This is a genomic window from Pseudomonas sp. NPDC086566 (genome assembly GCF_050280885.1).
Taxonomy (GTDB): domain Bacteria; phylum Pseudomonadota; class Gammaproteobacteria; order Pseudomonadales; family Pseudomonadaceae; genus Aquipseudomonas; species Aquipseudomonas vlassakiae.
The window spans coordinates 57672-114169 of record NZ_JBNNWD010000012.1; the positions used below are offsets into that span (position 1 = coordinate 57672).

Here is a 56498-nt window from a genome sequence, read left to right on the forward strand (position 1 = left end):
CCGAGGCCCTGAAGCGCTTCCCGGCGGTCAACGCCTCGATCGACGGCAACGACATCGTGTACCACGGCTTCGCCGACGTCGGTGTTGCCGTGTCGAGCGATCGTGGCCTGGTGGTTCCGGTGCTGCGTAACGCCGAGTCGATGAGCCTGGCTGAAATCGAAAACGGCATCGCCACCTTCGGCAAGAAGGCCCGTGACGGCAAGCTGTCGATCGAAGAGATGACCGGTGGTACCTTCACCATCACCAACGGCGGTACCTTCGGCTCGATGATGTCGACCCCGATCGTCAACCCGCCACAGGCTGCCATTCTGGGCATGCACAACATCATCCAGCGCCCGATGGCCATCAACGGCCAAGTGGTCATCCGTCCGATGATGTACCTGGCACTGTCCTACGATCACCGTCTGATCGATGGCAAAGAAGCGGTAACCTTCCTGGTCACCATCAAGAACCTGCTGGAAGATCCGTCTCGCCTGCTGCTGGACATCTAACCCTCTGGCTGCGTACCGTGCCGGCCCTGGCTTCGCAAGAAGCCGCGCCGCGCGGTCCGCGGCCTGTAGCTTGTAGCTGATAAGGAATCTTTTATGACCCAGAAATTCGACGTAGTGGTAATCGGTGCAGGTCCTGGCGGCTATGTGGCTGCCATCAAGGCCGCACAACTTGGTCTGAAGACTGCCTGTATCGAGAAGTACACCGACGCCGAGGGCAAGCTGGCCCTGGGCGGCACCTGCCTGAACGTAGGCTGCATCCCGTCCAAGGCGCTGCTGGACAGCTCCTGGAAGTACAAGGAAGCCAAAGAGAGCTTCAACGTCCACGGCATCTCCACTGGTGAAGTGAAGATGGACGTCGCCGCGATGGTTGGCCGCAAGGCCGGCATCGTGAAGAACCTGACCGGTGGCGTCGCCACCCTGTTCAAGGCCAATGGCGTGACCTCGATCCAGGGCCACGGCAAGCTGCTGGCAGGCAAGAAGGTCGAAGTCACCAAGGCTGACGGCACCACCGAAGTCATCGAGGCCGAGAACGTGATTCTGGCTTCCGGTTCGCGTCCGATCGACATTCCGCCGGCTCCGGTCGACCAGAACGTCATCGTCGACTCCACCGGCGCCCTGGAATTCCAGGCCGTGCCGAAGCGCCTGGGCGTGATCGGTGCTGGCGTGATCGGCCTGGAGCTGGGCTCGGTATGGGCTCGCCTGGGTGCTGAAGTCACCGTGCTGGAAGCCCTGGACACCTTCCTGATGGCTGCCGACACCGCCGTGTCGAAAGAAGCCCAGAAGACCCTGACCAAGCAAGGCCTGGACATCAAGCTGGGCGCTCGCGTCACTGGCTCGAAAGTCAACGGCAACGAAGTCGAAGTGACCTACACCAACGCCGAAGGCGAGCAGAAGATCACCTTCGACAAGCTGATCGTCGCGGTCGGCCGTCGTCCGGTGACCACCGATCTGCTGGCTGCAGACAGCGGCGTGACCATCGACGAGCGTGGCTACATCTATGTCGATGATTACTGCGCTACCAGCGTTCCGGGCGTCTATGCGATCGGTGACGTGGTGCGTGGCCTGATGCTGGCCCACAAGGCTTCGGAAGAGGGCATCATGGTGGTCGAGCGCATCAAGGGCCACAAGGCTCAGATGAACTATGACCTGATTCCTTCGGTTATCTACACCCACCCGGAAATCGCCTGGGTCGGCAAGACCGAACAAGCCTTGAAGGCCGAGGGTGTTGAGGTTAACGTAGGCACCTTCCCGTTCGCGGCCAGCGGCCGTGCGATGGCAGCCAACGATACCGGTGGTTTCGTCAAGGTCATCGCTGACGCCAAGACCGACCGCGTACTGGGTGTTCACGTGATTGGCCCATCGGCTGCCGAACTGGTACAGCAGGGCGCGATCGCAATGGAATTCGGCACCAGTGCCGAGGATCTGGGCATGATGGTCTTCAGCCATCCAACCCTGTCCGAAGCGCTGCATGAAGCAGCGCTGGCAGTGAATGGCGGCGCCATTCACGTGGCCAACCGTAAGAAGCGTTAATTATAAGAAACCACGGCGGGCTGCCCGTCGTGAGTCTTGCGTGCATGACTCACCGCGGAACGTCCGCCGGACCGGACAACACGGAAAACCCGGGGTCAATGGTCACAGGTGGTGCGGCGCCAGCAATGGCGCAGCGCCGAAGCGCAGTACCTAACGAAGACGGTAAAAAGCATGAATCTTCACGAGTATCAGGGTAAGCAGCTGTTCGCTGAGTACGGCCTGCCAGTTTCCAAGGGTTTCGCAGTCGACACCCCTGAAGCTGCAGCAGAAGCCTGCGACAAGATCGGCGGGAACGAGTGGGTAGTCAAAGCCCAGGTTCACGCAGGTGGTCGCGGCAAGGCGGGCGGCGTCAAGCTGGTTCGCAGCAAGGAAGACGCCAAGGCGTTCGCTGCACAGTGGTTGGGCAAGAATCTGGTTACCTACCAGACTGATGCCAACGGTCAACCCGTCTCCAAGATTCTGGTCGAATCCTGCACTGACATCGCCAAAGAGCTGTACCTGGGCGCTGTAGTGGATCGTTCGAGCCGCCGTATCGTGTTCATGGCTTCCACCGAAGGTGGCGTGGACATCGAGAAAGTCGCGCACGACACGCCTGAGAAGATCCTCAAGGCTACCATCGACCCACTGGTTGGCGCTCAGCCATTCCAGGGTCGTGAGCTGGCGTTCCAGCTGGGTCTGGAAGGCAAGCAAGTTCAACAGTTCGCCAAGATCTTCGTAGGTCTGGCCAAGCTGTTCAAGGATCACGATCTGGCCCTGCTGGAAGTGAACCCGCTGGTGATCAAGGCCGATGGCGATCTGCACTGCCTCGATGCCAAGATCAACATCGACGCCAACGCCATGTACCGTCAGCCTAAGCTGAAGACTTTCCACGACCCGTCGCAGGACGACGCCCGTGAAGCCCACGCTGCCAAGTTCGAACTGAACTACGTTGCCCTCGAAGGCAACATCGGCTGCATGGTCAACGGTGCCGGCCTGGCCATGGGTACCATGGACATCGTCAACCTGCACGGCGGCAAGCCAGCCAACTTCCTCGACGTGGGCGGCGGCGCTACCAAAGAGCGCGTTACCGAAGCGTTCAAGATCATTCTGTCCGACACTAACGTCGCGGCCGTTCTGGTCAACATCTTCGGCGGCATCGTTCGCTGCGACATGATTGCCGAAGGCATCATCGGTGCAGTGAAAGAAGTCGGCGTTAAAGTTCCGGTTGTCGTTCGCCTTGAAGGCAACAACGCCGAACTGGGCGCTAAAGTACTGGCAGAAAGCGGTTTGAACATCATTGCGGCCACCAGCCTGACCGACGCTGCTCAACAAGTTGTCAAAGCTGCGGAGGGCAAGTAATGAGCGTCCTGATCAATAAAGATACCAAAGTCATCTGCCAGGGCTTCACCGGCTCGCAGGGTACTTTCCACTCCGAACAGGCCATCGCCTACGGCACCAAGATGGTCGGCGGCGTTACGCCAGGCAAGGGTGGCACCACTCACCTGGGCTTGCCAGTGTTCAACACCGTCAAGGAAGCCGTGGAAGCTACCGGCGCTGACGCTTCGGTCATCTACGTTCCGGCTCCTTTCTGCAAGGACTCGATCCTGGAAGCAGCTTTCGGCGGCATCAAGCTGATCGTCTGCATCACCGAAGGCATTCCTACCCTGGACATGCTGGATGCCAAGGTCAAGTGCGACGAGCTGGGCGTGACCCTGATCGGCCCTAACTGCCCAGGCGTGATCACGCCGGGCGAGTGCAAGATCGGCATCATGCCAGGCCACATCCACCTGCCAGGCAAGGTCGGCATCGTTTCGCGTTCCGGCACCCTGACCTACGAAGCGGTCAAGCAGACCACCGACGCCGGCTTCGGCCAGTCGACCTGCGTGGGTATCGGTGGCGACCCGATCCCGGGCTCCAACTTCATCGACATCCTGAAGCTCTTCCAGGAAGACCCGAAGACCGAAGCGATCGTCATGATCGGTGAAATCGGCGGTTCGGCTGAGGAAGAAGCAGCGGCCTACATCAAGGCCAACGTCACCAAGCCAGTCGTTTCCTACATCGCCGGTGTTACTGCACCTGCGGGCAAGCGCATGGGCCACGCTGGCGCCATCATTTCCGGCGGCAAAGGCACTGCGGACGAGAAGTTCGCCGCGCTGCAGGACGCTGGTGTAAAGACCGTGCGTTCCCTGGCTGACATCGGCAAGGCCCTGGCCGAGCTGACTGGCTGGGAAGCCAAAAAGTAATACTTGCTACACCCCCCACGCGCACAGAGGCCACCTTCGGGTGGCCTTTGTCGTTATTGGGTTTAGTGGTTTCCTGTGCCGGGCCGATCCTGCCAACATGGATTTTCGATGGGTTTGATAGGAATTTTCGCGCAGACGATTGTTTCAATAAGAGGATAATTCCTACTGTTATCGGTCACACAGACGACAAACATGTACGCACATCGGACAAGCAGCACTGTGCCAGTGCGTTTGCCGGGTAAAACGGTTAATCTACGCGTTCACTCTGTGCCCGTACCCCAAAAGGGAACGACACGCTAAACGGGTCTGGCCTACCAAGCCGGGCAGCATTTCCCCTCATCCAACGGGAAATCCCCTCTCGAATCCCGATTTCAGCAGTGTGGTACTACCTTAAATGAAAGTTCTCAAAGGCCAGGACATCCTGGCGCTTGGCTTTATGACGTTTGCGCTTTTCGTAGGCGCCGGCAACATCATCTTCCCGCCTATCGTCGGTCTGCAGTCTGGCCCGCACGTGTGGATGGCGGCCCTGGGCTTCCTGGTTACCGCCGTGGGCCTGCCGGTCATCACCGTGGTCGCCCTGGCCAAGGTCGGTGGCGGCATGGATGCCCTGAGCAGCCCGATCGGCAAGTTCTTCGGTGGCCTGCTGGCGGCCGTATGCTACCTGTCGGTCGGCCCGCTGTTCGCGACGCCGCGTACCGCGACCGTGTCGTTCGAAGTGGGTGTGGCGCCGCTGACCGGTGAAAGCCCGACAGCGCTGTTCATCTACAGCCTGGTGTACTTCGCCGTGGTACTGGCCGTTTCCATGTACCCGGGCAAGCTGCTCGACACCGTCGGCCGCTTTCTTGCGCCGCTGAAGATCATCGCGCTGGCGGTGCTGGGCATCGCTGCCTTCGCGCTGCCAGCCGGGACCATCGGCGAAGCTCAGCCGGCCTATGCTGCCTCCGCGTTCTCCAAGGGCTTCTCCGATGGCTACCTGACCATGGACACCCTCGGTGCCCTGGTATTCGGTATCGTCATCGTCAACGCCATCCGCTCGCGCGGTGTCGAGTCGCCGAAGCTGATCACTCGCTACGCCATCATCGCCGGCCTGATCGCCGGTGTTGGCCTGGCCCTGGTGTACATCAGCCTGTTCCGCCTGGGTGCCGGCAGCCATGAGATCGCCGCCGGAGCCACTAACGGTGCCGCTGTTCTGCACGCCTACGTGCAGCACACCTTCGGCTCGCTGGGCAGTGGCTTCCTTGCAGTGCTGATCGCGTTGGCGTGCCTGGTGACTGCGGTCGGCCTGACCTGTGCCTGTGCCGAATACTTCAGCCAGGTCCTGCCGCTGTCGTACCGTGCTCTGGTGGTGATCCTGGCAGGCTTCTCGTTGCTGATCTCCAACCTGGGCCTGACCAAGTTGATCATGTTCTCGATCCCGGTACTGACCGCCATCTATCCGCCATGCATCGTGGTGGTGGGGCTGAGCTTCGTGAAAGAGCTGTGGCATTCGCCGACCCGTATCCTGGCCCCGGTTATGCTGGTGTCGCTGGTGTTCGGTATCGTCGACGCGATCAAGGGCAGCGAGATTGCCCATGTGCTGCCAGACGTTCTGGCACACTTGCCACTGAGCGACCAAGGCCTGGCCTGGCTGGTACCTTCGGTGGTAACGCTGGTTGGCGCGGTGGCCTGCGACCGCATGCTCGGCAAGCCGCGCGAAGCGTTGGCCTGATGGCATAGGTTGAAGCCTGAGGGCAGCACCGGTCACGAGCCGCAGGGTGCTGGCCAAGGGTGGAGACTCGAGAGCCCCGTATCCCTATGGATGCGGGGCTTTTTCGTTTCAGGTTGTGCCTTTTGCCGCTTGTGGGCGTCGAAACCCGGTCACTATTCTTTGTGCACCTGGCCCTCGGGAACCCTGCATGAACTTCATCCAAAGCAATCTACACAACCTCCTGGCCGTCTGCTGGTTCGCCTTGTGCTGGGGCGGCTACACTCGCTATGCCATCTGGAAAGGCCGAGACACTGCGTGCCTGGCCAGCGTGCTGCATCTGTACCGCGAAGACTGGATGCGCCGCATGCTGCTGCGCGACAACCGCATCGCGGACGCCAGCGTGATCGGCAACCTGGAGCGCAACGCCTCGTTTTTCGCCTCCAGCACCCTGATCATCCTTGCCGGTATTCTCACCGTGCTAGGTGCTTCGGATCGCGCCCTGTCGCTGCTTGCAGACCTGCCGCTGGTGCAGCAGGCGTCCCAGGGCATGTCGGAAATCAAGCTGCTGTGCCTGGCGATGGTCTTCGTCTATGCCTTCTTCACCTTCAGCTGGTGCATGCGCCAGTACAACTTTGCCGCGGTATTGGTGGGGTCCGCGCCAATGATTGGTGAGCGCCAGGTCAACGAACAGGAGCGCAAGGCGTTTGCCTTGCGTGCGGCGCGGGTGCTTTCGCTGGCAGCCAACCAGTTCAACTTTGGCCTGCGCTCTTATTACTTCGGCATGGCCATGCTCACCTGGTTTATCAGCCCGTGGCTGTTCATGATCGTGAGTGTCGGAGTAGTGCTGATTCTGTATCGCCGTGAGTTCCATTCCGACGTATTGGACGTGATGGTGTTCACACCCACTGAAAGTGTCCCCACTGAAGTGCTCAGGGAAAGTTCCACTACCAGAACTGAAACGATTAACCCTTGAAAACAGGTACAAAAAAACCCGACATTGTCGGGTTTTTTTGTACCTGTCGTTTACTGCTTGGCAGGTTCGGCAGGCGTGGTGGCCGGTGCCGGAGTAGTCGGGGCGGCCTCTTCGGCGGCCTTCTGCTCGGCTTCGGCCTGATCTTTGGCGGCTTCGGCGTTTTCCTTGGCAGCGTCGTTCATCTTATCCTGAGCATCACCCATCTTTTCCTGGGCTTGTTCACGGTGTTCTTGTGCGTCCTGGGCTTTGTCTTCACTCGCTTTATCGCAAGCAGCCAGGCCCATGGCAGCAGCCAGCATCAGAGCAAAAGCAAAAGGTTTACGCATGGGGGTGTTTCCTCTTGGTGAATAACTGAGTTGTTCCTTCGAGTTCGGCGGTGAGGAATAAGTTCCACGTTTTTTACAGATATATAACGCCGTGTTCTATATGGACTTTTTACTGTTTTTGTGCCCCAGCGGCAATGATCCCGGGAACTGCATATGAACGAATCAGGCTTGCAGGCCATGGCCGAGCGCTTTCTTTCTGCATTGAAGCATTGCCAGTTGTTACAGATGCGTGTGGCCCATGCCGACCGCGACGGCATGACCTTGCTGTTGCCTTGGTCGGCGTCGATTGTCGGCAACCCGCAGACCGGGGCGGTGCATGGTGGCGCCCTGACCACGCTGATGGACACTACCTGCGGCATGGCCACCCTGTGCGTGCTACCGCGCTTCGAGGTATGCCCGACCCTTGACTTGCGCATCGACTACATGCACCCGGCCGAAGCGGGTAAGCCCATTTATGGACATGCCCAATGCTACCGGGTCACCCGTGATGTGATCTTCACCCGCGGCAGCGCCTACCAGGACGACCCGGACCAGCCGATTTGCCAAGTGGTCGGCACCTTCATGCGCCTGGGCCAGGAGATCAAAGGCGGCATCGGTTTCGGCAACAGCCTGAAGGAGGGCAGGGCATGATTCCTCAAGGCATTCGTCAGCAGTTGAATGCGGCCCACGCTGCCGGTGATTACCGCCCGTTACTGGCCTTGATCCCTTACGCAGGCCTGATTGGCATCGAGTGCGAGCGCGAGGGCGAAGACCTGCTGTTTCGCCTGCCGGCCAGCCAGGACAATATCGGCAACCCTTTGCTGCCGGCGATCCATGGCGGCGTCATCGCCGGGTTCATGGAGTTGTCCGCAGCCCTCTACCTGCTGATCTACAGCGAAAGTGCGAGCATTCCGAAGATCATCGATTTTTCCATCGACTACCTGCGCGCCGGTCACTTGCGCGACACCTACGCCCAGTGCCAGCTCTGGCGTCAGGGGCGGCGGGTCACCAACGTCGCCATCACGGCCTGGCAGGCTGACCGCCAGTCACCGATCGCCACTGCCCGCGCGCACTTCAAGATCGAACCGGAAAAGCCCTTGAAATCGTCTGGGCAGCCCCCATCTGCATGACATCCGCCATTAACGCTGGCCATGCCGGCCGCGGGGCGCCACTGCCATCAGATCGGAGTTTTGAAGACCATGAGTGTGGAGACTCAAAAAGAAACGCTGGGCTTCCAGACCGAGGTAAAGCAGCTGCTGCACCTCATGATCCATTCGCTGTACTCGAACAAGGAGATCTTCCTGCGTGAGCTGATCTCCAACGCCTCCGACGCCGCCGACAAGCTGCGCTTCGAGGCCCTGGCCAAGCCGGAGCTGCTCGAGAACGATGCCGACCTGAAGATCCGCCTGAGCTTCGACAAGGACGCCGGTACCGTGACCCTCGAGGACAACGGCATTGGTATGAGCCGCGAGGATGTCATCGCCCACCTGGGCACCATCGCCAAGTCGGGCACCGCCGACTTCATGAAGAACCTGACCGGTGACCAGAAGAAGGACTCGCACCTGATCGGTCAGTTCGGTGTCGGCTTCTACTCGGCCTTCATCGTTGCCGACAAGGTCGACGTCTACAGCCGCCGCGCAGGCTTGCCAGCCGCCGAAGGCGTGCACTGGTCGTCGAAGGGCGAAGGTGAATTCGAAGTCGCCACCATCGACAAGCCGCAGCGCGGCACCCGTATCGTCCTGCACCTGAAGAAGGGCGAGCTGGAGTTCGCCGATGGTTGGCGCCTGCGCAATGTGGTCAAGAAATACTCCGACCATATCGCCCTGCCGATCGAACTGCCCAAGGAGCAGGCTCAAGCCGCCGAAGGCGAAGAACAGCCAGCGCAGGAATGGGAAACCGTCAACCGCGCCAGCGCCCTGTGGACCCGTTCGCGCTCCGAGGTGAAGGACGAGGAATACCAGGAGTTCTACAAGCACATCGGCCATGACTTCGAGAACCCGTTGGCCTGGAGCCACAACAAGGTCGAAGGCAAGCTTGAGTACAACTCGCTGCTGTACGTGCCGGCCCGCGCGCCGTTCGACCTGTACCAGCGCGAAGCGCCACGTGGCCTGAAGCTGTACGTTCAGCGCGTGTTCATCATGGACCAGGCCGAGTCGTTCCTGCCGCTGTACCTGCGCTTCATCAAGGGTGTGGTGGATTCCAACGACCTGTCGCTGAACGTGTCCCGCGAGATCCTGCAGAAAGACCCGATCATCGACTCGATGAAGACCGCGCTGACCAAGCGCGTGCTGGACATGCTGGAGAAGCTGGCGAAGAACGAGCCCGAGCAGTACAAGAGCTTCTGGAAGAACTTTGGCCAGGTGCTGAAGGAAGGCCCGGCTGAAGATTTCGCCAACAAGGAAAAAATCGCCGGCCTGCTGCGTTTCGCCTCCACCCAGGACGACAGCGGCGAGCAGAGCGTTGCCCTGGCCGATTACCTGGCGCGCGCCAAGGAAGGTCAGGACAAGATCTACTACCTCACCGGCGAATCCTATGCGCAGGTCAAGAACAGCCCGCACCTGGAGGTCTTCCGTAAGAAGGGCATCGAAGTCCTGCTGCTGACCGACCGTATCGACGAGTGGTTGATGAGCTACCTCAACGAGTTCGATGGCAAGGCCTTCGTCGACGTCGCCCGTGGCGATCTCGACCTCGGCAAGCTGGACTCGGAAGAGGACAAGAAGGCCCAGGAAGAAGTGGCCAAAGACAAGGAGGGCCTGGTCGAGCGCCTGAAGGGTGCCTTGGGTGACAGCGTTGCTGAAGTGCGCGTTTCGCACCGCCTGACCGACTCGCCGGCTATCCTTGCCATTGGCGAACAGGACCTGGGCCTGCAAATGCGCCAGATTCTCGAAGCCAGCGGCCAGAAGGTGCCGGAATCGAAACCGATCTTCGAATTCAACCCGACTCATCCGCTGATCGAGAAGCTGGACAACGAGCAGAGCGAAGACCGCTTTGCCGAACTGTCGCACATCCTCTTCGATCAGGCCGCGCTGGCAGCCGGTGACAGCCTGAAGGACCCGGCGGCTTACGTTCGTCGCCTGAACAAGCTACTGGTCGAGCTGTCTGCTTGAGTTGATGCACAGGAAAGCCCGCTTCGGCGGGCTTTTTTTATAGTGAGTGCCTAAGGAGTGCCTGATGAGCAAGGTAATCGTCGAATCGCTGGTCTATCACCTGTCCGGCAAGACTTATGAAAGCCGCCTGGTCTACGAACCAGGAGCACTGGGCCGCCCGGGCCTGGTAATGGCGCCGAACTGGATGGGTATTGGCGAAGGCGCCGAGCGTATCGCCAAGGAAGTGGCCGAGAAGGGTTATGTGGTGCTGATTGCCGACCTGTACGGGCAGTCGGTGCGTCCGTCCAGTGCCGATGAGGCCGGGGCGGCGATGATGCCGCTGAAGAACGACCGTGGCGAGCTGCGCAAGCGCATGAAGGAGGCCCTGGATCAGTTGCTGGGGCAGTCCAAGGCACTGCTGGAGCCGGGCAAGGTGGCCACGTTCGGCTTCTGCTTCGGTGGCTGCTGTGCCTTGGAACTGGCCCGTACCGGTGCCGACCTGAAGGCTGCCGTGTCGTTCCACGGCACGCTGGACACCCCGAACCCTGAGGACGCCAAGCGCATCAAGGGCTCGGTGTTGGTACTGCATGGCGCTTCCGACCCGCTGGTGCCCAAGGAGCAACTGCCGGCGTTCGAAGACGAAATGAACGCCGCCAAGGTGGATTGGCAGTTGCTGAGCTACGGTGGAGCGGTGCATTCGTTCACCGACCCGAGCGCCAATGTGCCGGGCAAGATGCAGTACGACCGTCGCACCTCGGAGCGGGCGTTCCGCGCGATGCATAACCTGCTCACCGAAGTATTCCAGCGCTGATGTTGTGCGGGGCTGCTTTGCAGCCCATTCGCGGGTAAACCCGCTCCCACAGTTGCGGCGCTGCCGTGAAAGCAACGCGATCCTTGTGGGAGCGGGCTTGCCCGCGAATGGGCCGCAACGCGGCCCCTGTTCAGCGAGGCAACTCGATTCTCAAGGTTTCCCCCGGCACCGTCGGCCAATCCCCGGCAGCCCACTTGGCCCTGGCCCGCTCGATCAGCTCCACATCACTGGCCACGAAATTCCAGTTCATCCGCCGCGGCCCATCCAGCGGCTCGCCGCCAATCAGAACCAGCTGGCATTCTTCCTCGGCATACAGCGTTACCTCTTCGCCCTCCGGCAGCACGATCAGGCTGCAGGCCTCAACCTCTTCGCCATCCATGAACAACTCGCCATCGAGCAGATACAACGCCCGCTGCAGATGTTCGTCAGGTACCACCAACGTGGTAGCCGGTTGCATCAGCACATGCGCATAGAGGGTAGGGGAGAGTACTGGCACCGGTGACTCTAGGCAGAACCCGCTGCCGGCAATCATGCAGATGCGTACGCCCAGGCTGTCGCTGACCGGCAGGCTTGCCGCCGGATGGTGGCTGTAGCTCGGCTCGCACTGCTCAAGCGCCTGTGGCGAGGCGAGCCACACTTGCAGCCCGTGCAAGCGTGAGCCATGGGCCAAGGCGTCCGCAGGCGTGCGCTCGACATGCGCCACCCCTTTGCCTGCGGTCATCCAGCTCACGTCTCCAGGCAGCACGCGCTGCTCCGAGCCCAGGCTGTCCTTGTGCAGGATCGCGCCTTCGAACAGGTAGGTGAGGGTGGAGAGGCCAATATGCGGGTGCTGGCGGATATCCATGCCATGGCCCGGCGCATAGTCGGTCTCGAGCATATGGTCGAAGAATACAAAGGGGCCGACACTGCGGCACTGTGCCGAAGGCAGCGGGCGCAGGATCGGCTGGCCCTCGACCGATTCGGCGCGTGGGCGGATGATCAGGGGGCTGCTCATGGCGGGCTCCAGGCGAGGTGGAAAGGCCACCAGCATAGCGGTTTGCCGAGCAATGCTGAACCGTTGCGCTGGCTGCCCGGTCTACCCTGCTGATGCCCGGAAAAGGAGGTTGCCCATGATTGCCAGAGCGCTGGCCTGCATGCTGTTGTCAGGCTGGCTATGCCAGGCGGCCCAGGCCCGTGACTATCGCTACAGCGATGCCCATCTGCACTACGTGGACTTCTTCCAGGAAACCGAGGGCATGCCGGCGCTGCTCAAGGCCATGGATGAGGCCGGTGTCGAGCATTCGATGATTTCCGGCATTCCGGTGGCCAAGAAATGGCACGAAGATGAGCCAAAGCGCCCACGCTATTACGCGGGCGACGACGCCGATGCCTATTGGTACAGCGCGACCGATACCTACGTAGCTGCCGCGTTGGAAAAACTACCTGTCGAACAGCGAAAGCGTTTCCATCCGTTTCTGACCGGTTTCAACCCGGTGGACAAGAATGCCGTCAGCCATATCGAGCGCATGCTCGAGCTGAATCCGGGGTTGTGGCAGGGGATCGGTGAGGTGTTCACCCGGCATGACGACCTGACCGCGCTGACCAGTGGCGATACGCCGCGAGCCAATAACGAAGCTATGGCCCGTATCTACCACCTGGCGGCCGAACGCGATATGCCGGTGTTGCTGCATTCGAACATCACTTCCAAGCGCGAGCGCAATCCGCTGTACCTTGCTGAGATCGAAGAACCCTTACGCAATCATCCGCATACCCGATTCATCTGGGCCCACGCGGGGAGCAGCGCGGAGATCCATCGGCACCAGACCCAGATGGACTTTCTGCTGCCCGTGTTGACGCGCTTGCTGGCGGACTATGCGAATTTGTATGTGGATTTGTCGTGGAGTGTGCTGGAGCCCTATCTGCTGGACGAGCAGGGCGTACCGCGCCAGGAATGGTTGGCGCTGGTCGAGCGCTATCCGGACCGGTTCATGCTGGGTTCGGATGTGGTGGGGCGGTTTGGCAGCCTTGGCGAACAGATGCATGGCTTCAGGCCGTTTCTGGATGCGCTGTCCGAAGAAGTGGCCAACAAGGTGGCTCGGGATAACTTCCTGGCAGTGTTGCCCAAGCCATAGTTTTTCGCCTGTACTGGCCTCTTCGCGGGTAAACGCAGGCAGCACAAATGAAAACGCCCCGAACCAGTCGGGGCGTTTTCGTTTACCTCAGCAGCGTCTTACTTGCCTTCCCAGCGCTTGAGCACCAGGGTGGCGTTGGTGCCGCCGAAGCCGAAGCTGTTGCTCATCACGGTGGTGAGCTTGGCGTCTTCGGTTTTGCGCACGATCGGCAAATCCGCAACTTCAGGGTCCAGCTCGTCGATGTTGGCAGAGCCGGCGATGAAGTTGTTTTCCATCATCAGCAGGCAGTAGATCGCCTCGTGTACGCCCGCGGCACCCAGCGAGTGGCCCGACAGGCTCTTGGTCGAGCTGATCTTCGGCGCCTTGTCGCCGAACACTTCACGAACGCCCTTCATTTCCGCGACGTCACCGACCGGGGTCGAGGTGCCGTGGGTGTTCAGGTAGTCGATCGGGGTGTCAACGGTGGACAGCGCCTGCTGCATGCAGCGGATGGCGCCTTCGCCGCTTGGTGCGACCATGTCGTAGCCGTCGGAAGTGGCACCGTAGCCGACGATTTCGGCGTAGATCTTGGCGCCACGGGCCAGGGCGTGCTCCAGCTCCTCGACCACCACCATGCCGCCGCCGCCAGCAATGACGAAGCCGTCACGGTCGGCGTCGTAGGCGCGCGAAGCCAGTTCCGGGGTTTCGTTGCGCTTGGTCGACAGGGCGCCCATGGCATCGAACAGGAACGACTGGCTCCAGTGCTCTTCTTCACCGCCGCCGGCGAAGACGATGTCCTGCTTGCCCCACTGGATCTGCTCCAGGGCGGTGCCGATGCAGTGTGCGGAAGTGGCGCAGGCCGAGGAGATCGAGTAGTTGATACCCTTGATCTTGAACGGGGTGGCCAGGCACGCCGAAACGGTGCTGCCCATGGTGCGGGTGACGCGGTACGGGCCGACGCGCTTGACGCCTTTTTCGCGCAGGGTATCCAGCGCTTCCATCTGGTTCAGGGTCGAGGCGCCGCCTGAGCCTGCTACCAGGCCGGTACGCGGGTTGGAAATCTGCTCTTCGGTCAGGCCGGCGTCCTTGATCGCGTCCTGCATCGCCAGGTAGGCGTAGGCAGCGGCGTGGCCGACGAAGCGGTAAACCTTGCGGTCGATCAGTTCTTCGAGGTTGAGGTCGATGGACCCGGAAACCTGGCTACGCAGCCCCATTTCCTTGTATTCCGGGTTGTAACGGATACCCGGACGGCTGTTGCGCAGGTTTTCGGTGACGGTAGCTTTGTCATTGCCCAGGCACGATACGATGCCCAGACCAGTGATAACGACGCGGCGCATGCGAATAACCCTTAGAAATTGTCAGTGGAGGTGAACACGCCGACCCGCAGGGCCTCGGCGGTGTAGATCTCGCGGCCATCGACGCTGACCGAACCATCGGCGATGGCCATGTTCAGCTTGCCCTTCAGGACGCGCTTGATGTGGATGTTGTAGGTGACTTTCTTGGCGGCAGGCAGCACCTGGCCGAAGAACTTCACTTCGCCCGAACCCAGCGCGCGGCCACGGCCCGGCAGGCCCTGCCAGCCGAGGAAGAAGCCGACCAGCTGCCACATGGCGTCGAGGCCCAGGCAGCCCGGCATCACCGGGTCGCCTTCGAAGTGACAGGCGAAGAACCACAGGTCCGGGGTGATATCCAGCTCGGCGACCAATTCACCTTTGCCGTACTTGCCGCCTTCTTCGCTGATGTGGGTGATGCGATCGACCATCAGCATGTTCGGCGCGGGCAGTTGCGCATTACCTGGGCCGAACAGCTCACCGCGACTGCAGCGCAGCAGGTCTTCCCGAGTAAAGGCGTGTTGTTTGGTCATGCGAGCTCCTCAATAACCCCCTGTGGCAGGGGATGAATCTTCCCGGCCGACCCTTCTGCTTCTGGGACGGCAGCCTACAGGTAGACTATTGCGTTGTGGTGAAAGTCACAGCGCACCTGGTGAAAGAAGTACAGGTGTGCACTGAAACGCTATTTTCAGGTCCGAAGGAGGTCCTGTCCAGTACTTAAGACTGCCGCACTTTAGCATTTATCGCCAGTCGCATCGCCAGTTGCAGCTGTCCGTCCAGGCAACCAGCGCTGCAGTACCCGCTGCAACTCGGTGCGGCGGAAGGGTTTGCTCAGGTAATCATTCATGCCGGCGGCCATGCAGCGCTCGCGGTCACCCTGCAGGGCATTGGCGGTCAAGGCGATGATCGGTAACTGCGCGCAAGCCGGCAACTGGCGGATACGCCGGGTCGCTTCGTAGCCATCCAGCTGCGGCAGGCGGCAATCCATCAGCACGGCGGCGAACGGCTGCTGGCTGACCTGCTCAACCGCCTGAAGCCCGTCGTGGGCCACGCTGACCTCCATCCCCAGGCTGCGCAGCATGGCTTCGATGACGCTCTGATTGACCGGATTGTCTTCCACCAGCAGGATGCGCTTGCCGACCTGAAGTGGCTCGCTGGCCCCCGAACTGCCGGGCAGCGTTGCCGGCACGGTGCTGGCCAGCGGCAGCGGCATTTCCAGGGTAAAGGTCGAGCCCAGCCCCTCGCGGCTTTCACCGCGCAGCTTGCCGCCCATGCGTTCGGCCAGGGTGCGGGCAATCGACAGGCCCAGACCGGTGCCGCCATAGCGCCGTGAAATCGAACTGTCGGCCTGCTGGAAGGCAACGAACATCATTTCCAGGCGTTCGCTGTCGATGCCGATGCCGGTGTCCCGTACGCTGCAGGTGAACCACAGTGATCGCCGGTCCAGCAACTGCCAGCGTGCTTCGACCTGGACCTGGCCGCGCTCGGTGAACTTCAAGGCGTTGCCGATCAGGTTGAGAAGGATCTGGCGGATGCGCGTCGGGTCGCCGATCACCTGTGGCTGTGCACCGTCGGCCGGCAGTTGCAGGCGCAGTTCCAGGCCGCGCTGCTGTGCGCTGTGCTGGAACGACTGCACGCTGCTGGTGATCAGCTCACCCAGGTTGAAGTCGATGTGCTCCAGTTCCAGCGTAGTGCGTTCGATCCGCGAGAAATCGAGGATGTCATTGATGACCTTCAGCAGGTGCCCGGTGGACTCGCTGGCCACGGCGGTGTAATCGGCCTGCTCGCTGGTCAGCTGGGTGGTCTCCAACAGTTGCAGCATACCCAGCACGCCGTTCATCGGGGTGCGCAGTTCATGGCTCATCATCGCCAGGAACTCCGACTTGGCGCCGTTGGCCTGCTCGGCTTCCTCGCGGGCCTGGATCAGCTGGGCGATGGCCCGTTTCTGCTCGGCGCTGGCCTGCTCCAGGGCAGTGGCGAGGTTGTTGATATGGCGCGCCAGGTGACCGAGTTCGCTGTCGTCGACGACCGGCAACGGAGCGTTGTACTCACCCTGCTGGATGGCCTTTACCGCATGGCCCATATCGCTGATCGGCTTGGCCAGGCTCATGGCCAGGCGGCGTGCCAGGAGAAAGGTGAACAGCAGGGCGAACAGCGCGAGAATGCCGGCCTTGATCACGATTTCCTGTTGGCGCTGGCTGAAAGCGTCGTCCGACATGCCAACGATCACCCGCCCCAGGTAGTCGTCACCGATGGCCGGTGTCGGCGCCTTGCCCTGTTGCAGGAAGTCGCTGTCCAGGCGGATCTGCTGCAGGCGGATCGGCGCCTGGAACACTTCCACCTGCTGCGCCCGGTTGTTGCTCTCGTCCTGCTGCTCGACGTACACCAGGATGTGGTTACGGCTGTCCTGCACCTCGAGGAAGCGCACGTGTGGGATGCTCAGGGTGGCGCGCATCAGGCCTTCGAGGACTTCATTGTTACCGGAGATGACGCCGTATTCGGATGCCGGGGCCAGCTGGTTGGCAATCAGCTGCCCGGTGTGGTTCAACTCCTGGCGCAGATCCTGGATCCGCACGAAGGTGAAAAAGCTGATCAACAGCAGGGTCAGCAACAGTGCCGGGCCGAGGCTGATGATCTGGGTGCGGGTGTGGATGTCCCAGCTCAGGCGTTTGCTCACGGGGTGGGTTCTCCTTCGGCCAGGGCCTTGGCAGTGGCGTTCGGATCGATCGGTTCAAGGCCCAGGGCACGCGCCACCTGCTGGTTGCCGCTGACCCCATAGCGTGCCGGATACAGGCTGCGTGGCCAACGTGCTGGCGGCTGGTCGAGCAACTGGTCGAGCACGGCCAGCCAGTCGTCCTGGTCGCTGTAGGTACTGGCCAGGGCGCCAGCGCGGACGAAGCCGGCGTTCGGGCCGATCAGTGCCATCTGTCGGCCGTAGCTGCTGAGCAACAGGTTTTTCGCGGTCTTGGAGTTGTACAGGTCGGGGTCATCGAGGCCCAACAGCACGTCACTGTTGGCCAGCAGATGTTGCAAGGGCCGGCTGTCGCGTTGGTCCGGCCAGTCCTGGGCGACGATCTCAAGGCCCAGCGGGCGCGCCGCCTGGCGTAGCTCGTCAAGCAGGAAGTGGCTGTGTTCACCGTACAGTACGCCGATGCGCTGGGCCTGTGGCAACAGGTAGCGGGCCAGGCGCAGTTGCCGCGCCAGCGGCGGGTCGCTCCAGAGCAAGGTCAGGTAAGCAGGGCGCGACTTTCCCAGGCGTTGTTCGGCCTGTACCCGGCTGATACGCATGGCCAGCGCAGGCGGCCCGCTGTTTTCACTCAGGCGCCAGTCCAGCGCGCTGTTGTCGAGCAGCACCAGGCGCACGTCAGCCTTGAGCTGAGCGGGGCGGGGTAAGGCGGCGGTGCTCTGGAATCGCACCTGGTCGTGGTCGCGGCGGCCTTGCAAGGCTTCGACGAAGCTGCGCACGCCGGGCTGTTCCTCGCCGCCGACCAGCAGGATCTCGCTGGCAGACAGCGTACCCAGTGGCCACAGGCAGAACAGCAGCAGGCGCAGCAGCCGGGCCATCAGAACTCCAGCTCCGCGCTGACACTCAGGCGGTGGCGGCTGTCATAACGGTTCTGTTCCACCGTGGTGGGCTGGTCGTCAAGGCGTTGCTGCCACAGTGCGGCCAGCTCCAGGGTGCTGCCCTGGATGTGGAAGCGCTTGGCCACGCGCAGGTCGATGCGTTCGTAGCGATACTGGTTGAGGGCGTCGTCGCCATAATAGAACAGCGCGCTGGACCAACCCTCGCCCCAGTCGCGCATCCACCCGGCCGAGCCACTGTTGCGTGCGCTGAGGCGGCGGTCGGCGGGGTTGCTGGCCCAGGCATCGACATAGGCATAGGTCAGGCGCAGGCGGTCACGCGGTGCCAGGCGCCAGTCGAATTGCGCCTCGCTGCCGCTGAAGCGGGCCTTGTTGGCATTGCTGGCGATGTACTGGTTGTTCTTCAGGGGTTCGCTGATCATTCCGGTGATCTCGTCGTAGAACAGCTTCACATCCATGCTCAGGTCGAAGTCGCTGAAGTAGCCGTTATAGCCGAGCTCGCGCGAGCGCATGCGTTCCTGTTCGAGGTCTCCCGGGCCGCGGGTCTTGACGAAATATTCGGCGTCGCGCTGGCCGAAGGCGGCGGGGCTGAGGTTCTTGACCGTGTAGCTCCAGTTGACGTTGTTCTCGAACATGTCCGGCGAACGCACGGCTTCGGAGTACACCGCACGCAGGCCGTGGCGCGGGGTGATCAGGTAGTTGACCGCCATGCGCGGCGTCAGCGAGCTGCCGGACAGTTGCGAGTTCTCGAACATCGCGCCGCCCTGGAGAATCCAGTGCTCGTCGGCGCGCCATTCCAGCTGGCCGAACAGGCGCCAGGTCTGGTCGTCGATGCTGCCGTTGAAGTAGGTCTGCGAATCGGCACGATCATAGCGGTAGTTCATGCCGCTCAGCAGGCGCAGGCTGTCGGTCAGGCTGAGCGTGTCCTGGACTTCCAGGTCGTACCGGGTCTCACGGGTGCTCTGGTCGACATCGCCGCAGACCACATTCTTGCCGCCCTGGTTGTTCCACTGGTCCTTGATCGCATCGACCAGCGCCTGTTCTTCGGGGTTGCTACTGCTTGGGGGGTTGTTCGCACCGCGGGCGACCTTTTCCGCGAAGTCAGGGTTCATCTGCCACAAGCGGGTCAGCTCGGGGCTGAACGACAGCGCCGCGTCGCAGGCGCGCCAGACCTGCTGGCGGTCGAATTGTTGGGCCGAGCCCTGCACATACAGGCTGTGCTCAGGGTTGAAGTCGATGTTCCAGCGTACCGAGCCGGCATAGTCCTTGGCGTTGACGTCGGCGTTGTCACCGGTCTGGGTGACGTAGGGGAAAACCGGCTGATAGGTGTACGGCCGCTGGTTGCTGCCTTCCTTGGCTGCCAGTTGCCATTCCAGGGTCTGGTCTGGCGCAAGAACGTGGCTGACACTGAGGTTGAAGCGGTTCAGGCGGCGGCTGTCGCGGTAGTCCTGGCCGAACTGGTTCTCGTCGAAGCCATCGTCCTGCTGGCCGGACACCGACAGGCGCATGTCGCCGCCGTCCCAGCCAAAGCCATGGCTGAGGTAGTAGTCGTTGATGCCATCCTGGCCGCGGGTCAGTTTCATCCGCGTGCCGTGGCTGTCGGCCGGGTTGCGGGTGAGGATGTTGACCACTGCCATCAATGCGTTGGCGCCGTAGCTGACGGTGTTGGGGCCGCGGAACACCTCGATGCGCTCGATGTCTTCGATGGCGACCGGGATGTCGCTCCAGTCCACCGTGGCCAGGCCTGCGCGGTACACCGAGCGGCCGTCGATCAGTACCTGCATGCGTCGCGCATCGTTGACGTTGCTGCCGTGGTAATTGACGGTCGGCTGGTTGCCGGCGCCGTAGCCGATCATCATGCCCGGTACCAGGCGCAGCAGTTCGGGGATGTCACGGGCACCGCTGGCGCGGATCAGCTCGTTGTCGAGCACGGTCATGCTGCCCGGTACCGCCGCCGGGGATTGTTTCAGGCGCGTGGCGGTCAGAACCTGCGGCAGGTCCGGGTTGTCGATGAACAGGTCATCGGCCACAGCCGAACCGCCGAGCAGGGCGGTCAGCAGCAGCAGGCGAGGGTAAGCGGGCGGGCCAGGGAACACAGGACTGCCTTGTCTCAGGATTGAAACAGGCATGGTAACTGACCGGGCGGGTTTTGCCAGTGGGCTGCGGGGGATTTACCGGCCTCTTCGCGGGTGAAGCCGCTCCCACAGGTTTTTCACCGCCCTTGAGTTTACTGCAGGCCCTGTGGGAGCGGGTTCACCCGCGAAGAGGCCGGCACTGACACTGGTTCTGTCGCAGGCGCGCCGTATAATGAGCGGGTCGCCACTTAACTTAATGGCTTTAACGGATTGATTATGACTGAACAGCAACCTGTTGCAGTTCTGGGAGGCGGCAGCTTCGGCACCGCCGTGGCGAACCTGTTGGCCGAAAATGGCGTGCCGGTGCGCCAATGGATGCGCGACCCCGAGCAGGCCGAGGCGATGCGGGTCAACCGCGAGAACCCGCGCTACCTCAAAGGTATCCGCCTGCAGGACGGTGTCGAACCGGTCAACGACCTGCTGGCCACCCTGCAAGCCAGCGACCTGATCTTCGTCGCGCTGCCTTCGAGTGCCCTGCGCAGTGTACTGGCGCCCCATGCCGAGCTGCTGCGCGGCAAATACCTGGTCAGCCTGACCAAGGGCATCGAGGCGCAGAGCTTCAAGCTGATGAGCCAGATCCTCGAAGAAATCGCCCCCGAGGCCCGCATCGGCGTGCTCTCAGGCCCCAACCTGGCCCGCGAGATCGCCGAACACGCGCTGACCGCCACCGTGGTCGCCAGTGAAGACGAACAATTGTGCCAGCGGGTGCAGGCCGTGCTGCATGGGCGCACCTTCCGGGTATACGCCAGCAGTGATCGCTTCGGCGTCGAGCTGGGCGGCGCGCTGAAGAATGTCTACGCGATCATCGCTGGCATGGCCGTGGCCTTGGGGATGGGCGAAAACACCAAGAGCATGCTCATCACCCGCGCCCTGGCCGAGATGACCCGCTTCGCCGTGAGCCAGGGCGCCAACCCCATGACCTTCCTTGGCCTGGCCGGGGTCGGCGACCTGATCGTCACCTGCTCCTCGCCCAAGAGCCGCAACTACCAGGTCGGTCACGCCCTTGGCCAGGGCCTGAGCCTGGAGCAGGCCGTCAGCCGCCTGGGCGAGGTGGCCGAAGGGGTCAACACGCTCAAGGTGCTCAAGGCCAAGGCCCAGGAAGTGCAGGTCTACATGCCGCTGGTGGCTGGCCTGCACGCCATCCTCTTCGAAGGGCGCACGCTGAATCAGGTGATCGAGCACCTGATGCGCGCCGAACCAAAGACCGACGTCGATTTCATTTCCATCAGTGGTTTCAATTAAGCGAAGGAGCAGCACATGAACGATACACCCGAGCGCGCCCAGCGCGAGTCGATCATCCTGCGGGTGCTGTGGATGCTGGTGTTCCTGGTGGTGTGGCAACTGGCCGAGTTGCTGCTCGGCGGCCTGGTACTGGTGCAGCTGATCTACCGCCTGGTCTATGGCGCACCGAGCGCCAGCCTGATGAATTTCGGCGACAGCCTCAGCCAGTACCTGGCGCAGATCGGCCGTTTCGGGGCCTTCCACACTGACCAGAAGCCTTGGCCGTTCGCCGATTGGCCTGCTGCGCGTGCCCCGGAAGGCGAGGCGCCCCACGTCGTGGCCCCGGCGCCGCACCCGGTGCGTGACGAGGAGCCCAAGCTGTGAAGCTGTGGGTGCTGCGCCACGGTGAGGCCGAGCCACGCGCCAATACCGATGCCGAGCGGCGCCTGACCGGCCATGGCCGCGAGCAGGTGCTGCACAGTGCAGCCCGGCTGCTTGGCCAGCCGTTGCAGGCGATCATTGCCAGCCCGTATGTCAGGGCACAACAGACGGCGGCCCTGGTGCATGACACCCTGGGCTTCGCTGAACCCGTGCGCACCGTGCCGTGGCTGACGCCTGACAGCGAGGTGCGGCAGGTGATAGGCGAGCTCGAGCGCCTGGGCCTGGACCATGTGTTGCTGGTCAGCCACCAGCCATTGGTAGGTTCGCTGGTCGGCATGCTCGAGCATGGCCACCTGCAGCAGCCGGCGCCCATGAGCACTGCCAGCCTGGCGGAGCTGGAGGGCGACTGGCCGATGGCAGGGCTGATGACGTTGCGTGCTCTTGATTCGCCTGAGTGAGCGAAACAACGGGCTTTTGCCAGTTGCCAGCCACGGCATGACCTGATTGCCCTTGGTGATGACATTTACAGACATTGCCGAGTGCAGGTGCGATGCCGACAATGGGCCATCATCCCCCTCCGGACCAGGCGCCATGTCGCAGCAGATCTTCTTCGCCCATGCCAATGGTTTTCCCTCCGCCACCTACGGCAAGCTGTTCGCCGCCCTGGCGCCGGATTATCAGGTCAGTCACCTGGCCCAGCATGCCCATGACCCGCGATTTCCGGTCAATGACAACTGGCAGAACCTGGTCGACGAACTGCTGCACCACCTGGCGCAGCAGGCGGCGCCGGTGTGGGGTGTGGGCCATTCGCTGGGCGGCGTGCTGCACCTGCATGCCGCCTTGCGCCGGCCCGAGTTGTACCGCGGCGTGGTGATGCTCGACTCGCCGGTATTGACCCGTGCCGACCAATGGCTGCTGCGCACCGCCAAGCGCTTCGGCTTCATCGACCGCATCACCCCCGCTGGCCGTACGCTTGGGCGGCGTGAAGCCTTCGCCGACCGTGACAGCGCCCGTGACTACTTCGCCAGCAAATCGCTGTTCCGCCACTTCGACCCGGATTGCCTGGAGGCCTACCTCGAGCATGGCCTGCAGCCGGCCGAGCAGGGCTTGCGCCTGCGCTTCGACCCAGCCACCGAGATCAGCATCTACCGCAGCATCCCGCACGCCAGCCCGGCGCCCGCGCGCCAGTTGCAGGTACCCTTGGCGATGGTGCGTGGCGAGCGCAGCAATGTCATCCGCCGACACCATGCACTGGCGGTACGCGGCATGGCTCGGGGCGAATACCACAGTGTGCCGGGCGGGCACATGTTCCCGCTGGAGCGGCCGACCGACACGGCCAGCCTGATCAAGGGCCTGTTCGACCGCTGGAGCCAGGCATGAGCGCGCAGGTCGAGGAAGTCCGCCTGAGCCTGGGCCATATCGAGCTGGCTGCCCACCTGTTCGGCCCGGCCGATGGCCTGCCGGTGATCGCCCTGCACGGCTGGCTGGACAACGCCAACAGCTTCTCCCGCCTGGCCCCGCAGCTGAAGGGGTTGCGCATCGTTGCCCTCGACCTGGCCGGGCACGGTTATTCCGGGCACCGCCCGTTGGGCGCGGGTTACGCCTTGGCCGATTACGCCCACGATGTGCTGCGGGTTGCCGAACAGCTCGGCTGGCAACGGTTTGCCCTGCTCGGGCATTCGTTGGGCGCGATCATTTCGGTGCAGCTGGCCGGTGCCTTGCCTGAGCGCGTCAGCCACTTGGCCTTGATCGACGGGGTCATTCCCCCGACCGGCGCCGAGCAGGATGCTGCCGAGCGCCTGGGCATGGCCCTGCAGGCCCAGCTGCGCCTGGATGGCAAGCGCAAGTCGGTTTACCCGACCCTGGAGGAGGGCGTGCAGGCGCGCATGAAGGGCATGGTTGCGGTCAGCCGCGAAGCTGCCGAACGGCTGGCCCAGCGCGGCCTGATGCCGGTGCCCGGCGGTTACAGCTGGCGCAGCGACAGCCGCCTGACCCTGCCATCGCCCGCGCGCCTGAGCCAGGCCCAGGCCATGGCCTACGTGCGGCGGGTAAGCTGCCCGGCAAGCCTGGTGGTGGCGGCCGACGGCATGCTGGTGCGCCACAGCGAACTGCTGGAGCAGCTACCCTTTGAGCAGACGGTGCTGCCCGGCGGGCATCACCTGCACCTGAACGACGAACAGGGCGCGGCCCTTGTCGCAGACTGTTTCAATCGCTTCTTTGGCTTTGCTTGACTTGCACCGGACAAGTGTCGAGGCTTGGCGGGTTGAACAGGGAGACAACCATGCAACTGCCAGACATCCTGGAGCTTCAACCCGGCGCGCTGCGCCCCCTGGTTCGCCGATGAGCGCGCCCGTTTCCATCCGCACCGCCGTTGCCGCCTGCCTTGCGCTGGCCAGCCCCTTGCTGTGGGCCGGCAGCCTGCCCGTACCCGTTGACGCCAAGGTGGTCGATCAGCGCCCGGCCGTGGAGCAGGAGCGCGTCTACCCCATGGGCCCGCTGCGCAAGATCAGTGGCCGCCTGCGCGTCGAAGACAAGATCGAAAGCCGTGGCCAGGTCAGCTCGGTCACCTATGAGCTGCCGGTCGAGCGCAGTGCCCGCGAAGCCTTCACCAGCGCCCGTGAAGCGCTGCAGCGCGATGGCGGTTATCCGTTGTTCTGGTGCCAGGGCCGCGATTGCGGCGAAGGCAGCCTGTGGGCCAACGACGTGTTCGCCAATGCCCGGTTGAACGGCGGCGACGAACAGCAGGCGTTCATCCTCCTGCGCCGCTCGGCCGAAGAGGCCGACACCCTGGTCGCGCTGTACAGCGTCACCCGCGGCAACCGCCGTGCCTACCTGCATGTGGAAGAATTCGTCGCCAGCAGCCCGCTGGGCGATATATTGCCCACAGCCGCCACGGTGCTGCGTGAAATGCGCGACACCGGCAAGCTTGACTACCCCGACCTGGCCGCGCCACAGGCAAGTTGGGTGACCTTGCTGGCGCGCAGCCTGAACCTCGACAGCACCTTGCGTGCAAGCCTCAGCGGCGCCCAGGCCGAGGCATGGCGCGAGCAACTGGTCAAGGCTGGCGTGCGTGATGGCCGGCTCGAACTCGGCAACGCAGCCACCGACGGCCTGCACCTGGAACTGATCCGTTGAGTGAGCGCCACCATGGCCAACAATGACCGCCTGCTGATCCAGATCCTGCTGCTGACGCTGTTGGGTGCCGCGCTGTGGGTCATGGCGCCGTTCATATCCGCGTTGCTGTGGGGCGCCATCCTGGCCTTCGCCAGCTGGCCACTGATGCGCTTGCTGACGCGTGTGCTGGGCGGGCGTGAAACCCTGGCCGCCAGCCTGCTGACCACGGCCTGGATCCTGATCGTGGCCTTGCCGCTGGTGTGGCTGGGCTTCAACCTGGCCGACCACATCCGCGACGCCACTGCCTTTGTGCGTGATGTGCAGGTCGATGGCTTGCCTGATGCACCTGACTGGCTGGGCGGCATTCCCTTCGTCGGTGAGCGCCTGGTCAGTTGGTGGCAATCCCTTGATCAGCAAGGCGCGGCCCTGCTGGCGTCGCTCAAGCCTTACCTGGGCCAGGTCGGCAACTGGTTGCTGGCGCGCAGTGCACAGATCGGCAGCGGTGTGCTGGAGTTGACTCTTAGCCTGGTATTCGTGTTCTTCTTCTACCGCGACGGGCCACGCCTGTCCGCCTTCGTGCTGCGGCTGCTGAACCGGCTGGTGGGCGAGCGGGCCGATTACTACCTGGAACTGGTGGCAGGCACCGTGCAACGGGTGGTCAACGGCGTGATCGGCACGGCGGCGGCCCAAGCCCTGCTGGCGCTGATCGGCTTCCTGATCGCCGGGGTACCCGGGGCGATCGTGCTGGGCCTGGTAACCTTCATGCTCAGCCTGATCCCGATGGGGCCACCACTGGCGTGGATCCCGGCGACCGGCTGGCTGGTGTGGAAGGGCGAGTACGGCATGGCCGTGTTCCTGGGGATCTGGGGCACCTTCGTCATCAGCGGCGTGGACAACGTGCTCAAACCGTACCTCATCAGCCGCGGCGGCAACCTGCCGCTGGTGATCGTGTTGCTCGGCGTGTTCGGCGGGTTGATCGCCTTTGGCTTCATCGGCCTGTTCATCGGGCCGACCCTGCTGGCGGTCGGCTACAGCCTGCTGCTGGACTGGAGCCGTAACTCAGCGCAAGCCCCACAATAACTTGTGCTTTGATTTTTACGCATTCTTTATTCCCATTCCCACCCCCGGATCTCGCCCCTTTACACCCCTCCCTCGGACAATTCCCTCAAAGCGGCCCAGGCCGCACCACGGGGGAGTCCCACTCATGTACATGCTCGACGGGTTGTCACTGCTGCTGGCAGTGGCCTTGGCGGTTTACCTGCTGGTAGCGCTGCTGCGCGCCGATCGCAGCTAGGGAGCGGCCATGCACAGTTACGATTACCTTTTGCTGCTGGCCTTCTTCGCCATCGTGCTGCTGCCGGCACCCTGGCTCGGACGCTTCTACTACAAGGTCATGGAAGGCCAGCGCACCTGGCTGACCCCCGTGCTAGGGCCGGTGGAACGTGGCTGTTACCGCCTGGCCGGCGTGGGCGCCGACCAGGAGCAGAACTGGAAGCAGTACACCCTGGCTCTGCTGGCCTTCAACCTGGCCGGATTCCTGCTGCTGTTCAGCGTGCTCCTGTTGCAAGGCTACCTGCCACTCAACCCGCAGCACCTGCCCGGCCAGGAGTGGTCGCTGGCCTTCAACACGGCGGTGAGCTTCGTCACCAACACCAACTGGCAGGCCTACAGCGGTGAGGCTTCGGTCAGCTACCTGAGCCAGATGCTCGGCCTGACCGTGCAGAACTTCGTCAGTGCCGCCACTGGCCTGGCCGTGCTGGTCGCGCTGTGCCGTGGCATCGCCCGGCGTTCCACCACCCAGCTGGGCAACTTCTGGGTCGACATGACCCGCGCCACCCTCTACGGCCTGCTGCCGCTGTGCCTGCTGCTGGCGCTGCTGCTGGTGTGGCAGGGCGTGCCGCAGACCTTCGCCGACTATGCCCACGCCGTGACCCTGCAAGGCGCTGACCAGACCATCCCTCTGGGCCCGGCCGCCAGCCAGATTGCCATCAAGCAACTGGGTACCAACGGTGGCGGCTTCTTCGGCGTCAACTCGGCGCATCCGTTCGAAAACCCGACGGCCTGGAGCAACCTCTTCGAGTTGGCCTCGATCATCCTGATCCCGGTGGCGCTGGTGTTCACCTTCGGCCACTACGTCAAGGACCTGCGTCAGAGCCGCGCCATCATCGCCTGCATGCTTGGCCTGTTCCTGCTCGGCGGCGCCACGGCGCTGTGGTCGGAATACCAGCCGAACCCGGCGCTGGAGAGCGCCCAGGTGCAGCAGAGCGCGCCCATGGAGGGCAAGGAAAGCCGTTTCGGCACCACCGGCTCGGTGCTGTGGACGGTGACCACCACCGCGGCCTCCAATGGCTCGGTCAACGCCATGCACGACAGCCTCAACCCGCTGACCGGCATGGTCGCAATGGTCAACATGATGGTCGGTGAAGTGATCTTCGGCGGTGTCGGCGCCGGGCTCTACGGCATGCTGCTGTTCGTGCTGATCGCCGTGTTCCTGGCCGGGTTGATGATCGGCCGTACGCCCGAATACCTGGGCAAGAAACTGCAGGCGCGAGAAGTGCAATTGCTGGTGGCGACCTTGCTGGTGATGCCGGTCGGTGTGCTGGTGCTCGCGGCCATCGCCGCCAGCCTGCCAGGGCCTGCCAGTGCGGTCAGCAACCCAGGCGCCCATGGCTTCAGCCAGCTGCTTTACGCCTATACCTCGGCCACCGCCAACAACGGCTCGGCGTTCGCCGGGTTTGGCGCCAACACCGTGTTCCACAACGTGATGATCGGCCTGGCCATGCTGATCGGCCGCTTCGGCTACATCCTGCCGATCCTGGCCCTGGCCGGCAGCCTGGCGGCGAAGAAGAGCGCGCCGCAGGGCAGCAACAGCTTCCCCACCCACGGCCCGCTGTTCGCCTGTCTGTTGCTGGTGACCATCCTGCTGGTCGGTGGCCTGACCTTCCTGCCGACCCTGGCCCTCGGGCCGATCGCCGAACAACTGAGCCTGGGTTTCTGAGGAATCATCCATGAACATGCCCATTCCTGAAGTGAAAGCCTCACACAGCGCCAAGGATCAGACCCGTTTCGCGGCCCTGTGGCGCCCGGCGCTGGTACAGGCCTTCGTCAAGCTCGACCCGCGCCAGTTGAAGCGGGCACCGGTGATGCTGGTGGTCGCCCTGACGGCCATCCTCACCACCGCACTGTGTTTCGCGCCTGGCAATGGTGTCAGCAGCGGCGTTGCCGCGCAGATTGCCCTGTGGCTGTGGTTCACCGTGCTGTTCGCCAACTTCGCCGAAGCCCTTGCCGAAGGCCGTGGCAAGGCCCGCGCCGACAGCCTCAAGGCGGGTAGCCAGGGGCTGACGGCGCAGCGCCGCAAGCGCGATGGCAGTTTCGAAAGCGTTGCCGCCACGGCACTGCGCAAGGACGATGTGGTGCGGGTGGTGGCTGGCGAGATGATCCCTGGCGACGGTGAGGTGCTTGAAGGCATCGCGGCGGTCAACGAAGCGGCCATCACCGGCGAATCCGCCCCGGTCATCCGCGAATCCGGCGGCGACCGCTCGGCCGTGACCGGTAACACCCGGCTGGTCTCCGACTGGCTGCTGATCCGCATCACCAGCAACCCCGGCGAGTCGACCCTGGACCGCATGATTGCCCTGGTCGAAGGCGCCAAACGGCAGAAGACCCCCAACGAAATCGCCCTCGACATCCTGCTGATCGGCCTGACCCTGATCTTCCTGATCGTGGTGGTGACCCTGCAACCGTTCGCCCATTTTGCGGGCGGCAGCCTGCCGCTGATCTTTCTCGCTGCGCTGCTGGTGACGCTGATCCCCACGACCATCGGCGGCCTGCTCTCGGCCATCGGCATCGCCGGTATGGACCGCCTGGTGCGCCTGAATGTGATCGCCCGCTCCGGCCGCGCGGTGGAGGCGGCCGGCGACGTGCACACGCTGATGCTCGACAAGACCGGCACCATCACCTTCGGCAACCGCCGCTGCAGCGCCCTGCATGCGGCCCCGGGCGTGACCGCCAAGGAATTGGGGGAGGGGGCCTTGCTCGCTTCGCTGGCCGACGACACGGCCGAAGGCAAGTCGATCGTGGAGTACCTGCGCCAGTTGCACGACTTCGTCGAGCCGTCTGCCGGGCAGTATCAGGCCATCGCCTTCAGCGCCGAGACCCGCCTGTCGGGTATCGACTTCCAGCAGCGCCGCTACCGCAAGGGTGCCGTCGATGCCGTGTTGGCCTTCGTCGGCATGCAGCGCCTGGACTTGCCTGCCGCGCTGGCCCGTGAAGTGGAGCGCATCGCCCAGAGCGGTGGCACCCCGCTGCTGGTGTGCCTGGACAAACGCCTGCTCGGCGTGATCCACCTCAAGGACGTGGTCAAGCCGGGCATCCGCGAACGTTTCGCCGAGCTGCGCAAGCTGGGCATCCGCACCGTGATGGTGACCGGTGACAACCCGCTGACCGCCGCCGCCATCGCGGCCGAGGCCGGGGTGGACGATGTGCTCGCCGAAGCCACGCCGGAGAAGAAGCTGGCCCGTATCCGCCAGGAGCAGAACGATGGCCGCCTGGTGGCGATGTGCGGCGACGGCGCCAACGACGCCCCGGCGCTGGCCCAGGCCGATGTCGGCATGGCCATGAACGATGGCACCCAGGCCGCGCGCGAGGCGGCCAACATGGTCGACCTGGACAGCGACCCGACCAAGCTGCTGGACGTGGTGCAGGTGGGCAAGGAGCTGCTGGTGACCCGTGGTGCGCTGACCACCTTCTCCATCGCCAACGACGTGGCCAAGTACTTCGCCATCCTGCCGGCGCTGTTCGCCGCCATCTATCCGCAGCTTGGCGTGCTCAACCTGATGCACCTGGCCAGCCCGCAGAGCGCGATTCTCTCGGCGATCGTGTTCAACGCGCTGATCATCATCGTGCTGATCCCGCTGGCCCTGCGCGGCGTGCGCGTGCAGGCGGCGAGCGCGGCGCACCTGTTGCGGCGCAACCTGCTGATCTACGGCCTGGGCGGCATCCTCGTGCCGTTTGCCGGGATCAAGCTGATCGACCTGCTGCTCACTGCCCTGCACCTGGTCTGAGGAGGCCATCATGAATCGTTATGTACGCCCGGCGCTGAGCCTGATCCTGCTGATGACCGTGGTCACCGGCGCGCTTTACCCGCTGGCGGTGACCGGGGTTGCCCAGCTGGCGTTCCCCGAGCAGGCCAATGGCAGCCTGGTGCGCGATGAGCGCGGACAGGTACGTGGTTCGGCCTTGATCGCCCAGGATTTCCAGGGTGATGGCTGGTTCCATTCACGGCCTTCGGCGGGTGCTTTTGCTACCGTGTCCAGTAGCGCGAGCAACCTGGCGCCGAGCAACCCGGCCTTGGCCGAGCGGGTCAAGGGTGATGCCGCAGCGCAATACCAGGCGCAACTGGGGCCGGTGCCCCAGGCGTTGCTGACCACCTCGGGCAGCGGTCTGGACCCGCACTTGCCACCGGAAGCGGTGGCCTACCAGATTCCTCGGGTAGCGGCGGCGCGGCAGGTGCCGGTGGAGCGCTTGCAAGCCTTGCTGGAAGAGGCCACCCTCCACCCATTGATCGGGCCACCGGTGGTCAATGTGCTGGCCCTGAACCAGGCACTTGATCGCCTCTAATGGGGCTGGGTTGCGGGCCTCATCGCGAGCTTTGCTCGCTCCTACGGGGCTATGCGTTCGTCCGTAGGAGCGAGCAAAGCTCGCGATGAGGCCAGAGAAGTAAGTGCAAATCAAAGGACGAAACATGAGTGACTCCACCCGCGCAGACGCGCTGTTGGCCACCCTCCCGCGCAGCGGTCGCGGCCGGCTGAAGGTCTTTCTTGGCGCCGCCCCGGGCGTGGGCAAGACCTTCGCCATGCTCCAGGCCGCCCACGCCCAGCAACGCCAGGGTGTGCAGGTACTGGCCGGGGTGGTCGAAACCCACGGCCGCGCCGAAACCGAAGCGCTGCTCGGCGGCCTGCTCCAGCAACCCCTGCTGCGCAGCGAATACCGTGGCGTCACCCTCGAGGAAATGGACCTCGACGGCTTGCTCAAGGCTGCCCCGACCTTGGCCCTGGTCGACGAACTGGCCCACACCAACGCCCCCGGCAGCCGCCACGCCAAGCGCTGGCAGGACGTGCAGGAGTTGCTGGCCGCCGGTATCGACGTGTACACCACGGTCAATGTCCAGCACCTGGAAAGCCTCAACGACAAGGTCCGCGGCATTACCGGCGTACAGGTGCGTGAAACCCTGCCGGACTGGGTGCTGCAGGAAGCCTTCGAACTGGTGCTGATCGACCTGCCGCCACGCGAACTGCTCGAGCGCCTGCGCGAGGGCAAGGTGTACGTGCCGGAGCAGGCTCGGGCCGCCATCGATGCGTACTTTTCGCAAACCAACCTCACCGCCCTGCGCGAGTTGGCCATGCAGACTGCCGCCGCCCAGGTCGACGCCGACCTGGCCCACGGTTACCGCCTGCGCGGCGAAGCGGCGCCTGCCTTGCGCGGGCGCCTGCTGGTGGGCGTGGATGGTGATGAGCAGGCCGAGCGCCTGGTGCGCCACGCCAGCCGTGTTGCCCAGCGCCGCCACCTGCCGTGGAGCCTGGTGCACGTCGACAACGGCCGGCTGCGTGACGAATCCGCCCGTCAGCGCCTGCAGGCGGCCCAGCAACTGGCCGAGCGGCTGGGCGGCGAGGTGGTGCTGCTGCGTGCCGGCGAAGTGGCCCGGACCTTGATCCAGCACGCCGCCGAGCGCCGCGCCAGCCTGGTGCTGGTCGGGCAATCCCGTGACCGGTTGCGGCGGCGCCTGTTCGGAGCCGGCGTCGCCGCCCGGCTGCTGCGTGAAAGCCACGGCCTGGAGATCAACATACTCGACCGCGACAGTCAGGCACGGCCGGCACGTGCAGTGGTCAGCCGGGTGTGGGTGTGGCGCCACTACCTGCTGGCGCTGCTCGCCACGATGCTGGCAGCGGGCCTCGCCTGGGGCGTGTCGAGCGCGCTGGCGCTGCCCAACATCTCGCTGGTGTTCCTTGCCGCCGTACTGCTGGTGGCGGTGCGCAGCAGCCTGGGCCCGTCGCTGGCCTGTGCGGCGCTGTCGTTCCTGACCTACGACTTCCTGTTCATCCCGCCGAATTTCTCATTCGCCATCCAGCGTGAGGAAGACGTGCTGACGCTGGTGTTCTTCCTGCTCATGGCGGCCCTCACCGGCAACCTCGCGGCCCGCCAGCGCAGCCAGCTGCAGGCCCTGCGCGAAACCCAGGCGCAGACCAACCAGCTGCTCGACCTGTCGCGCCGGCTGACCGTGGCCACCGACCGCCAGGCGGTGTTCAACGCTGCCGGTCGCCACCTCAATGGCTGGAAAGAGGTGCAGGTCTGCCTGCTGGAGCGCAACAGCGAAGGCCTGCTGCAGGTGGCGAGTGGCGAAGCCCAGGCGTTGAGCGACAACGAGCGTGCCGCCGCCGAATGGGCCTGGCAGCACGGCCAGGCAGCAGGCCACGGCAGCGATACCTTGCCCAATGGCCGCTGGTGGTGGTGGCCGTTGGCGGTTGACGACCAGCCACTGGCCCTGCTCGGTGTACGCCCGCGCTCAGGCGAGCCACTGAGTGCCCAGCGCCGGCGCCTGTTGATGGCCCTCGGCCAACCCCTGGCCCAGGCCCTGGCCCGTGCGCGGCTGGCCGAACAGCTCGAAGCCGCCCGCCTGCACGGCGAAACCGAGCAGTTGCGCAGCGCCTTGCTGGCCTCGGTGTCGCACGACCTGCGTACCCCGCTGACCGCCATGCGCGGCAGCATCGACAGCCTGCTGGCGCTGGGCGAGGCGATCCCCGTCGAAGACCGCCGCGAGCTGCTCGAAGGCACGCGTAACGAAGCGGAACGCCTGGACCGCTACATTCAGAACCTGCTGGACATGACCCGCCTCGGCCACGGCGGCCTCAAGCTTGCCCGCGACTGGGTGGCCCCGGCCGACATAGTAGGCAGCGCCCTCAACCGCCTGCGCGCGGTACTGGCGCCTTTGCAGGTGCATACCGAGGTGCCCGGCGAGCTGCCACTGCTGTTCGTGCATGCGGCGTTGATCGAGCAGGCGCTGATCAACGTGCTGGAAAACGCCGCACGCTTCTCGCCCGCACAAGGCCGGCTGGACCTGCAGGTCTCGGTACAGGATGAGCAACTGCACTTTGCCGTCAGCGATCAAGGCCCCGGCATCCCGCTGGCCGAACGCGAAAAGATCTTCGACATGTTCTACACCGCTGCCCGTGGCGATCGCGGCGGGCAGGGCACCGGCCTGGGGCTGGCGATCTGCCAGGGCATGATCGGTGCTCACGGCGGGCAGATCCTGGTCGGTGAAGGCATCGATGGCCACGGCACCTGCATCACTCTATGCTTGCCGCTGCCCCAGCAACCCGAAGCCGAAAGCGAAACCCCATGAGCCAGCCCGCCACCCTGTTGGTCATTGACGATGAACCTCAGATCCGCAAGTTCCTGCGCATCAGCCTCACTTCCCAAGGCTACAAGGTGATCGAAGCCGCCACCGGCAGCGAAGGCCTGGCCCAGGCCGCGCTGGCCAAGCCCGACCTGGTGGTGCTCGACCTGGGCCTGCCCGACATGGACGGCCAGCAGGTGCTGCGCGAGTTGCGCGAGTGGAGCGCGGTGCCGGTGCTGGTGCTGTCGGTGCGGGCCAGTGAGGTGCAGAAGGTCGATGCGCTGGATGGCGGCGCCAATGACTACGTGACCAAGCCTTTCGGCATCCAGGAGTTTCTCGCCCGGGTAAGGGCGCTGTTGCGCCAGGTGCCGCAGTCCGGTGGTAGCGAAGTGACGGCAAGCTTCGGGCCGCTGGTGGTGGATTTCGCCTTTCGCAAAGTCACCCTGGCGGGGGTGGAGATCGCGCTGACGCGCAAGGAGTATGCCCTGCTGGCGCAGTTGGCAGGGCATCCGGGGCGGGTGATTACCCAGCAGCAATTGCTCAAGGACATCTGGGGGCCGACCCATGTCGACGACACCCATTACCTGCGAATCGTGGTGGGGCATTTAAGGCAGAAGCTTGGCGATGACCCAACGGCGCCGCGGTTCATCATTACCGAGGCGGGGGTGGGGTATCGGCTGGTGGCACCTCAGCACTGAGGTGATCCCTGTGGGAGCGCGCTGTTTCAGGCCCTGGGGGGTTCTTTGTCGAACAGCTGGCGCATGACTTCCAGGTAGCGCCTGGCCCCCAGCCCCAACGGCCGTGGCTTCAGCCAGATGATGTCTACCCACAGCCGCAACCGGCTGGCCATGTTGTCAAAGCGCACCTCGGCCAGCGCACCTGAGGCAATCAGGGGCTCCACCAGCGGCTGCGGCAGGTAGGCCCAGCCCAGGCCGGACTGCACCAGGTCGAGCGTTGCCAGGTAGCTGTCGGTCAACCAGATGCGCCGCGACAGCACCATGCGCGGGTCCGAACCGGTGGCCTTGCCGGAGGCCACGATGATCTGCCGTTGTTCGGCAAACGCTTCCTCAGGCAGCGGCGTGCCACTGTTGCTGCCAGCCGGATGACGCGGGGACGCGACGGCCACCAGCAGCTGGCTCCCCGCTTCAAGAAAAGACTCGCGCTCATCGATCCCCGGGCGTTCGAACACCAGCGCCAGTTGCACGCTGCCTTCGTGCAGCAAGCGCACTGCCTCGGTCTGGGTCGCCGAGCGCACTTCGATCTCCAGGCTGGGAAATTCCTTCGCCAGGGTTTCCAGCGGCTGGCTCCAGCGGCCGGTCTGCAGCTCTGGGGCCATGGCGATGCTCAGGCGCTTTTCCAGCCCCTGGTGCAGTTGCAGGGCCTGGGCGTCGAGCAGGTTGAGCTGGCAGATCACCTGCCGCGCCTGGGGCTCCAGGGCCAGGGCGGCGCTGGTCGGCAAGGCCTTGCGGGTGGCGCGGTCGAACAGGGCCAGGTCCAGTTCGGCCTCCAGTTGCGCGATGGCCATGCTCACGGCCGACGGCACACGCCCCAGCTTGCGGGCGGCGGCAGAGAACGAACCCGCTTCCAGCACCGCGAGGAAAATTGCCAGGGAGTCGCTGCTGAAGGCCATGTCCGCAAACCTGAGGAAGAGGCCGGAAAGTATGACCACTCGCCGGCCCGGTTGATAGCCCTTACAGGCCCTCGCCAAGCACCCGGTCAATGCTGTCGACGAAGTAGTCGACACTGGCCCGGGTGGTGCACATCGGCGGCTTGATCTTGAGGATGTTCAGGTAGTCGCCGGTTGGCTGCATGAAGATCCCCAGCTCACGCAAGCGGTCGCACAGCAGCATGGTTTCCTCGGTGGCCGGCTCCAGGGTTGCACGGTCGCGCACCAGCTCCAGCCCCAGGTAGAAGCCCGAACCATGCGCCGCGCCAGCCAGCGGGTGTTTGTCGACCAGTGCCTGCAGGCGCGCCTTGAAATAGCGCCCGGTGTCGCGGGCGTTGTCCCACAGGCCTTCCTCCTGCATCACGTCCAGCACCGCCATGCCGATGCGGCAGCTGACCGGGCTGCCACCGGCCGAGGAGAAGAAGTAACCCTCGGCCTCCAGGGCCTCGGCGATCTCACGGCGGGTGATCACTACCCCCAGCGGCTGGCCGTTGCCCATGCCTTTGGCCATGGTGATGATGTCGGGCACCACGCCCTGTTCCTCGAAGCCCCAGAAGTACTCGCCCAGGCGGCCATAACCGACCTGCACTTCGTCGGCGATGCACACGCCACCGCGGGCGCGGATCTTGGCATACGCCTCGCGCAGGTAACCGGCCGGCAGCGAAATACCCCCGGCGTTGCCGTACACCGGCTCGCAGATGATGCCGGCCAGTTGGCGCCCACGGGCATCGAGGTCGGCCAGCTTGGTGTCGACGTCGCGCAGGTAGTCGGCGGCCGTGTCGGCACCGCGGAAGCGGCCGCGGAAGGTGTTCGGAGCCTCTACCGGGTGCACCCAGTCCGGGCGGGTTTCCAGGGCCTGCGGGTTGTCGGCGATGGAGGTGGAAATGGCATCGGTGGCCACCGACCAGCCGTGGTAGGCCTCCAGCACGCTGAGCAGGTCGCGGCCACCGCTGTAGGCCCAGGCCAGGCGGATCGCCAGGTCGTTGGCCTCGGTGCCGCTGTTGACCATGAACACCCGGTCGAAGCCTTCGGGCGCGAGGGCGAGCAGGCGCTCGGAAAACTCGGTGATGGCGGCGTAATGGAAGCGTGAGTTGGTATTGAGCAGCGACCACTGGCGCGCCGATTCGGCGACCATGCGCGGGTGGCCGTGGCCCAGCACGGCGACGTTGTTGAGCATGTCCAGGTATGACCGGCCCTGCAGGTCGATCAGGTAGTTGCGCCAGCCACGTTCGATCTGCGGCGGTTGCGCGTAGTAGTGCTTCTGCGAGCGGGCGAAGCTGGCGTCGCGACGGGCCAGCAGGGCCTGGGGGTCGGGCAACGGTTCGGCATCGCAATCGAAGCCCAGCAGCGCGGCAGGCGACGGGCACAGGGCCAGCCAGGCGGCAGCCTGGGACGGTGTGGCGAAGAATGGCGGCTGGATGCGGGTGTCCAGGCACAGCTGGACACTAAGGTAGCCGCAGCTGCTGCCCAAGGATTGCCCTTTTGCCAACGCCTGGCCATCGGCCGGGGCATCTTCCAGGCCTTGCAGCCACAAGGCCCAGTGTGGCGTGCGCAGGCAGCCGCGGCCGTCGCCGTCGCCGTGCCAGATGCCCGCCTCGGGCGCCTGAACCGCACAGCCATTGGGCACATGCAGCTCTACGCCCAGCGCGCAGGTGGCCGGTTCTTCGGGGCGATCGATATGGGTCTGTGACAGCCGGTACTGGCCATGCAGGCTGCAAGCCGGCGCCGGTTGCGCGCTCAGCAGGTGCTGGTCGAAGCCCGGCTGTTCCCAGTTGCCGGCTTCGCAATGTGCGCTGAGCACGCCCAGGTCGAGGCGCTTGACCGCCAGCCCGGCCAGCTCGGGCAGCAGCGGCGCACAGCCCGTCAGCTCGGCTGCGTCGGCTGGCAGGCCGGCCGCCTGGAGAATGGCCGCCTCCATCAAGGCGAATGGCACGGCCGTAGCCGTATCGAAGATTTCCCATTCATGGGCGACGTTGTCACGGGTGTATTGGTTGTCCGGGTCAACGGCCAGTTGCTGCGCGCTGCTCAGCACCAGCACCGCCGCACGGTTGAGTACCAACGGCCACAGCGCACGCAGCTCTGCTTCGGTCAGCGGGTTGAGGGCCTGGTAGGCGCTGACTGCCGGCAGGATACGCAGCGGGTCGCCTTCGGCATGGTGCAGCAGCGCAGCGCAGGTCACCGAGAGGTCGGCGATGCGCCAGGTGCGCGACAGGTCGCCGAAGTCGATGACACCTTGCAGTTGCCATTGGCGCTGGTCGTCGCGGGCCCAGACGGTGTTGTCGTCGGTGATGTCCAGGTGCACGGCCTGGGTTGGCAGCCGCTCTGCCAAGGGCGCGAGGCGCTCGCTGGCCAGGCGCGTGGCCTGTTCGATGCGGGCGCGTTGCGTGGCGTCCTGCAGCACCGGCAGCAGGTGCGTGATCAGCGCCTGGGCATGCTGCGGGTCCCATTGCAGGGTCCGCAGCAGGCCTGGATGGTCGAAGTGGATCAAGGCGGCGTCGAGCCGTGCGCACAGCCTGCCCAGTTCAGCCATCAGGCGCGGTGGCATGTGCTTGAGGCGGGTCACTGGCTGGCCGTCAATGTAGTCGAGCAAGCGTACACGCAGGGGTTGCCCGTCGATGGTCACTGCCAGCAAGGTGCCGCCATTTTGTGCCGCCCGCACGGCGGGCACCGGCACACCCTGCTCGCGCAGGTAGGCGAGGGCGGCGTGCTGCGCCTGCAATTCAACCTCGGCGTAGCTGCCATGGCAGGCCTTGAACACGAACCGCCCTTGCGCCGCGTCCACGCGCACGTTCAGGTCCTGCTGGCTGCCCAGCGGCGTCAAGTCGCCATCCAGGCCGTAATGCGTCTCCAACAGTGCATGCGCCTGAGCTTCGCTGAGCGCAGGGCTGGGCAGGGCGGAGCGCTGGATCAGCGTGTCGAGGGCAGGGGAGGCGGGGTTTTGTTGTGGGCTGGACATGAGCTCTACCGTTGTTGCCGGGGTTGACGGGAGAGAATCTATTCCCGATATGGTTGATGATGAAAGATGATCGTGATCAGAATTTCTGATGAGAGATGGCACTTAGCCTTGTCGATAGGGTTGATGTTTGAATTTGGGAAGCATTACCATTTGCTCTTGCCTTCTCAATCCAATGCCATCAGGACTTACACCATGTCGTCCCGTTTTCCGTCACGCCCAACATTGTTGGCGATTTGCTGTTCCTTGACCCTGATGGCGCAAGCTGCCGAGCCGATCCAGCTGGAAGCGACGGATGTCAATGCCGATGCCTTGAAAGCCCAACCCGGCGCGTTGCCCGAGGCGTTCGCTGGCGGCCAGGTCGCCCGCGGTGGCCAGATGGGTGTGTTGGGCAACCAGGACTACATGGATGTGCCGTTCACCATGACCAGCTACACCTCCAAGCTGATCGAAGACCAGCAGGCCGAGGACATCGGAGACGTATTGGCCAACGACCCTTCGGTGCGGGAGTCTTACGGCTTCGGCAACCAAGCCAAGGTTTTCGTGATCCGAGGCCTGCCACTGGCGGGAGACGACATTTCCTTCAATGGCTTGTACGGCATCCTGCCGCGTCAGATCATGTCCACTGACGGCGTCGAGCGGGTCGAAGTGTTCAAAGGCCCCAATGCCTTTCTCAACGGCGTGAGCCCGACCGGCACCGGTTTGGGCGGCAACGTCAACCTGCAGCCCAAGCGCGCGGGCGATGAGCCGACCCGCCGCTACACCCAGGACATCAGCTCCAATGGCCGAATCGGCGAGCACCTGGACATCGGGCAGCGCTTTGGTGAAGACAATCGCTTCGGCGCCCGCCTGAACCTCAGCCAGCGCGAAGGCGAAACCGCCGTCGGCGACCAGGACCAGCGCACCAAGCTGTTCACCGCAGGCCTGGACTACCGAGGTGACAACTTCCGTGTTTCGACCGACATCGGTTACCAGAAGCAGCGCATCAACCACCTGCGTAACTCCGTGCGCCTGAGCAGCGCCACGACCAAGGCGCCGACCGCACCGGATGCAAGCCACAACTATGGCCAGAGCTGGAGCTACAGCGAGGCGGAAGACACCTTCGGCATGGTCCGCGGCGAATGGGACCTGAACGACAGCTGGACTGCCTACCTGGCAGGCGGTGCACGCCATACCCGTGAACAGGGTACCTACGGCACGCCAGTGCTGAGCGGCAACAGCGGTGCTGCCACCATGACACCGTCCGACATCGTCCATGGCGAAGACAACACCAGCTTCAGCACAGGCCTCAACGGCCGCCTGCAGACGGGCCCGATCAGCCACCAGATCGCGCTGGGTGCCAACACGATGTGGACCCAGGCCGAGAACGCCTACACGTTCTATTCGCCGATCAGCACCGACATCTACAACACAGTGCAGCAGTCCAAACCGGCCACGGTGACCAGCACGGGTGGTGACATGGGTGATCCAGGCGTGACCGGCAAGACCCGCGCCCGCAGCATCGCCATTTCTGACACCCTCGGTGTGTTCGATGACCGCCTGCTGCTGACTTACGGCCTGCGCCGCCAGCAGCTTCGGGTGGAAAGCTACACCTACGATGGCAGCACCTCGAAGGGCGTGGCCAACCCGGCCAACGATGGCAGCCGCAAAGGCGACCCGTACGACAAGTCGATCACCACACCGGTGTACGGCATCGTGTTCAAGGCCACCGACAGCATCTCGCTGTACGCCAACCGCATCGAGGGCCTGGCCCAGGGCGCGACAGCGCCAAGCAATGTATCCAACGCCAACGAGATGTTCCCGCCTGGCCGCACCAAGCAGCTTGAGGCCGGCATCAAGTTCGACCGCCTGACCTATGGCGCGAACCTGGCCGTGTTCCGTATCGAGAAACCGTCGGACGGCTATACCCTAAACAACGTCTTCATCCGCGATGGCGAGCAGGTGAACAAGGGCCTGGAACTGAGCCTGTTCGGCGAGCCCGTCGAAGGCCTGCGCCTGATGGCCGGTGGCACGCGCATGACTTCGGAGCAGAAGAACACCGCCAACGGCACCAACGACGGCAACCACGCCATCGGCGTGCCGACCTTCCAGCTCAATGCCAGCGTCGACTGGGATGTGCCGGGCGTGCCGGGGCTGGCGCTCAATGCGCGGATGCTGCGCACCGGTGGCCAGTTCGTCGATGCGGCGAACAACGTCAGCCTGCCGACCTGGAACCGCTTCGATGCCGGCGCCCGCTACAAGCTGAAAGTGGCGGAGAAGGACCTGACCCTGCGGGTCAACGTCGAGAACCTGACTGACAAGAACTACTGGGCTTCGGCCAACGGCGGCTACCTGACCCAGGGTGATCCGCGCCTGGTGAAGTTCTCCGGTACCATTGATTTCTGATGGCAGGGCTGGTGCGGTCCTCCTGGGGATTGCAGCAGGGCTGACAGGTGCATGCCAAGGGGTTTTCAGCGCCTGTGAGATCGAGCGCCGCCCGCGCGGCGCATCGCGAGCTTTGCTCGCTCCTACGTTTGTTTCGGGCCAGTAACGCCTGTGACAGGCGCGCGCTGCCGCCTTGTTGGTACGACACAATATCGAGTCATGCGCCAAGGCGTTCGCGCGCAAATCCCACAGGAATAATTGGCCCGAAACAAACGTAGGAGCGAGCAAAGCTCGCGATGCGCCGCGCGGGCGGCGCTCGATCTGATAGGCGCTGCACATCTATCGGCGAACGCTTGGTGGCCGTGATGCGTTACCAGCCCCGGCCGATCAATGCCTCATGCCGAGTTCGGCGTCATCCATCAACGCCTTGGCCATCGCGCTCAGATAATGAGAGGCCCAGATCATCATGGGTTTCTCGTCCATCAGGCCGAGGATGGTCAGTTCGCGCACATAGCCCATCAATTCCGAGGCTTGTTCACGGGCATCCTGGCAAGGAATGCCGGGTTCGATGCGGAACAATGGGTGGGTCTGTTTTTCACCTTGAAAGAAGGTGGTCTTGCCGACGGTGTCTTCGAGGGAATGAATGTCGTGGGTGGGTCGGGAACAATCTTCAGCATAAATATCTCCTTTTTTCCGGTTTTGCTGCCATCCAACCGCTGTCAAACGGTTGGGTGGCAGCTGTGCGCGGGTTGACAGACCGGTGGAAAGAAAGGAAAGACCGGCGCACGCAAGCGTGCCCACACGCACAGCCGCCATTGAGGGCGACGCGGGTGCACCTTCTTTCAGTTCCGGCCTGTCAAAGCCGCATCGCTGATGTTCAGCGACCAACCGAGACTAGGGCCCGACCCAGACAGCCGCAACGGAAAAAGAGCGCCCAGAGTATCTTTGGGAAATGGACTACAAGCTAGGGGTTAAATCTGATTCTAAATACTTCAAACATCCCCCAAAAACGCTGCCTCCAACAATTGTTTCGTATAAACATGTTGCGGCGCATGGAAGATCTCCCGTGCATCCCCTTGCTCCACCACATGCCCGTGCTTGATCACCATCAACTGGTGACTCAGCGCTTTCACCACGGCCAGGTCATGGCTGATGAACAAGTAGGTCAGGTTGTACTTGGCCTGCAGATTGCGCAGCAACTCCACCACCTGCCGCTGCACCGTGCGGTCCAGCGCCGAGGTCGGTTCATCCAGCAGGATCAGCGCCGGCTTCAGCACCAGCGCCCGGGCAATGGCGATGCGCTGGCGCTGGCCACCGGAAAACTCATGCGGGTAGCGATGGCGGGTGCGCGGGTCCAGCCCCACTTCCTCCAGCGCCGCAATGATCGCCGCCTCCTGTTCCTCAGGCGTGCCGATCTTGTGAATCCGCAACCCCTCGCCAACGATATCCGCCACGCACATGCGCGGGCTCAGGCTGCCGAAGGGGTCCTGAAACACCACCTGCATTTCCCGCCGCAGGGGCCGCACTTGCTTCTGGTTCATCCCTTCGAGCGGTTGCCCATGAAAGCGGATCCCGCCCTGGCTGGAGATCAACCGCAGAATCGCCAGGCCCAGTGTCGATTTGCCCGACCCGGACTCGCCGACGATGCCCAGCGTCTGCCCCTGGGGCAGGCTGAAGTTGATGCCGTCCACCGCTTTCACATGATCAACCGTCTTGCGCAACAGCCCCTTCTTGATCGGGAACCACACCTTCAGGTCGTTCACCTCCAGCAGCGGCGCCCCTACCGGGTTATGCGCCGGCAGGCCGCTGGGCTCGGCGTTGATCAGCATCTGCGTGTAGTGATGCTGCGGTGTGCTGAACAGCGTGGTGCACTCGGCCTGTTCGACGATCTGCCCGCGCTGCATCACGCACACCCGATGGGCGATGCGGCGCACCAGGTTGAGGTCGTGACTGATCAGCAGCAGGGCCATGCCCAGCTTCGCCTGCAGCTTTTTCAGCAGGTCGAGGATCTTCAACTGCACGGTCACATCCAGCGCAGTGGTCGGTTCGTCCGCGATCAACAGCTCCGGCTCGTTGGCCAGGGCCATGGCGATCATTACCCGCTGGCGCTGGCCGCCAGACAGCTCATGGGGCAGGGCCTTCAGGCGCTTGCGCGGTTCGGGGATGCCGACCATTTCCAGCAGTTCCAGTGTGCGCGCAGTGGCTTCCTTGCCCGTCAGGCCCTTGTGCAGCAGGAGGATTTCGTTGATCTGTTTCTCGATGCAGTGCAACGGGTTCAGCGAGGTCATCGGTTCCTGGAAGATCATCGCGATGCGGTTGCCGCGAATGCGCTGCAGGGCCTTTTCGTTCTGCTGCAGCAGGTCCTTGCCCTCATAGCGGATGCTGCCACTGGGGTGGCGCGCCAGTGGATAGGGCAGCAGCCGCAGAATCGAGTGTGCGGTGACGGATTTGCCCGAGCCGCTTTCGCCGACCAGGGCCAAGGTCTCGCCCTTGCGGATGTCGAAGCTGATGCCGTCAACCACTCGGTTGACCTGTTCGCCGGTGACGAACTCCACGGCCAGGTCACGCACTTCGATCAGGTTCTGTTCGCTCATTTCACTTCCTCGGGTCGAAGGCATCGCGGGCGGACTCGCCGATGAACACCAGCAGGCTCAGCATGATCGCCAGTACGGCAAAGGCGCTGATGCCCAGCCACGGGGCTTGCAGGTTGGACTTGCCTTGCGCGACCAGTTCACCCAGCGACGGCGCGCCGGGTGGCAGGCCGAAGCCGAGGAAGTCCAGCGCGGTCAGGGTGCCGATGGCACCCGTGAGGATGAATGGCATGAAGGTCATGGTCGAAATCATCGCGTTGGGCAGGATGTGCCGGTACATGATCGCGCCGTTGCGCATGCCCAGGGCGCGGGCCGCGCGCACGTATTCGAGGTTGCGCCCGCGCAGGAACTCGGCACGTACCACGTCCACCAGGCTCATCCACGAGAACAACAGCATGATGCCCAGCAGCCACCAGAAGTTGGGCTGCACGAAGCTGGCGAGGATGATCAACAGGTACAGCACCGGCAGGCCGGACCAGATTTCCAGGAAGCGCTGCCCGGCCAGGTCGACCCAGCCGCCGTAGAAGCCCTGCAGGGCGCCGGCAATGACGCCGACGATGGAACTCAACACTGTCAGGGTGATGGCGAACAGCACCGACACACGGAAGCCGTAGATCACCCGCGCCAGCACGTCGCGGCCCTGGTCGTCGGTGCCCAGCCAATTATCGGCCGAGGGTGGCGCCGGGGCCGGTACGCGCAGGTCGTAGTTGATGCTCTGGTAACTGAACGGGATCGGCGCCCAGACCACCAGGCTGTCCTTCTTCTGCAGCAAGTCGCGGATGTACGGGCTCTTGTAGTTGGCCTCCAGCGGGAATTCGCCGCCGAAGGTGGTTTCCGGGTAACGCTTGAACGCCGGGAAGTACCACGAGCCTTCGTAGCGCACGGCAATCGGCTTGTCGTTGGCGATCAGCTCGGCGCCCAGGCTCAGGCCGAACAGGATCAGGAACAGCCATAGCGACCACCAGCCGCGGCGGTTGGCCTTGAAGCGCTCGAAGCGCCGGCGGTTGAGGGGGGACAGGGCCATGTCAGTGCTCCCGGCTGGCAAAGTCGATGCGTGGATCGACCAGGGTATAGGTCAGGTCGCCGATCAGTTTCACCACCAACCCGAGCAGGGTGAAGATGAACAGGGTGCCGAAGACCACCGGGTAGTCGCGGTTGATCGCCGCTTCGAAACTCATCAGGCCCAGGCCATCGAGGCTGAAGATCACCTCGATCAGCAGGGAGCCGGTGAAGAAGATGCCAATGAATGCCGACGGGAAGCCGGCGATCACCAGCAGCATGGCGTTGCGGAACACATGCCCGTATAGCACCCGTGGCCGGCTCAGGCCCTTGGCCTTGGCGGTGACCACGTACTGCTTGTTGATTTCGTCGAGGAAGCTGTTCTTGGTCAGCAGGGTCATGGTGGCGAAGTTGCCGATCACCAGCGCGGTGATCGGCAATACCAGGTGCCAGAAGTAGTCGAGCACCTTGCCGGTGGTGGACAGCTCGTCGAAATTGTTGGAGGTCAGGCCGCGCAGCGGGAACCAGTCGAAATAGCTGCCGCCGGCGAACAGCACGATCAGCAGGATGGCGAACAGGAACGCAGGGATCGCGTAGCCGACGATGATCGCCGAGCTGGTCCAGACGTCGAAGTGGCTGCCGTGGCGCACCGCCTTGGCGATGCCCAGCGGAATCGACACCAGGTACATGATCAGCGTGCTCCACAGCCCCAGCGAAATCGACACCGGCATCTTCTCGGCGATAAGGTCGATGACCTTGGCGTCGCGGAAGAAGCTGTCGCCGAAGTCCAGCGTGGCGTAGTTCTTGATCATGATCCACAAGCGTTCGGGCGCCGATTTGTCGAAGCCATACATGTGCTCGATTTCGGCGATCAGCGCCGGGTCCAGGCCCTGGGCGCCGCGGTAGTTGGAACCGGCCACCGAGACCTCGGCGCCGCCGCCGGCAATGCGGCTGGTGGCGCCCTCGAAGCCTTCGAGCTTGGCGATCATCTGTTCCACCGGGCCGCCGGGGGCAGCCTGGACGATGATGAAGTTGATGATGAGGATGCCGAACAGGGTCGGAATGATCAGCAGCAGGCGCCGCAGGATGTAGGCCAGCATGTCAGTTGGCCTCGTCTGCAGGGGTTTCGGTCACGGCAGGGGTGACGTTGGGCTTGATCCACCAGGTGTCGATGCCGACGTCGTACTTGGGCGAAACCTTGGGGTGGCCGATGTGGTTCCAGTAGGCCACGCGCCAGGTCTTGATATGCCAGTTGGGGATCACGTAGTAACCCCACAGCAATACGCGGTCCAGCGCCCGGCAATGGTCGATCAGGCTCTGGCGCGAATCGGCATTGATCAACTGTTCCACCAGTTGGTCAATGGCCGGGTCGCGCAGGCCGATGAAGTTGCGGCTGCCGGGGTTGTCGGCGGCGCTGCTGCTCCAGTACTCGCGCTGCTCGTTGCCCGGCGAGTTGGACTGCGCGAAGCCGCTGACGATCATGTCATAGTCACGCGAGCGCAGGCGGGTGATGTACTGCGAGACATCGACGCGGCGAATGTTCAGGTCGATGCCCAGGTCGGCAAGGTTACGCTTGAATGGCAGCAGGATGCGCTCGAACTCGGTCTGCGCGAGCAGGAACTCGATCACCACCGGCTTGCCTTGGGCGTCGACCATCTTGTCGTCGACGATCTTCCAGCCGGCTTCCTGCAACAGCTTGTAGGCCTTGCGCTGTTGCTCGCGGATCATGCCGCTGCCATCGCTGACCGGGTTGTGGAAGGCCTCGCTGAAGACCTGGTCTGGAATCTTGCCGCGCAGCGGCTCGAGGATCTTAAGCTCGCTGGCGCTGGGCAGGCCGCGGGCAGCCATTTCCGAGTTTTCGAAGAAGCTGCCTGTGCGGGTGTAGGCGCCGTTGAACAACTGCTTGTTGGTCCATTCGTAGTCCAGCAACTGGCTCAGCGCCTCGCGCACGCGCACGTCCTGGAACAGCGGGCGGCGGATGTTGAAGACGAAGCCCTGCATCCCGGTGGGGTTACCGTTGGGCAGCTCTTCCTTGATCAGGCGGCCTTCGCGAACGGCCGGCACGTTGTAGGCGCTTGCCCAGTTTTTTGCGCTGACTTCCAGTGCGTAGTCGAAGGCACCGGCCTTCAACGCTTCCAGGGCGACGGCGGTGTCGCGGTAGGCGTCGAAGGTCATGACGTCAAAGTTATAGAAACCGCGATTGATCGGCAGGTCCTTGGCCCAGTAGTCCTTGACCCGCTCGTAACGGATGGTGCGCCCGGCCTTGACCTCGGCGACCTTGTACGGGCCGCTGCCGAGCGGGATTTCCAGGTTGCCGCGGTTGAACTCGCGGTTTTCGTACCAGTGCTTGGGCAGCACTGGCAGCTGGCCGAGGATCAACGGCAGCTCGCGGTTGTTCTTGTGCTTGAACCTGAACAGCACCCGCAGCGGATCTTCGGCAACCACTTCGGCGACGTCGCCGTAGTATTGGCGGTAGAGGGGGGCGCCGTCCTTGATCAGGGCGTTGAAGGTGAACACCACGTCCTCGGCGCGCATCGGGTGGCCATCGTGGAAGCGCGCTTCGGGGCGCAGGTAGAAACGCACCCAGCTATTGTCCGGGGCTTTCTCGATCTTGCCGGCGACCAGGCCGTACTCGGTAAACGGCTCATCCTGGCTCTGGCGCATCAGGGTGTCGTAGATGATGCTGATGTTTTCGGCTGACACGCCTTTGTTGATGAACGGATTGAGACTGTCGAAGCCACCGAAGCTGGACTGGCGGAACGTGCCGCCTTTGGGCGCGTCGGGGTTTACGTAGTCGAAGTGCTTGAAGTCGGCCGGGTATTTCGGCGGCTCGTCGTACAGGGTCAGCGCGTGCTGCGGCGCTGCCAGCGCGGGCAGGCTCAGGCAGGCGAACAGCAGGCTGCAGGCCAGGCGATGCGTCGGCTTCATTGGGCTTTCTCCGAAGGCTTTAGCCACCAGGTATTCAGCCCGAGGGTATAGGGCGGTGTGGTGACGAAGGCGAACCGGTTACGGTAGGCCAGGCGGTGATTGTCTAGGTACCAGTTGGGGATCATGTAGTACTGCCATGACAGCACGCGGTCCAGGGCGCGGACGGCGGCGACCTGGTCATCACGGGTGCGCGCGGCCAGCAGGGTGTCGAGCAGGTGGTCGACCACCGGGTCCTTGACACCTGCATAGTTCTTGCTGCCCTTGGTCGAAGCCTGGCTGGAATGGAAGTACAGCCATTGTTCCAGGCCCGGGCTCAAGGTCTGGTTCAGGGTCATCAGGATCATGTCGAAGTCGAACTGGTCCAGGCGTTGTTTGTACTGGGCACGGTCCACAGTGCGCAAGCGCGCCTCGATGCCGATGCTGGCCAGGTTTTCGACATAGGGTTGCAGGATGCGTTCGAGGCTCGGGTTCACCAGCAGCAGTTCCATGCGCAGCGGCTGGCCCTTGGCATTGACCAGGCGTTGGCCGTCGAGCTTCCAGCCGGCCTGGTTCAGCAGGCCCAGGGCCTGGCGCAGTGTCTGGCGGCCGATGCCGCGCCCATCGGTGTGGCTGACCTGATAGGGCTGGGTGAACAGCTGGTCGGGCAACTGGTCGCGGAACGGCGCCAGCAGCAGCCATTCCTTGCCGGTGGGTACGCCGCTGGCCGCGAACTCGCTGTTGGGATAGTAGCTGCTGGCGCGGCGGTAGGCGCTGCTGAACAGCGCACGGTTGGTCCACTCGAAGTCGAACATCAGGCCCAGCGCCTGGCGCACCCTGGGGTCGCTGAAGGTGGCCCGGCGGCTATTCATGAACAGGCCTTGGGTCTGAGTAGGGATGCGGTGCGGGATCTGCGCCTTGATCACGTCGCCACGGCGCACGGCCGGGAAGTTGTAACCGTTGGTCCAGTTCTTGGCCTGGTGCTCGATATAGATGTCGAACTCACCGGCCTTGAACGCTTCGAAGGCCACGGTGGCATCGCGGTAGAACTCGTATTCGACGCGGTTGAAGTTGTACTTGCCGCGGTTTACCGCCAGGTCCTTGCCCCAGTAGTTCTTCACCCGCTCGAACACCAGGCGGCGGCCAGGCTCGACCTGAGTGATGCGATACGGCCCGCTGCCCAGCGGCGGCTCGAAGGTCGTGGTCTCGAAGTCACGCTTTTGCCAGTAATGCTTGGGCAAGACAGGCATTTCGCCCAGGCGCAGGATCAGCAACGGGTTGCCGGCGCGCTTGAAGACGAAGCGGATGCGCAGCGGGCCGAGGATGTCGACCCGCTGCACTTCCTGCAGGTTGGTGCGGTAGATCGGGTGGCCTTGCTTGAGCAGCGTGCGGTACGAGAAGGCCACGTCGGCTGCGGTGATCGGCGCGCCGTCATGCCAGCGTGCTTCGGGGCGCAGGTTGAACACCACCCAGCTGCGGTCCTCGCTGTATTCCACCGAACGGGCGATCAGGCCGTAGCTGGAGGTGGGCTCGTCACCGGACGGGTCGTACTGGCCGGTGCCGACCATCAGCGTTTCGTTCAGCTCGCTGACGCCGTATTGCAGGAAGTTCGGCGTGGTGACCGGGCTGGTGCCCTTGAAGGTATAGGGGTTGAGCGTATCGAAGGTGCCGAATGCCATGGCCCGCAAGGTGCCGCCCTTGGGCGCTTGCGGGTTGACCCAGTCGAAGTGGGTGAATGTGGCTGGGTACTTGAGCGTGCCGAACTGCGCGTATCCGTGGCTTTCGCTCACCATCGCGACGGCGGGGAAGCTCAAGGCCAGGCTGAGTGACAGCAGGAGGGGACGTATCAAGTCGGCATCCGATCCAGAGGCGTTGGGCTTTGGTCGGAGTACAGTAACAGCTTGGCGGGTATGGAAAAAGAGAAGGTGCAGCGGAATTCTAGAGGGTCTTTTTCTGACCCATTCGCGGGTCAAGCCCGCTCCCACAGGTGCCACACAGGCTCACAGCCATTGATATGCCGGTGGGAGCGGGCTTGACCCGCGAATGGGCTGCAAAGCAACCCCGAGGTTACATCAGTGGGACAGGTAGACAGTCAGCGTCTGGCCTGGCTTGAGCGCATGACCACTGCGCGGATTCCAGCGCTTGAGGTGCTGCATCTCGACGTTGAAACGTTTGGCTACAAGATACAGAGAATCACCCTTGCGCACCTTGTACTGGGTAGAGCGCTGCCCCGAGGCTGCCACGCGGTTGCCCGCAGCGCTCGGAGCGCTGCCGCCGCGCAGGGCCAGCACCTGGCCGGCTTTCACGCGGTTGCCCGGCAATTTGTTCCAGCGCTGGATGTCCTTGACCGCGACACGATTGGCCTTGGCGATGCTGCTCAGGCTGTCGCCACGCTTGACTCGATAGCTGCGCGCCGCAGGTGCGCTGGCTTCGGCCACGGCGGCGGCGAATACGGCCTTGTTCGGTTGCAGGCTGACCAGTTGCTCGGGCTTGAGGTTGGACAGGCTGTCGCTGAGCAGTTGCGCCTTGGCGGTTGGCACCAGCAGCTGCTTGGGGCCGTCCACGGTCATGCGTTTCTTGAAGGCCGGGTTGAGCTGGATCAGTTCGTCTTCGTCGATATTGGCGAAGGCGGCGACTCGCGACAGGTCGAGGCGGTCGTTGATGGCCACCGCTTCGAAGTAGGGCTCGTTGGCGATCGGTGTAAGGTTCACACCATAGGCCTCAGGCGTGGAGACCACCTGCGACAGTGCCAGCAGCTTGGGCACGTAGTCACGGGTTTCCTGCGGCAGTGGCAGGTTCCAGTAATCGGTGGGCAGGCCAAGCTTCTCGTTACGCTCGATGGCGCGGCTGACGGTGCCTTCGCCGGCGTTGTAGGCCGCCAGTGCCAACAGCCAGTCACCGTTGAACATGTCGTGCAGACGGGTCAGGTAGTCCAGCGCGGCGTTGGTCGACGCGGTGATGTCGCGACGGCCGTCATAGAAGTTGGTCTGGCGCAGGTTGAAATGGCGACCGGTGGCAGGCATGAACTGCCACATGCCCGCTGCACTGGCGCGCGAGTAGGCCATTGGGTTGTAGGCGCTCTCGATGGCCGGCAGCAGCGCAAGCTCCAGCGGCATGTCGCGTTCTTCGAGGCGTTCGACGATGTAGTGCAGGTACAGGCTGCCGCGCTCGCCGGCACTTTCGAGGAACGTCGGGTTGCTGGCGAACCACAGGCGCTGTTGCTCGATGCGTGGGTTGACGTCGATATTGTCTTGCAGGGCGAAGCCCTGGCGCATGCGCTCCCACACATCCTGCGGCGGTTCGGCAGGTTTGACCGCCAGCGGCGAGGGCTTGTGCTTGATCCGGGCCTGGTAGTTGTGCGCGCGAACGCTGTCGGCTTCATCGAGCTGACGGGTGCTCTGGCAGCCCACCAGTGTGGCGGCCAGCGCCAGCGCACTGATCTGGGCCAGTCGCGTCAGGGCGACTGAATGAGCGGTTCTGCGGCTACGGGAAGACATCGGCTGACACAGGTTTCCGAGCGAAAAATTTCGGCGATTCTAGAAACCGCTCCCGCCTGGGTCAACCGTTGTGAACCCTCTGCGATATATCTTGAGGTTATCAGAAGTGGTCCTTCCAAGACCTCAAAGCAGCAAAAACAGTGACCTGCGAGTCGTTTGAATGTCCCTTCCATTCGTCTGCTTTTTGTTTAACTAATGTTTCAGCGGTACGCAGGAACGGGTTGGTCAGGCGCTCAAGGCCGATCGTGGAAGGCAGGCTGATGCGATTTTCGGCGCGTAACCGGGTAACGTCTTCGAAACGCTGCAGAACGTGGGGGTTGGCAGGCTCCACAGCTTTGGCGAAGCGCAGGTTGCTGAGGGTGTACTCGTGGGCACAATAGACTTCGGTCTGCTCCGGCAGCGCTGCCAGGCGGGCCAGGGCAGGCTGCATCTGTTCCGGAGTGCCTTCGAACATGCGCCCGCAACCGGCGGCGAACAGGGTGTCGCCACAGAACAGCAGCGGTGTCGCGGGCTGATCGCTGAAATAGGCGATATGCCCCAGGGTGTGGCCAGGCACGGCCAGTACCTGGAAGGTCACGCCCAGGACGCTGACCTGATCGCCCTCGTCCAGCGCCAGGTCGCGGCCCGGGATCTGTTCGTGGGCCGGGCCGCAGACACGGGCACCGGTCTGTTGCCTGAGGCGTTCGACACCGCCGACATGGTCATGGTGGTGGTGGGTCACCAGGATGGTGTCCAGCGTCCAGCCGGGGTTGGCAGCCAGCCAGGCTTCCACCGGGCCGGCATCACCCGGGTCGACCACCGCGCAGCGGCGTTTGGCAGTATCCTGTAACAACCAGATGTAGTTGTCGGAGAAAGCGGGGAGAGCGTCGATCTGTATCATGGTGCGGATCCGTATCGCCATGGGTGGCACATGAGGGCATCTTAGCCACGATGGCGCGGTGCGGGAACCTTCGAGGGAGAGCGCAATGACCGACCAAGCCTTTGCTCAGGCCGACCCGGAATGGGTCGAACTGATCAGCCTGGCCCGTGAGTGGTTCAACGGCCCACTCGGCCGGCTGATGCTGAAGGAAGAGGAAAAACTGCTGGAAGAAGAACTCGGGCGCTTCTTCGGTGGCTACCTAGTGCACTATGGCCCTTGTGCCGAGGCGCCGCCCAGCGCGCCGCAGGTGCAGCGCAACGTGCGCCTTGGCGCGCCGTTGCCGGGGGTGGAGATCGTCTGCGAGGAGCAGGCCTGGCCATTGGGCGAGCACGCCGCTGACGTCGTGGTGCTGCAACACGGGCTGGACTTCAGCCTTTCGCCCCACGGCCTGCTGCGCGAGGCGGCCAGCGCGGTGCGCCCCGGTGGGCACCTGCTCATCGTCGGCATCAACCCCTGGAGCGGCTGGGGCCTGCGCCATTTCTTCAGCCATGGCGCTTTGCGCAAGGCACGCTGCATCTCGCCGTCACGGGTCGGCGACTGGCTCAACCTGCTGGGCTTCGCGCTGGAGAAACGCCGCTTCGGGTGCTATCGTCCGCCGCTCACTTCGCCGGCCTGGCAGCAACGCCTGGCAGGCTGGGAACGGATGGCGGGTGGCTGGCAGAGTGCCGGCGGCGGGGTCTACCTGCTGGTGGCGCGCAAGATGGTGGTTGGCCTGAGGCCGTTGCGCCAGGTGCGCCGCGAACCGATGGGCAAGCTGCTGCCGCTGCCACTGGCCAAGGTCAACCGCACCGTCGCCAGGCCGGATACCGACAAGCACTGAACATGAGTGGTACATGAGCGATAGCGTCGAGATGTATACCGATGGCGCCTGCAAGGGCAACCCTGGCCCAGGTGGCTGGGGCGTCCTGCTGGTCTTCAAGGGCGTCGAAAAGGAACTGTGGGGCGGCGAGCGCGAAACCACCAACAACCGCATGGAGCTGATGGCCGCGATCCAGGGGCTGATGGCGCTCAAGCGTGAATGCGAAGTGGTGCTGACCACCGATTCGCAGTATGTGATGAAGGGCATCAACGAGTGGATGGCCAACTGGAAGAAGCGTGGCTGGAAGACGGCGGCCAAGGAGCCGGTGAAGAACGCCGACCTGTGGCAACTGCTCGACGAGCAGGTCAACCGCCACAAGGTCACCTGGAAGTGGGTGCGCGGACATATCGGCCACCCCGGCAACGAGCGTGCCGACCAGCTGGCCAACCGTGGCGTCGAGGAAGTGCGCGCCAAGCGTTGAGCTGCGGTACAATCGCCGCCTTTGTAACGGATGCAAGTTGGAGCGCCCCGCGTGGAGCAGCAGCAAGATAAACGCCTGGTCATTCTCGATACCGAAACCACCGGTATGCCGGTCACTGAAGGCCACCGGATCATCGAGATCGGCTGTGTCGAGGTCATTGGCCGGCGCCTGACCGGGCGGCACTTCCACGTCTACCTGCAGCCCGACCGCGAGAGCGACGAGGGCGCGATCAACGTCCACGGCATCACCGATGCGTTCCTGGTCGGCAAACCGCGCTTCGCCGATGTGGCCGAAGAGTTCTTCGAATTCATCCAGGGCGCCACCCTGGTCATCCACAACGCGGCGTTCGACGTCGGCTTCATCAACAACGAGTTCGCCCTGCTGGGGCAGAGCGACCGCGCCGACATTTCCAAGCACTGCACCATCCTCGATACCCTGCTGCTGGCCCGTGCCCGCCATCCGGGGCAGCGCAACAGCCTCGATGCGCTGTGCAAACGCTACGACATCGACAACTCCGGCCGTGAATTGCACGGCGCACTGCTCGACTCCGAGTTGCTGGCCGACGTCTACCTGGCGATGACCGGCGGCCAGACCAGCCTGTCGCTGGCCGGGCACGGCGCCGACAGTGAGGGTGATGGGCGGGGCGCTGGCGGCAGCGAGATTCGCCGCATCGTCGGGCGGGCACCGGGGCGGGTGATCATGGCCAACGCGGAAGAACTGGAAGCCCACGCCGAACGGCTGGCGGCGGTGGCCAAATCAGCGGGCGGGCCTTCGCTGTGGCAGACGCTGACCGAGGCGCCTGCCAGCTAATAGGCGGCGCAGACAGCACAGGGCCTACTACCCTCAATAGGACAACAAGTCCTGCGGAGGTAGTTGCCGGATGTACAAGGACCTCAAGTTCCCGATCCTCATCGTCCACCGTGCGATCAAGGCCGACAGCGTTGCCGGCGAGCGCATCCGCGGCATCGCCGAGGAACTGAGCCAGGACGGCTTCGCCATCATCAAGGCCGCCGATCACACCGAAGCGCGGCTGGTCGCCACCACCCACCATGGCCTGGCCTGCATGCTGATCGCCGCCGAGGGCGTCGGCGACAGCACCCACCTGCTGCAGAACATGGCCGAGCTGATACGCCTGGCCCGGCTGCGTGCGCCCGACCTGCCGATCTTCGCCCTGGGTGAACAGGTCACCCTGGAGAGCGCGCCGGCCGAGACCATGAGCGAACTCAACCAGCTGCGCGGCATTCTCTACCTGTTCGAGGACACTGTGCCGTTTCTCGCCCGTCAGGTGGCGCGTGCCGCGCACAACTACCTGGATGGCCTGCTGCCGCCGTTCTTCAAGGCCCTGGTGCAGCACACCGCACAATCCAACTATTCATGGCACACCCCCGGCCACGGCGGCGGTGTGGCCTACCGCAAGAGCCCGGTAGGCCAGGCATTCCACCAGTTCTTCGGCGAAAATACCCTGCGCTCGGACTTGTCCGTGTCAGTGCCGGAGCTGGGCTCGCTGCTCGACCACACCGGCCCCTTGGCCGCGGCCGAGGCGCGTGCCGCGCGCAACTTTGGCGCCGACCACACGTTCTTCGTCATCAATGGCACTTCTACCGCCAACAAGATCGTCTGGCACGCAATGGTCGGCCGCGATGACCTGGTGCTGGTGGACCGCAACTGCCACAAGTCGGTGGTCCACGCCATCATCATGACCGGCGCCATCCCCCTCTACCTGTGCCCCGAACGCAACGAGCTGGGAATCATCGGCCCGATACCGCTCAGCGAGTTCAGCCCAGAGTCGATCACGGCCAAGGTGCTGGCCAACCCCCTGGCCAAGGGGCGTGAGCCGCGGATCAAGCTGGCGGTGGTGACCAACTCCACCTACGACGGGCTGTGCTACAACGCCGGGTTGATCAAGTTGGCACTGGGCGCCAGCGTCGAGGTGCTGCATTTCGACGAGGCCTGGTTCGCCTATGCGGCGTTTCACCCGTTCTTCGAGGGCCGCTACGCCATGGGTACCGTGTGCAGCGAGGGCAGCCCGCTGGTGTTCAGTACCCATTCCACTCACAAGCTGCTGGCCGCCTTCAGCCAGGCCTCGATGATTCACGTGCAGGATGGTGCCCAGCGTCAGCTGGATCGCGACCGCTTCAATGAGGCGTTCATGATGCATATCTCCACCTCGCCGCAATACAGCATGCTCGCCTCGCTGGATGTGGCTTCGGCCATGATGGAGGGCCCGGCCGGCCAATCGCTGCTGCAGGAGATGTTCGACGAAGCCTTGAGTTTCCGCCGTGCGCTGGCCAATCTGCGCGAGCACATCGCCGCCGAAGACTGGTGGTTCAGCATCTGGCAGCCGCCAGCGGCGGAAGGCATCCAGCGCCTGGCGGCGCAGGACTGGCTGCTGCAACCGGGCGCCGAGTGGCATGGTTTTGGCGACGTGGCGGACGACTATGTCCTGCTCGACCCGCTGAAGGTGACCTTGGTGATGCCTGGGCTGAGCGCTGACGGCATATTGGGTGAGCACGGTATCCCGGCGGCGGTGGTCAGCAAGTTTCTTTGGGAGCGCGGGTTGGTGGTAGAGAAGACCGGCCTGTACAGCTTCCTGGTGCTGTTCTCGATGGGTATCACCAAGGGCAAGTGGAGCACGCTGCTCACCGAGTTGCTGGAGTTCAAACGCCATTACGACGGCAACACAGCGCTCAGTAGCTGCTTGCCAAGCATCGTTGCGATCGATGCCGCTCGTTACCAAGGGCTGGGCCTGCGCGACCTGTGCGACCAGCTGCATGACTGCTACCGCGCCAATGCCACGGCCAAGCAGCTCAAGCGGTTGTTCACGCGGTTGCCGGAGGTGGCCGTGAGCCCGGCCCAGGCCTATGACCAGATGGTGCGCGGGGAGGTGGAGGCAGTGCCGATCGAGGCCCTGCTGGGTCGTGTTGCAGCAGTGATGCTGGTGCCATACCCACCGGGGATCGCGCTGATCATGCCGGGCGAGCGGTTCACCGAGGCAACCCGCTCGATCCTCGATTACCTGGCGTTCGCCCGGGCGTTCAACAGCGGTTTCCCGGGCTTCGTCGCGGATGTGCATGGGCTGCAGAATGAGAGCGGCCAATACACGGTCGATTGCATCAAGGAATGCGAATGATCTCGACGCCGGTCTGTGCCAGTTCGAAGCGGTTTTCACCCAAGTGGTTGACGCGATCGCCGATGGCCAGGCGGTAAGTAGTGATCGGGGCACCCAGCGCGCTGCCGTCCGCCTGGAGGGTGGACTCCTGGAACTCGTGCACGGGGTAGATACGGCCTTCGGCGTCTCGGGCGTGGAACTGGCCGACCATTACTGCTGCCATTTGGGTGAAAACCTCTGAATTACGTGGGAAATGTCTGCAGGGATAGACCGTAAAAGGTACCTGGAAGTTTTCACAGCCTGGAAAAAAATCCCCGCCGCCGAGGAACGGTCATCTATAACTACAGACGTCCCTTTCTCCAGCAACGGATGGATAACGCCATGAGCCAGGTGTATTCGGTAGCGGTTGTCGTCGGCAGCTTGCGCAAGGACTCCTACAACCGCAAGGTTGCCCGCGCACTTTCGGAGCTGGCACCGTCCAGCCTTGCCCTGAAGATTGTCGAGATCGGCGACCTGCCGCTGTACAACGAGGACGTCGAGGCCGAGGGGGTGCCCGAGGCGTGGAAGCGTTTTCGCGATGAGATCCGCCGTAGCGATGCGGTGCTGTTCGTCACCCCGGAATACAACCGTTCGGTGCCGGGCTGTTTGAAGAATGCCATCGACGTGGGGTCGCGGCCGTATGGGCAAAGCGCGTGGAGCGGCAAGCCGACGGCGGTGGCCAGTGTGTCGCCCGGGGCCATCGGCGGGTTTGGTGCCAATCATGCGGTGCGCCAGTCGCTGGTGTTCCTCGACATGCCATGCATGCAGATGCCCGAGGCGTATATCGGCGGGGCGGCCAACCTGTTCGATGAGGCGGGCAAGCTCA

At 63.8% G+C, this 56498-nt stretch carries 48 protein-coding genes (2 of these 48 cut by a window edge); 30 read left to right on the plus strand and 18 right to left on the minus strand.

Going from position 1 to position 56498, the window contains the following annotated elements; all coding sequences use genetic code 11:
• From odhB to ACQKPS_RS24285, 6 genes are all read left to right on the plus strand, one after another.
• Positions 1 to 491: the 3' portion of a 2-oxoglutarate dehydrogenase complex dihydrolipoyllysine-residue succinyltransferase gene (gene odhB / locus ACQKPS_RS24260; protein ID WP_427605758.1), read on the plus strand. 733 nt of this gene lie to the left of the window's left edge; the window shows 491 of its 1224 coding nt (coding positions 734–1224); the start codon falls outside the window, past its left edge; its stop codon occupies positions 489 to 491.
• Between the two features lie 93 nt (positions 492 to 584).
• Entirely contained in the window at positions 585 to 2021 is a 1437-nt protein-coding gene (gene lpdA, locus ACQKPS_RS24265; protein ID WP_054884055.1) for a dihydrolipoyl dehydrogenase, read from the plus strand.
• Between the two features lie 171 nt (positions 2022 to 2192).
• Positions 2193 to 3359: an ADP-forming succinate--CoA ligase subunit beta gene (sucC, locus tag ACQKPS_RS24270; protein ID WP_054884054.1), complete on the plus strand. Its 1167-nt coding sequence runs from the start codon at positions 2193 to 2195 to the stop codon at positions 3357 to 3359.
• On the plus strand, positions 3359 to 4243 hold the full coding sequence (sucD, locus tag ACQKPS_RS24275; RefSeq protein ID WP_016393102.1) for a succinate--CoA ligase subunit alpha: 885 nt from the start codon (positions 3359 to 3361) through the stop codon (positions 4241 to 4243). Before sucC ends, sucD begins: the two co-directional genes overlap by 1 nt.
• Before the next feature lie 394 nt (positions 4244 to 4637).
• On the plus strand, positions 4638 to 5951 hold the full coding sequence (gene brnQ, locus ACQKPS_RS24280; RefSeq protein ID WP_283725178.1) for a branched-chain amino acid transport system II carrier protein: 1314 nt from the start codon (positions 4638 to 4640) through the stop codon (positions 5949 to 5951).
• 187 nt (positions 5952 to 6138) lie between these two features.
• Positions 6139 to 6903 (plus strand): DUF599 domain-containing protein, encoded by a 765-nt coding sequence (locus ACQKPS_RS24285; protein ID WP_254484585.1) that lies wholly within the window; start codon positions 6139 to 6141, stop codon positions 6901 to 6903.
• A gap of 50 nt (positions 6904 to 6953) precedes the next feature.
• On the opposite strand, the gene ACQKPS_RS24290 is transcribed toward ACQKPS_RS24285, so the two are convergent.
• Positions 6954 to 7229, minus strand: a complete 276-nt coding sequence (locus tag ACQKPS_RS24290) for a hypothetical protein (RefSeq protein WP_254484587.1) — start codon at positions 7227 to 7229, stop codon at positions 6954 to 6956.
• 153 nt (positions 7230 to 7382) lie between these two features.
• Here ACQKPS_RS24290 and ACQKPS_RS24295 point away from each other — a divergent pair, with 153 nt between their 5' ends.
• The 4 genes from ACQKPS_RS24295 to ACQKPS_RS24310 all read left to right on the plus strand — a co-directional run bounded on the left by ACQKPS_RS24295 (position 7383) and on the right by ACQKPS_RS24310 (position 11105).
• Entirely contained in the window at positions 7383 to 7859 is a 477-nt protein-coding gene (locus ACQKPS_RS24295) for a PaaI family thioesterase (RefSeq protein WP_254484589.1), read from the plus strand.
• Positions 7856 to 8338: a PaaI family thioesterase gene (locus tag ACQKPS_RS24300; protein ID WP_283725180.1), complete on the plus strand. Its 483-nt coding sequence runs from the start codon at positions 7856 to 7858 to the stop codon at positions 8336 to 8338. The genes ACQKPS_RS24295 and ACQKPS_RS24300 overlap by 4 nt, the downstream gene beginning before the upstream one ends.
• A 69-nt stretch (positions 8339 to 8407) precedes the next feature.
• On the plus strand, positions 8408 to 10315 hold the full coding sequence (gene htpG, locus ACQKPS_RS24305) for a molecular chaperone HtpG (protein WP_283725181.1): 1908 nt from the start codon (positions 8408 to 8410) through the stop codon (positions 10313 to 10315).
• A gap of 64 nt (positions 10316 to 10379) precedes the next feature.
• Positions 10380 to 11105, plus strand: coding sequence for a dienelactone hydrolase family protein (locus ACQKPS_RS24310; protein WP_427605759.1), 726 nt, complete (start codon positions 10380 to 10382; stop codon positions 11103 to 11105).
• A 130-nt stretch (positions 11106 to 11235) separates the two neighbouring features.
• On the opposite strand, the gene ACQKPS_RS24315 is transcribed toward ACQKPS_RS24310, so the two are convergent.
• Complete coding sequence (locus ACQKPS_RS24315; protein ID WP_427605760.1) at positions 11236 to 12099, minus strand: pirin family protein; 864 nt, start codon at positions 12097 to 12099, stop codon at positions 11236 to 11238.
• Positions 12100 to 12214: 115 nt separating this feature from the next.
• Between ACQKPS_RS24315 and ACQKPS_RS24320 the strand changes: the two genes are divergently transcribed.
• Positions 12215 to 13216: an amidohydrolase family protein gene (locus ACQKPS_RS24320; RefSeq protein ID WP_283725185.1), complete on the plus strand. Its 1002-nt coding sequence runs from the start codon at positions 12215 to 12217 to the stop codon at positions 13214 to 13216.
• A gap of 98 nt (positions 13217 to 13314) precedes the next feature.
• On the opposite strand, the gene fabB is transcribed toward ACQKPS_RS24320, so the two are convergent.
• The 5 genes from fabB to ACQKPS_RS24345 form a co-directional block, all read right to left on the minus strand.
• Positions 13315 to 14532: a beta-ketoacyl-ACP synthase I gene (fabB, locus tag ACQKPS_RS24325; protein ID WP_054884044.1), complete on the minus strand. Its 1218-nt coding sequence runs from the start codon at positions 14530 to 14532 to the stop codon at positions 13315 to 13317.
• 11 nt (positions 14533 to 14543) lie between these two features.
• On the minus strand, positions 14544 to 15059 hold the full coding sequence (gene fabA, locus ACQKPS_RS24330; protein ID WP_176506492.1) for a 3-hydroxyacyl-[acyl-carrier-protein] dehydratase FabA: 516 nt from the start codon (positions 15057 to 15059) through the stop codon (positions 14544 to 14546).
• Between the two features lie 200 nt (positions 15060 to 15259).
• Positions 15260 to 17203 carry a response regulator gene (locus ACQKPS_RS24335; protein ID WP_254484601.1) on the minus strand — a complete coding sequence of 648 codons (1944 nt, stop codon included), beginning with the start codon at positions 17201 to 17203 and terminating at the stop codon, positions 15260 to 15262.
• Positions 17200 to 18090: an ABC transporter substrate-binding protein gene (locus ACQKPS_RS24340; protein WP_254484603.1), complete on the minus strand. Its 891-nt coding sequence runs from the start codon at positions 18088 to 18090 to the stop codon at positions 17200 to 17202. Before ACQKPS_RS24340 ends, ACQKPS_RS24335 begins: the two co-directional genes overlap by 4 nt.
• Entirely contained in the window at positions 18090 to 20237 is a 2148-nt protein-coding gene (locus ACQKPS_RS24345; protein WP_254484605.1) for a TonB-dependent receptor plug domain-containing protein, read from the minus strand. Before ACQKPS_RS24345 ends, ACQKPS_RS24340 begins: the two co-directional genes overlap by 1 nt.
• 222 nt (positions 20238 to 20459) lie before the next feature.
• Here ACQKPS_RS24345 and ACQKPS_RS24350 point away from each other — a divergent pair, with 222 nt between their 5' ends.
• The 13 genes from ACQKPS_RS24350 (at position 20460) to ACQKPS_RS24410 (ending at position 34049) form a co-directional block, all read left to right on the plus strand.
• Positions 20460 to 21485 (plus strand): NAD(P)H-dependent glycerol-3-phosphate dehydrogenase, encoded by a 1026-nt coding sequence (locus ACQKPS_RS24350; protein ID WP_079228990.1) that lies wholly within the window; start codon positions 20460 to 20462, stop codon positions 21483 to 21485.
• A 15-nt stretch (positions 21486 to 21500) separates the two neighbouring features.
• Positions 21501 to 21848, plus strand: a complete 348-nt coding sequence (locus ACQKPS_RS24355) for a DUF4389 domain-containing protein (RefSeq protein WP_254484607.1) — start codon at positions 21501 to 21503, stop codon at positions 21846 to 21848.
• Positions 21845 to 22303, plus strand: a complete 459-nt coding sequence (sixA, locus tag ACQKPS_RS24360) for a phosphohistidine phosphatase SixA (protein ID WP_427605761.1) — start codon at positions 21845 to 21847, stop codon at positions 22301 to 22303. The genes ACQKPS_RS24355 and sixA overlap by 4 nt, the downstream gene beginning before the upstream one ends.
• Before the next feature lie 133 nt (positions 22304 to 22436).
• Positions 22437 to 23225 (plus strand): alpha/beta fold hydrolase, encoded by a 789-nt coding sequence (locus tag ACQKPS_RS24365; protein WP_176506485.1) that lies wholly within the window; start codon positions 22437 to 22439, stop codon positions 23223 to 23225.
• Positions 23222 to 24076, plus strand: coding sequence for an alpha/beta hydrolase (locus tag ACQKPS_RS24370; protein ID WP_254484613.1), 855 nt, complete (start codon positions 23222 to 23224; stop codon positions 24074 to 24076). Before ACQKPS_RS24365 ends, ACQKPS_RS24370 begins: the two co-directional genes overlap by 4 nt.
• Before the next feature lie 109 nt (positions 24077 to 24185).
• Positions 24186 to 24980 carry a DUF4892 domain-containing protein gene (locus ACQKPS_RS24375; RefSeq protein WP_283725581.1) on the plus strand — a complete coding sequence of 265 codons (795 nt, stop codon included), beginning with the start codon at positions 24186 to 24188 and terminating at the stop codon, positions 24978 to 24980.
• A 12-nt stretch (positions 24981 to 24992) separates the two neighbouring features.
• Entirely contained in the window at positions 24993 to 26039 is a 1047-nt protein-coding gene (locus tag ACQKPS_RS24380; RefSeq protein ID WP_427605762.1) for an AI-2E family transporter, read from the plus strand.
• A 124-nt stretch (positions 26040 to 26163) separates the two neighbouring features.
• Entirely contained in the window at positions 26164 to 26253 is a 90-nt protein-coding gene (kdpF, locus tag ACQKPS_RS24385) for a K(+)-transporting ATPase subunit F (RefSeq protein WP_033696222.1), read from the plus strand.
• Between the two features lie 9 nt (positions 26254 to 26262).
• Positions 26263 to 27957, plus strand: coding sequence for a potassium-transporting ATPase subunit KdpA (gene kdpA / locus ACQKPS_RS24390; protein WP_427605763.1), 1695 nt, complete (start codon positions 26263 to 26265; stop codon positions 27955 to 27957).
• A 10-nt stretch (positions 27958 to 27967) separates the two neighbouring features.
• A complete protein-coding gene (gene kdpB, locus ACQKPS_RS24395) occupies positions 27968 to 30022 on the plus strand; it encodes a potassium-transporting ATPase subunit KdpB (RefSeq protein WP_427605764.1) in 2055 nt (684 codons plus the stop codon).
• A gap of 10 nt (positions 30023 to 30032) precedes the next feature.
• Positions 30033 to 30578, plus strand: coding sequence for a potassium-transporting ATPase subunit KdpC (gene kdpC / locus ACQKPS_RS24400; RefSeq protein WP_283725625.1), 546 nt, complete (start codon positions 30033 to 30035; stop codon positions 30576 to 30578).
• Positions 30579 to 30702: 124 nt separating this feature from the next.
• On the plus strand, positions 30703 to 33357 hold the full coding sequence (locus tag ACQKPS_RS24405) for a DUF4118 domain-containing protein (protein WP_427605765.1): 2655 nt from the start codon (positions 30703 to 30705) through the stop codon (positions 33355 to 33357).
• Positions 33354 to 34049 carry a response regulator gene (locus ACQKPS_RS24410; protein WP_427605766.1) on the plus strand — a complete coding sequence of 232 codons (696 nt, stop codon included), beginning with the start codon at positions 33354 to 33356 and terminating at the stop codon, positions 34047 to 34049. Before ACQKPS_RS24405 ends, ACQKPS_RS24410 begins: the two co-directional genes overlap by 4 nt.
• 26 nt (positions 34050 to 34075) lie before the next feature.
• On the opposite strand, the gene ACQKPS_RS24415 is transcribed toward ACQKPS_RS24410, so the two are convergent.
• Together ACQKPS_RS24415 and ACQKPS_RS24420 are read right to left on the minus strand one after the other, a co-directional pair.
• Positions 34076 to 34981 (minus strand): LysR family transcriptional regulator, encoded by a 906-nt coding sequence (locus ACQKPS_RS24415; protein WP_254484635.1) that lies wholly within the window; start codon positions 34979 to 34981, stop codon positions 34076 to 34078.
• 61 nt (positions 34982 to 35042) lie between these two features.
• Positions 35043 to 37973, minus strand: a complete 2931-nt coding sequence (locus ACQKPS_RS24420; RefSeq protein ID WP_427605767.1) for an aminotransferase — start codon at positions 37971 to 37973, stop codon at positions 35043 to 35045.
• A 192-nt stretch (positions 37974 to 38165) separates the two neighbouring features.
• On the opposite strand from ACQKPS_RS24420, the gene ACQKPS_RS24425 reads away from it, so the two are divergent.
• Positions 38166 to 40355 (plus strand): TonB-dependent receptor, encoded by a 2190-nt coding sequence (locus tag ACQKPS_RS24425; protein ID WP_427605768.1) that lies wholly within the window; start codon positions 38166 to 38168, stop codon positions 40353 to 40355.
• A gap of 366 nt (positions 40356 to 40721) precedes the next feature.
• On the opposite strand, the gene ACQKPS_RS24430 is transcribed toward ACQKPS_RS24425, so the two are convergent.
• The 8 genes from ACQKPS_RS24430 to gloB all read right to left on the minus strand — a co-directional run bounded on the left by ACQKPS_RS24430 (position 40722) and on the right by gloB (position 51205).
• On the minus strand, positions 40722 to 40979 hold the full coding sequence (locus tag ACQKPS_RS24430; RefSeq protein ID WP_427605790.1) for a DUF3077 domain-containing protein: 258 nt from the start codon (positions 40977 to 40979) through the stop codon (positions 40722 to 40724).
• Positions 40980 to 41326: 347 nt separating this feature from the next.
• Positions 41327 to 42928, minus strand: coding sequence for an ABC transporter ATP-binding protein (locus tag ACQKPS_RS24435; protein ID WP_427605769.1), 1602 nt, complete (start codon positions 42926 to 42928; stop codon positions 41327 to 41329).
• 1 nt (position 42929) lies between these two features.
• On the minus strand, positions 42930 to 43949 hold the full coding sequence (locus ACQKPS_RS24440; RefSeq protein WP_054884024.1) for an ABC transporter permease: 1020 nt from the start codon (positions 43947 to 43949) through the stop codon (positions 42930 to 42932).
• A gap of 1 nt (position 43950) precedes the next feature.
• Positions 43951 to 45024, minus strand: a complete 1074-nt coding sequence (locus ACQKPS_RS24445; protein WP_027919080.1) for a microcin C ABC transporter permease YejB — start codon at positions 45022 to 45024, stop codon at positions 43951 to 43953.
• A 1-nt stretch (position 45025) separates the two neighbouring features.
• Complete coding sequence (locus ACQKPS_RS24450) at positions 45026 to 46852, minus strand: extracellular solute-binding protein (RefSeq protein WP_254484645.1); 1827 nt, start codon at positions 46850 to 46852, stop codon at positions 45026 to 45028.
• Entirely contained in the window at positions 46849 to 48621 is a 1773-nt protein-coding gene (locus ACQKPS_RS24455; RefSeq protein WP_427605792.1) for an extracellular solute-binding protein, read from the minus strand. Before ACQKPS_RS24455 ends, ACQKPS_RS24450 begins: the two co-directional genes overlap by 4 nt.
• A gap of 279 nt (positions 48622 to 48900) precedes the next feature.
• Complete coding sequence (locus ACQKPS_RS24460) at positions 48901 to 50325, minus strand: lytic transglycosylase domain-containing protein (protein WP_254484647.1); 1425 nt, start codon at positions 50323 to 50325, stop codon at positions 48901 to 48903.
• A gap of 100 nt (positions 50326 to 50425) precedes the next feature.
• On the minus strand, positions 50426 to 51205 hold the full coding sequence (gene gloB, locus ACQKPS_RS24465; RefSeq protein WP_254484648.1) for a hydroxyacylglutathione hydrolase: 780 nt from the start codon (positions 51203 to 51205) through the stop codon (positions 50426 to 50428).
• Positions 51206 to 51290: 85 nt separating this feature from the next.
• Here gloB and ACQKPS_RS24470 point away from each other — a divergent pair, with 85 nt between their 5' ends.
• The 4 genes from ACQKPS_RS24470 (at position 51291) to ACQKPS_RS24485 (ending at position 55654) form a co-directional block, all read left to right on the plus strand.
• Complete coding sequence (locus ACQKPS_RS24470; protein ID WP_254484650.1) at positions 51291 to 52064, plus strand: class I SAM-dependent methyltransferase; 774 nt, start codon at positions 51291 to 51293, stop codon at positions 52062 to 52064.
• 13 nt (positions 52065 to 52077) lie between these two features.
• Positions 52078 to 52524 carry a ribonuclease HI gene (rnhA, locus tag ACQKPS_RS24475; protein ID WP_054884018.1) on the plus strand — a complete coding sequence of 149 codons (447 nt, stop codon included), beginning with the start codon at positions 52078 to 52080 and terminating at the stop codon, positions 52522 to 52524.
• Positions 52525 to 52575: 51 nt separating this feature from the next.
• The gene (gene dnaQ / locus ACQKPS_RS24480; protein ID WP_427605770.1) at positions 52576 to 53334 is read left to right on the plus strand and encodes a DNA polymerase III subunit epsilon; all 759 of its coding nucleotides are present in this window, start codon (positions 52576 to 52578) and stop codon (positions 53332 to 53334) included.
• A 70-nt stretch (positions 53335 to 53404) separates the two neighbouring features.
• Entirely contained in the window at positions 53405 to 55654 is a 2250-nt protein-coding gene (locus ACQKPS_RS24485; protein WP_254484654.1) for an Orn/Lys/Arg decarboxylase N-terminal domain-containing protein, read from the plus strand.
• Here the strand turns inward: ACQKPS_RS24485 and ACQKPS_RS24490 are convergent.
• On the minus strand, positions 55638 to 55856 hold the full coding sequence (locus tag ACQKPS_RS24490) for a hypothetical protein (protein ID WP_027919089.1): 219 nt from the start codon (positions 55854 to 55856) through the stop codon (positions 55638 to 55640). The two genes, ACQKPS_RS24485 and ACQKPS_RS24490, sit on opposite strands and share 17 nt — an antisense overlap.
• Positions 55857 to 56014: 158 nt before the next feature.
• Here ACQKPS_RS24490 and ACQKPS_RS24495 point away from each other — a divergent pair, with 158 nt between their 5' ends.
• Positions 56015 to 56498, plus strand: the 5' portion of a protein-coding gene (locus tag ACQKPS_RS24495) for an NADPH-dependent FMN reductase (RefSeq protein ID WP_254484656.1). Its footprint extends 77 nt past the window's final position; 484 of the gene's 561 nt are visible here — the first part of the coding sequence; the start codon lies at positions 56015 to 56017; its stop codon lies off the right edge, out of view.

What these genes read in the sequence shown, in the direction of transcription:
- ACQKPS_RS24435 (WP_427605769.1), bottom strand. Translation starts at nt 42,928, where the DNA reads ATGAGCGAACAGAACCTGATCGAAGTGCGTGACCTGGCCGTGGAGTTC.
- ACQKPS_RS24315 (WP_427605760.1), bottom strand. Translation starts at nt 12,099, where the DNA reads ATGAGCAGCCCCCTGATCATCCGCCCACGCGCCGAATCGGTCGAGGGC.
- ACQKPS_RS24285 (WP_254484585.1), top strand. Translation starts at nt 6,139, where the DNA reads ATGAACTTCATCCAAAGCAATCTACACAACCTCCTGGCCGTCTGCTGG.
- kdpF (WP_033696222.1), top strand. Translation starts at nt 26,164, where the DNA reads ATGTACATGCTCGACGGGTTGTCACTGCTGCTGGCAGTGGCCTTGGCG.
- htpG (WP_283725181.1), top strand. Translation starts at nt 8,408, where the DNA reads ATGAGTGTGGAGACTCAAAAAGAAACGCTGGGCTTCCAGACCGAGGTA.
- ACQKPS_RS24300 (WP_283725180.1), top strand. Translation starts at nt 7,856, where the DNA reads ATGATTCCTCAAGGCATTCGTCAGCAGTTGAATGCGGCCCACGCTGCC.
- ACQKPS_RS24485 (WP_254484654.1), top strand. Translation starts at nt 53,405, where the DNA reads ATGTACAAGGACCTCAAGTTCCCGATCCTCATCGTCCACCGTGCGATC.
- lpdA (WP_054884055.1), top strand. Translation starts at nt 585, where the DNA reads ATGACCCAGAAATTCGACGTAGTGGTAATCGGTGCAGGTCCTGGCGGC.
- ACQKPS_RS24340 (WP_254484603.1), bottom strand. Translation starts at nt 18,090, where the DNA reads ATGGCCCGGCTGCTGCGCCTGCTGCTGTTCTGCCTGTGGCCACTGGGT.
- ACQKPS_RS24450 (WP_254484645.1), bottom strand. Translation starts at nt 46,852, where the DNA reads ATGAAGCCGACGCATCGCCTGGCCTGCAGCCTGCTGTTCGCCTGCCTG.
- ACQKPS_RS24445 (WP_027919080.1), bottom strand. Translation starts at nt 45,024, where the DNA reads ATGCTGGCCTACATCCTGCGGCGCCTGCTGCTGATCATTCCGACCCTG.
- ACQKPS_RS24470 (WP_254484650.1), top strand. Translation starts at nt 51,291, where the DNA reads ATGACCGACCAAGCCTTTGCTCAGGCCGACCCGGAATGGGTCGAACTG.
- ACQKPS_RS24295 (WP_254484589.1), top strand. Translation starts at nt 7,383, where the DNA reads ATGAACGAATCAGGCTTGCAGGCCATGGCCGAGCGCTTTCTTTCTGCA.
- ACQKPS_RS24455 (WP_427605792.1), bottom strand. Translation starts at nt 48,621, where the DNA reads ATGGTGAGCGAAAGCCACGGATACGCGCAGTTCGGCACGCTCAAGTAC.
- kdpB (WP_427605764.1), top strand. Translation starts at nt 27,968, where the DNA reads ATGAACATGCCCATTCCTGAAGTGAAAGCCTCACACAGCGCCAAGGAT.
- gloB (WP_254484648.1), bottom strand. Translation starts at nt 51,205, where the DNA reads ATGATACAGATCGACGCTCTCCCCGCTTTCTCCGACAACTACATCTGG.
- ACQKPS_RS24460 (WP_254484647.1), bottom strand. Translation starts at nt 50,325, where the DNA reads ATGTCTTCCCGTAGCCGCAGAACCGCTCATTCAGTCGCCCTGACGCGA.
- ACQKPS_RS24420 (WP_427605767.1), bottom strand. Translation starts at nt 37,973, where the DNA reads ATGTCCAGCCCACAACAAAACCCCGCCTCCCCTGCCCTCGACACGCTG.
- sucC (WP_054884054.1), top strand. Translation starts at nt 2,193, where the DNA reads ATGAATCTTCACGAGTATCAGGGTAAGCAGCTGTTCGCTGAGTACGGC.
- ACQKPS_RS24365 (WP_176506485.1), top strand. Translation starts at nt 22,437, where the DNA reads ATGTCGCAGCAGATCTTCTTCGCCCATGCCAATGGTTTTCCCTCCGCC.
- brnQ (WP_283725178.1), top strand. Translation starts at nt 4,638, where the DNA reads ATGAAAGTTCTCAAAGGCCAGGACATCCTGGCGCTTGGCTTTATGACG.
- sucD (WP_016393102.1), top strand. Translation starts at nt 3,359, where the DNA reads ATGAGCGTCCTGATCAATAAAGATACCAAAGTCATCTGCCAGGGCTTC.
- ACQKPS_RS24350 (WP_079228990.1), top strand. Translation starts at nt 20,460, where the DNA reads ATGACTGAACAGCAACCTGTTGCAGTTCTGGGAGGCGGCAGCTTCGGC.
- ACQKPS_RS24415 (WP_254484635.1), bottom strand. Translation starts at nt 34,981, where the DNA reads ATGGCCTTCAGCAGCGACTCCCTGGCAATTTTCCTCGCGGTGCTGGAA.
- fabB (WP_054884044.1), bottom strand. Translation starts at nt 14,532, where the DNA reads ATGCGCCGCGTCGTTATCACTGGTCTGGGCATCGTATCGTGCCTGGGC.
- ACQKPS_RS24425 (WP_427605768.1), top strand. Translation starts at nt 38,166, where the DNA reads ATGTCGTCCCGTTTTCCGTCACGCCCAACATTGTTGGCGATTTGCTGT.
- ACQKPS_RS24490 (WP_027919089.1), bottom strand. Translation starts at nt 55,856, where the DNA reads ATGGCAGCAGTAATGGTCGGCCAGTTCCACGCCCGAGACGCCGAAGGC.
- ACQKPS_RS24440 (WP_054884024.1), bottom strand. Translation starts at nt 43,949, where the DNA reads ATGGCCCTGTCCCCCCTCAACCGCCGGCGCTTCGAGCGCTTCAAGGCC.
- ACQKPS_RS24290 (WP_254484587.1), bottom strand. Translation starts at nt 7,229, where the DNA reads ATGCGTAAACCTTTTGCTTTTGCTCTGATGCTGGCTGCTGCCATGGGC.
- ACQKPS_RS24380 (WP_427605762.1), top strand. Translation starts at nt 24,993, where the DNA reads ATGGCCAACAATGACCGCCTGCTGATCCAGATCCTGCTGCTGACGCTG.
- ACQKPS_RS24410 (WP_427605766.1), top strand. Translation starts at nt 33,354, where the DNA reads ATGAGCCAGCCCGCCACCCTGTTGGTCATTGACGATGAACCTCAGATC.
- ACQKPS_RS24375 (WP_283725581.1), top strand. Translation starts at nt 24,186, where the DNA reads ATGAGCGCGCCCGTTTCCATCCGCACCGCCGTTGCCGCCTGCCTTGCG.
- ACQKPS_RS24345 (WP_254484605.1), bottom strand. Translation starts at nt 20,237, where the DNA reads ATGCCTGTTTCAATCCTGAGACAAGGCAGTCCTGTGTTCCCTGGCCCG.
- fabA (WP_176506492.1), bottom strand. Translation starts at nt 15,059, where the DNA reads ATGACCAAACAACACGCCTTTACTCGGGAAGACCTGCTGCGCTGCAGT.
- rnhA (WP_054884018.1), top strand. Translation starts at nt 52,078, where the DNA reads ATGAGCGATAGCGTCGAGATGTATACCGATGGCGCCTGCAAGGGCAAC.
- ACQKPS_RS24370 (WP_254484613.1), top strand. Translation starts at nt 23,222, where the DNA reads ATGAGCGCGCAGGTCGAGGAAGTCCGCCTGAGCCTGGGCCATATCGAG.
- ACQKPS_RS24310 (WP_427605759.1), top strand. Translation starts at nt 10,380, where the DNA reads ATGAGCAAGGTAATCGTCGAATCGCTGGTCTATCACCTGTCCGGCAAG.
- ACQKPS_RS24405 (WP_427605765.1), top strand. Translation starts at nt 30,703, where the DNA reads ATGAGTGACTCCACCCGCGCAGACGCGCTGTTGGCCACCCTCCCGCGC.
- kdpC (WP_283725625.1), top strand. Translation starts at nt 30,033, where the DNA reads ATGAATCGTTATGTACGCCCGGCGCTGAGCCTGATCCTGCTGATGACC.
- ACQKPS_RS24320 (WP_283725185.1), top strand. Translation starts at nt 12,215, where the DNA reads ATGATTGCCAGAGCGCTGGCCTGCATGCTGTTGTCAGGCTGGCTATGC.
- kdpA (WP_427605763.1), top strand. Translation starts at nt 26,263, where the DNA reads ATGCACAGTTACGATTACCTTTTGCTGCTGGCCTTCTTCGCCATCGTG.
- ACQKPS_RS24355 (WP_254484607.1), top strand. Translation starts at nt 21,501, where the DNA reads ATGAACGATACACCCGAGCGCGCCCAGCGCGAGTCGATCATCCTGCGG.